Below are 57,671 nucleotides of genomic sequence, written 5' to 3'. Positions count from 1 at the left end.
GCTTTAAAAGAAGAAGATAGCGAAAAGCGCCAGGGATTTGCTAATGCTATTGCTTATTATATGAAGCTTACTTATAGCAACTGGCATAAGGAACTGGTGCATGATGATAACATTCAAACTGAACTTAGCGCTATTACAAAAGGAGAACTTGAATTCAACAATCGTCCGTTTATTAAACACAGGGTTGACACCAGCCGTGAAGAATTTGTAAGTAATGTGGGAAAATACCGTAAAAATTTTGGTGGCCGTAACCGTAGTCAGGGAAGAGATAACCAGGGCGGTGGCGGAAGAGATAATCGCAGCAACCGTAATAAGTTTTCTAAAAAAAGATATTAACCTACTTTTATTAAATAAAAAATAAGTTTGCAACCCGGCTTTTTTATATTGCCGGGTTTTATTTTTGTTTTCCTTAAAGAAAAAATAAATTGTAATGGGTTTATTTGAAGTTACAGGTGGGAAAAAATTAAAAGGTGAAATAACACCACAAGGTGCTAAGAATGAAGCGCTGCAGGTAATTTCTGCAGTATTGCTGTCTGCTGAAAAAATTACTATTCACAACATACCTGATATTATTGATGTAAACCTGCAAATTGAACTACTTGAAGGGTTAGGAGTAGCGGTGGAAAGAATTAACCGGCATACCTGCATTTTTGATGCAGCCAATATAAATATTGATTACCTCGCATCGCCGGTTTTTAGAAAAATGACCGGGCGTTTACGCGGCAGCGTTATGCTGGCGGGGCCAATGCTGGCAAGGTTTAAAAGAGCATACGTTCCAAAACCGGGCGGAGATAAAATCGGGCGTAGAAGATTAGATACGCATATTATTGGATTTCAAAAACTCGGTGCTGAATTTGCCTATGACGATGATGCCTCGTTTTTTCTATTAAAAACTTTGCAACTTAAAGGAACGGATATGCTGCTTGATGAACCAAGCGTAACCGGAACTGCTAATATTATCATGGCCGCGGTGATGGCTACAGGCACAACTACTATTTACAACGCAGCGTGCGAACCATACATACAACAGCTTTGTAAAATGTTGAGTAGTATGGGCGCCAAAATTTCCGGTATCGCCAGTAATATGATCGTTATTGAAGGGGTAAGGGAATTGCATGGAACTACACATACCATCCTTCCTGATATGATTGAAGTCGGTTCTTTTATTGGATTGGCGGCCATGACACAGAGTGATATTTTAATAAAAAATGCCGGCATCAATCATTTAGGAATTATACCGGAGAAATTTCAGCAACTTGGAATTCAAATGAATTTTATTGGGGATGACATCCATATTCCTGAACAGGAGATTTATGAAGCGCAGACATTTTTAGATGGATCCGTTCTTACTATTTCCGATCACCCGTGGCCGGGATTTACACCAGATTTGCTGAGCATAGTGCTGGTTGTTGCTACCCAAGCAAAGGGAAGCGTTCTTATTCATCAAAAAATGTTTGAGAGCCGCTTATTTTTTGTAGATAAAATTATTGAAATGGGCGCGCACATAGTTTTGTGCGATCCACATAGAGCTGTGGTAATTGGAATTGAAAGAAAATATCAATTAAAAGGAATACAGATGAGCAGCCCCGATATAAGAGCGGGCGTTGCATTGCTGATTGCAGCTTTAAGTGCAGAAGGGAAAAGTGTAATACAGAATATTGAACAAATTGACAGAGGCTATCAAAATATTGATGAAAGACTGAGACAGCTGGGAGCCCGGATTGTAAGGCAATAAGCACATCATAAGTCAATTAAAGGTGACTGTGCTATTTGCATTAACCTTGTAAAAAATGGATAAAAAATATAATAAACTCATCCTCATTACCGCTCCTTCAGGAGCCGGTAAAACTTCTATCGTAAAATATTTGATGACAAAATTTTCACAGTTGGCTTTCTCCGTGTCGGCAACAACCAGACAGCCACGTGATAATGAAAAGGACGGTGAAGATTATTATTTTATTTCTGAAAGTGATTTCAGAGAAAAAATTCATCATAAAGAATTTCTTGAATGGGAAATGGTTTACGAAGGAAAATATTACGGCACCTTAAAGTCTGAAATTGAACGCATCTGGCAATTGAAAAAAGTTCCCGTACTTGATATAGATGTACAGGGTGCCATCCATGTGCAACAGCAATATCCTGTAAATACTATTGCAATTTTCATACAGGCTCCTTCTTCTGAAGAATTAAGAAAAAGGCTCCAGGGACGTGGCTCAGAAACTGAAGAATCGTTGCAGGCCCGGGTAGATAAATCTTCTTTTGAAATGACGTTTAAAAATCATTTTGAAAATGTAATCGTTAATAAAGATTTTACAACTGCCTGTTTAGAAGCTGAAAATATAGTTTCAACATTTTTGGAGAAAGAGTAATTTATAACAAGGGTTCGTTTTCATTTTTATATTTTTGTTATATGGACTGGATAACGTTGATTGCTATTGCAGCATCTTTAATTCTTATCGGTTTTTTTGCGGGAATAGAAATTGCCTTTGTTTCTGTAAGCAAGCTATCAATTGAATTAAGAAAAAAACAAGGAAGCTATCCTGGCAGAACATGGGCAGGATTTATGGAAAACCCTACCCGTTTTATAGGTACTACTCTTATAGCATTAAATATTTTAACAGTAATATATGGTCTACTCTGGAGTAACATACTAAACAGTGTATGGAAATACTGGGGTATTGAAAACCCTTTTATAAAGCTGACTGCTGAAACAATTATCTCAACCATATTGCTATTATTTGTTGAGTTTATTTTTAAAGCATTTTTTCGTGCGACAAATAACGAGGTAACAGGCAGTAGCATTATCACGTTTATTGTAAAGTTTTTTTACTCGATGTTTGCATGGGTTGCTTCCTATTTTGTAAATGTTGCCGAGTGGATGCTTAAATATATTTTTAATGTAAAGCTCAAGAATAAGAACGACGCGTTTACTAAAATTGACCTGGAACATTTTATTCAGCAGAGTAAGATGAACGATACGGACGATAATGAAGAAATGAATAATGAATTATTCGAAAATGTTTTGTCGTTATCAGATATAAAAGTAAGAGAATGTCTTATTCCGCGAAAAGAAATTGAATCAATTAATATTAATGTTTCACTTCCAGAAGTAAAGGCTCGTTTTATAGAAACCAAGCTGAGCAAGCTGGTTGTGTACGAGGGTAATATTGACAACATACAGGGTTATATTCACCAGCTTGACATGTTTAGAAATCCTCAAAGCCTCAGATCGGTGTTACTTCCAATACCAACCATTCCTGAGAGTATGAGCGCCACTGATCTTATTGATAAATTCAGTAAAGAGCGTAAAAGTATTGCATGGGTAATCGATGAGTTTGGCGGCACTGCAGGCATTGTAACAATGGAAGATTTGCTGGAAGAGATTTTTGGCGACATCAGGGACGAGTATGATGTTAATGAAGAATTTGTTGATAAACAGATTTCGGCAAACGAATATATTTTGAGTGGCCGGCTGGAACTAGATTACCTCATTGAAAAGTATAAAATGGAGTTCCGGAAAAATGAAGAAACTGAAACGCTCTCTGGTTATATTATCAGTCAACACGAATCTATTCCGCGGCAGAAAGACCGTATAATAATCGACGATTACCAGTTTGATATTTTAAGTGTTAGCGAAACACGTATAGAAACGGTAAAGCTTAAAGTATTAAGATAATGTTCTCCAGGGCTCTCCTAATGATTTCATCATTTAACCTTATCGGTAGTCTATAAAATATTACCTCCTCAATGGTTATTGCAATTAATATAAAAGTTACCGGGAAAAACGAATTAGAAGAAAACGAAAATTTTGCTTTTGAAACCGTCGGCAGAATTATAAAGCTGCATCCTGAGCATAGGTTTGTTTTAATTTCCGAGAATGCATTAAATGATCGGTTAACACCTTCTAAAAAAGTAATCAATGTAGCTATCGGTATGCAAAAGAAAAGTGCGGCCCTTCGTTATTTATGGTATAATATTAAAATTCCTGCAGTATTAAGAAAATACAAGGCTGATGTTTTAATCAGTTACGATGGAATTGCTTCACTTTTCACCAACGTGCATCAATGTGTCTTCATTAATGAGCTTGCATTTATTCACCAGGCATCATCTGTAAAAAAAGATGATTTATTATTTTATAAAACATTTTTACGACGAAGTATAAAAAAATCTAAAACGGTTATTACTGTCTCAGAATTTTGCAAAACCGATTTGATTATGCAATACAAAACAACTGCTGATAAAATAGAAGTTGTGTATGAAGGGATCAATGAAAATTTTAAAGAAATTAGTTACGAAGAAAGGGAACAAGTGAAGGCTAAATATACCGACGGGAATGAATATTTTGTTTATACAGGAGAAATTGGTTCTGATAAAAATCTGCTTAATTTATTGAAAGCATTTTCAGCATTTAAAAAAAGACAGAAAAGTAGCATGCAACTATTAATTGCAGGAAAGCGGGGATGGAAATACGAGGAATTTTTTGAAAGCGTGCGTTTATTTAAATTTAAGAATGATGTAAAAATTTTGAAAGACCTGCCTACTGGAGAACTTGCGAAAACAACTGCGGCGGCTTATGCTTTGGTACAACCTTCGCTCTATGAGAGCTTTGCAACACAACCATTGGAAGCAATGAAAAGCGGTGTTCCTGTTATCGCTTCTTCAACCGGTGCTTTGTCTGAAATATGCGGTGACGCTGCGTTGTATGCCGATACAAAAAATTTTAAAGAGATTGCTGTAAAAATGATGTTGCTATTTAAAGATGAAAATTTAAAAAAAGAATTGATTGAAAAAGGAAAAGTTCGGGCGGAAAAATTTAGCTGGGAAATCACATCAGACCTCATTTGGAAAAATGTTCAAAAAATTATTTCATAGAAAAATTTTCAAACTATTTTATTAATATCATTTTTATTGAACCCTTCAATAGTATTAATTTGCACCCTTTATGACAGAATCAAATATAAATATCACCGTTCAGTTGGACGCCGAAAAAGTTCCTCAACAAATAACATGGACTGCCAGTGGAAGCACTGCTGATACTCCTCAAAAAGCAAAAGCAATGTTCATAGCCTTTTGGGATGCTATTGATAAATCTGCATTGCGCATTGATCTTTGGACAAAAGATATGATGGTGGATGAAATGGCTGATTTTTATTTCCAGGTATTCACAACTATGGCCGAAACTTTTCAAAGAGCCACTAAATATGATGTGTTAAGCAATGACATGAAGACTTTTGCCCTTGAATTTCATAAAAAATTTATTGAGCTGGAAAAGGAAAAGAATAAATAAAAAAATATCATTCGTGTAGTTACAAAAGGAAACATTATTTATTAAATTTTAAATTGAATCTAAAATGAGTTTAGAAGAAAAAGTAATGGCCGACTTAAAAAGTGCAATGCTTGCAAAGGATGAAAAATCCTTGAGGTCTTTGCGTGCAATTAAGGCTGCAATTATTAACCTTAAAACTTCAGAAGGATTTAGCGGTGAGATTAAAAATGACGATGAAATAAAATTGCTTCAGAAGTTAGTGAAGCAACGGAAAGAATCTTTAGAAATTTATGACAAGCAAAACCGCGAGGATCTTGCTGAAAAAGAAAAAGAAGAAATTGAAGTAATAGAAAAATTTTTGCCAAAGCAAATGAGCGAGGAAGAATTGCGGGAAGTTATTGCTACTATTATAAAAGAAACCGGCGCAACTTCACAAGCCGATATGGGTAAAGTAATGGGCATGGCCAATAAGCAACTTGGCGGTAAAGCAGATGGAAAAACCATTGCAGCTATTGTAAAAGAAATTCTTGCCTCAAAGTAATTTTAATTGCGTTGCCCCGCTGAATTCTTTAGTTCGTAACATCATACTTTATAAATGAAAATGATTTTATGGTAATCGATGTTGCATTTATATTGGTAATGATTGTTGCTATATTTAAAGGGCTAAGTAAAGGATTTATAGTAGGTATTTTTTCTTTGCTGGCTTTTATAATAGGGCTTGCTGCGGCGTTAAAACTTTCCGCAGTTGTTGCCGAATACTTAAGTAAAAATGTTACATCAGCTACCAAATGGTTACCCTTCATTTCGTTCCTTTTAGTTTTTATTGTGGTAATTTTACTGGTAAGTTTAGGCGCAAGGCTAATAAAAAAAACTATTGACCTTGCGATGTTGGGGTGGTTGGACCGGTTAGGAGGCATGGTTCTTTTTATTATCATTTATACAATAATATTTAGTGTAATATTATTTTTTGCTGAAAAGATTTTGGTGTTAAAACCAGATGTAATTGAGAGTTCTTTTGTTTATAAATATGTATCTCCCTGGGGACCAAAAGTGATTAATAATCTTGGCAGGATCATACCTTTTTTTAAGGATATGTTCTTGCAATTAGAAAGTTTTTTTGGAAGCCTGGTACAAAAATCTGCCTAATTAAATGATGTTCAAATATTATTTCGTTATTTTTTTGCATAGAAACATTTATTTTAGCATTATATAGCTGCATGTAAAACCACAAATTCGCCAGAGCGCATCAATGGAATATAATATTCAACAAGACGGTAAGTTTAAATTTATTGAAGAGGGAGAAGGTGAACCTCTTGTCTTATTACATGGGCTTTTTGGGGCTTTGAGCAATTTTGAACATCTCATTGAATATTTCAGAAAGACCAATAAGGTTATTGTACCAATGCTTCCCCTTTTTGAGCTTGATTTATTGCATACTACTGTTGGTGGCCTTCAAAAATTTGTTTATAAATTTATTGAGACCCGCGATTATAACAAAATTCACCTGTTAGGTAATTCATTAGGAGGCCACGTAGCGCTTGTTTATATTTTAAAACATCCGGAGCGTATAAAGTCGCTTATTCTTACCGGGAGTTCAGGCCTTTTTGAGAACGGCATGGGCGATAGTTATCCGAAGCGCGGAGACAAAGAATATATCAGGAAAAAAACACAGCTTACTTTTTATGATCCCGCAATGGCAACTGAAGAATTGGTGAACGAATGTTTTGAAATAACCAACAACAGGATTAAAGTTATTAAAATAATTTCATTGGCTAAGTCTGCCATTCGCAATAATCTTGGCGAAGAAATAAGCCAGATAAAACAGCCAACCTGTTTAATTTGGGGGAATAATGATACTATTACTCCACCATTTGTTGCCAAGGAATTTCACAAGCTAATTCCAAACAGTGAGCTTCATTTTATTGATAAATGCGGGCATGCACCCATGATGGAAGTTCCTGATGAGTTTAACAAAATACTAAGTGGATTTATTTCAAAATTAAAGGTGCCTGCTGCAACAGTTCACTAGTTTTTTTTGTCTGTATAATATCGATCTTTATTTTCTGACATTTTAATGAAGTCAATATCATGTTAGCGCAAGAGCTCATTAATACTATTTTGCCACAATTGCAATTGACTGACACGGTTTCAAAAGCTTTGCAGTTAATGAGTGATTTTAAAATGACTCACTTACCTGTCGTATCCGAAGAAAAATACCTTGGGATGATTAGCGAAGATGATTTATTGGATGAAGAAAATAAAAAAATTCCAATTGAGTTTTTTCAAAATGATTTTATCCCAGCATCAGTTAATTCTAATAAGCATTTTTTAGATGCGGTTACAATAAGCAATCAATACCATACAAATGTAATTCCTGTGGTTACTGAAACCAACGAGTTTGTAGGAACTATTGCGGGACAGCAATTACTCGCTGCCTTAGGAAATTTTTCCGGGGCAAACGAACCGGGTGCTGTTATTGTACTCGAAATGGAACGCAGTAATTTTTCAATTTCTGAAATAAGCAGGATTGTTGAAAGTGATGGCGCAGTAATTCTTCATTTAAATATTACCATTAAACCTGATACTTCTTTAATACAAATTACTATTCACCTTAATAAAAAGGAAATTTCTGTGATTATTGCAGCTTTTGAGAGATATGAATATACAATCTCTTACTACTCCGGTGAACAATTGTTTGAAAATGAAATTGACAACAATTACCGGCACCTTATGAATTATCTTGACATATAAAGAATCAATTACTTCCATCAATTATAAATTATAATTTACTGTAACCCTGCGTAGAGCAAGGTGTTGCCAATCTAAATTGCTGCCAATTATCCTAAGCTTCAAATACAGTTAAAACGGTTAAATCAAAAGGGTTTATTTTTACATAGGTAGTTTATCATTTAACAGGTTACGTACAAGAATTTTGGTAAAAAACATGAGGATAGCAATTTATAGTCGTGGATTAGAGGCCAGACAGCAGGAAGGCCTTAAATTACTACTTGCGGAGTTAGCTTATTATAAAATTGAACCTGTTGTATTCCAGAATTTTTTTAACCAGTTTTATTCTTCAATTGATATATCCAATAAATATTCAACATTTAATTGTCCGGAAGATCTTGAAGACATTGACTTTCTCATAAGTCTTGGAGGAGATGGCACTTTATTGGACGCAATAACATTTGTTGGAGATAAAGGCATTCCCGTTTTGGGAATAAATTACGGACGCCTTGGTTTCCTGGCAAGCATTGGTAAAGATGAATTACATATTGCGGTAAAGGCATTAGTACAACGTACTTTTATGAACGATAAAAGAACATTGCTTCACCTGGACGCAAATATGCCGTTATTTAACGGTGTAGCGTATGCGCTAAATGAATTTACAATTCATAAGAAAGATACCTCGCCTATGATTAAAATTCATACCTACTTAAATGGTGAATTTTTAAATACGTATTGGGCCGATGGCCTCATTGTATCTACGCCCACAGGTTCCACGGGATATTCATTAAGTTGTAACGGACCTGTGGTTTTTCCAGAGTCTGCGAGTTTTGTTATAACCCCGGTTTCGCCACACAATTTAAATATAAGGCCACTCGTTGTTCCTGATAATACAGTTCTTTCTTTTGAAGTAGAAGGACGAACCGATGGGTTTTTGTGTACACTGGATAGCCGGCGTGAAATAGTTACAAAAGAAGTATTGCTGGCAATACGCAAAGAAACTTTTAATATAAACCTGGTACGCCTTAACGAAAATAATTTTTTGCAAACATTGCGCAACAAATTATCGTGGGGGCTTGATAAAAGAAATTAATGGCAAATTTTTAACTTGTGTATGTAATGAAAAGAGTGTTTCTTCGTTTTAGCAACTATGTTTAATACAATTATTTGGCACCCGTTATGAAAAATTTTTTGGTAACCCTCGTAATTATTACTTTGTTTCAGACTAAAGTGAGCGCACAATATGAAATTGTTCAGGAAGGGGAATATGGCATAACGGTAGGCGCCGCACATTATTTTGGAGATCTCAATAACCGGGCAGCAATTAACCGACCTAAAATTGCGTTAGGTGGTTTTTTTAGAAAGCAATTAAATAATTATGCAGGTATTCGATTAACTGCACATTTTGCCAAACTTGGGTACAGCGATCAATATAGCCAAAATGAATACCAGCGCCGCAGAAATCTTAGTTTTAATACCAATATTTTTGAAATTGCTTTAAGGGGAGATTTTAATTTTTTCAAATTTGTTCCTTCAGACCCGCAACATAGTTTTACTCCGTACGCTACAGTGGGAGTGGGCGTATTTAGCTATGATCCCTATGCTTACCTGGCCGGCCAAAAATATTATTTACGGCCATTAAATACAGAAGGTGAAACTTTTTATAAAGGAAGGAAAGCTTATGGAACTATGGCAGTTTGTATCCCGATTGGCTTTGGTGTTAAATATGCTGTAACTGATAAAGTAAATATTTCTTTCGAAATTGCCCACCGTTTTACAACAACAGATTATATTGATGATGTTAGTACAACGTACGTAGGTATTGATAAATTTCCGATATCGTCTGTTGCTGCGCAGCTCCAGGACAGGTCTTATGAACTCGGTACTCCTATTGGAGTTGAAGGCCGGCAACGTGGATTTAGCAAACAAAAAGACCAATATGCAATCGCAGAGATTGGTATCTCTTTTAATTTAACTTCTTATCGCTGCCCTACCGCACGCTGATTTGTTAATCGCTTTATTCCTTAAAAATTCTCGAAGGTTCTTCAGTGTGAAAAATCTTTTCTTATTTGTATTTATCGGCATTTATAAACACATCATATAAATGAAATAAGAAAGATTAACTACTCTGAGGTTTGAACTATTTCCTTATTTTTGCCACCCAAGTCAGGCCCCCTTTCGCCTGACTTGGTTATTTTAAAACAATATGAGCCTGAAAGAAAAATTAGATGTTGAAAAGCTGCCAAGGCACATTGCCATAATTATGGATGGAAATGGAAGATGGGCAAAAGAAAAAGGACAGGAAAGGTTATTCGGCCATTATAGCGGAGTAGAAAGTGTTAGAAACATTGTTGAGGGATGCGCTGAGTTAGGCATTGGGTATCTTACGCTTTATGCGTTTAGTACCGAAAACTGGGACAGGCCGCAAGACGAAGTGACTGGTCTAATGGAACTCTTAGTTCAAACTATAAAACAGGAGGTATCCACACTTAATAAAAATAATATCAAATTGCATGTTATTGGCAATATAAAAATGTTGCCCGCGGCCGCAAGAAACGAACTTGAAGAAGCATGTGATGCTACAAAAAATAATACAGGCCTCAACCTCATAATGGCCTTAAGCTACAGCAGCCGTTGGGAAATTATTGAAGCTGTAAAAAATATTGCTGTTGAAGTTAAAAATAATATGCTTGAGCCTGGAGATATAAATCATGATGTTTTTAATCAACATTTATGTACGGCTGACTTTCCGGATCCTGAACTGATGATCAGAACAAGCGGAGAATTTCGTATCAGCAATTTTTTATTATATCAACTTGCCTATAGTGAATTGTATTTTACCGATACGCTTTGGCCGGACTTTAGAAAGGAAAATTTATATGAAGCAATATTCAGTTTCCAGAACCGGGAAAGGCGATTTGGTAAAACAAGCGAACAACTTTAATATTTCATCTATTCATTTACCTATTTTTTTAATCATCCTCAACCCCTTATAATATGGGGGATTTAACAAATACTTTTAATTAATTGATTTTATCTTGCCGCCTTATAAAAAAAGATTTGATGCCTAAAATCTACAAGATTTTATTCTTAGTAGTTGTAGCTATTACTGCCAAAACAAATGTCACTGCACAGGTTGCTAATGATTCTGTTCCTACTTCAGTAAATGTACCGCTTGAAAATATTTTCAACGCAAAAACACCTAAGGAATATGTGATATCTGATATTAAAGTAACGGGAACCTCCTTTGATCCAAACCTTATTATTTCTATTTCTGGCTTGGCTGTTGGCGATAAAGTAAAAATACCGGGTGGCGATAATTTTTCCAGGGCAATTTCCAATTTGTGGAAGCAAAATCTTGTGTCGGATGTACAAATTTATTTTACCAACCTTGTAGGTGATAAGTTATCCGTTGAGATAAATATAACTGACAGGCCGAGCCTTACGAATTTTAAATTTAAAGGAGTAAGTAAAAGCGAAGCTGACGATCTAACCCCAAAACTTGGGCTTGCAAAAGGGAAAGTAACCCGTGTTACTGAAAACCTTAAGACAACTGCAGCCACAGTTATAAAGAAATTTTATGTAGATAAAGGATTTAGAAACGTAGATGTAAAAGTGAATGAAACGAAAGATCCTAAGAATGCAAATGCAGTAAATATTGTATTTGTAGTTAACAAGAATGCAAAGGTTCACATCAAAGATATCTACTTTGCTGGCAACGAATCTGTAAGTGCGCTCCGGCTGAAAAAACAAATGAAAGGCACTAAGGAAATGAGCAGGTTTACCTTGTTTCCAACATCGGTAGGTAATGTTTTTGATTCTGGCAAAACCAATAGAATTTCTTTTAATGGGTATTTGCGTACTAATGGTTATTTAATTCCTTCCAAAACAAAGGAAGTGCTCGATCCATACTTCCGTTTTAAATTAAGCTCTGCAAAGTTTAATGAAAAGAAATACCTGGAAGATAAAGGGCACGTTTTAGATTATTACAATTCATTAGGTTTTAGGGATGCTATTATTGAAGGTGATACCACTTACAATGATCATGGGGATCTTGATGTTGCAATAAAACTTAAAGAAGGTCACCGGTATTATTTTGGAAACATAACATGGAAAGGAAACACAAAGTATTCAGATTCATTATTAAGCCTTTTACTCGGAATAAAAAAGGGAGATATTTATAATGCGGAAACACTAAATAAGAAATTAGGAAAAGAGCCATCGGCAGAGGGTGGTGACATCAGTAGTCTTTACCAGGATGATGGTTATTTGTTTTTTAGAATAGATCCTGTAGAGACAGCCGTTTATAATGATACCATTGACCACGAAATACGCATTGTAGAAGGACCACAGGCAACAATAGGCAAAGTAACTATTACCGGGAATGATAAAACCAAGGATTACGTTATACGCCGCGAACTCCGCACAGTTCCTGGCGATAAATTCAGCCGCGAGCTTATTATAAGGACACAAAGGGAACTATCGCAACTTGGTTATTTTAATCCTGAAAAAATTAATCCGGGTATTGTACCTAATACGGAAGAAGGAACAGTGGATATAAACTGGGGTCTTGAAGAAAAATCTTCTGACCAGTTAGAACTTTCCGCAGGATTTGGTGGTGGAATTGGATTAACAGGAACGTTAGGCGTAACCTTTAATAACTTTTCTATTTATAATATATTTAATAAAAAGAGCTGGGATCCTTTACCAAGTGGCGACGGACAAAAATTAAGCTTAAGAGGCCAGAGTAATGGAAAGCAATTCCGCTCTTATAATTTTTCATTTACTGAACCATGGCTTGGTGGTAAAAAGAGAAACTCCTTTACCATAAGTTACTACGATACCAAATACGCAAATGCATATAACCCGCTTACAGGCTATTATGATCGTTCTTATGGCGATTCTTCTTTTATTAAAACAACTGGGTTTAGCGTGGCGCTTGGTAAACAATTGAAATGGCCAGACGATTATTTTTCTCTTGTTTATCAGCTAGACTATCAACGTTACAAGCTTAAGAATTATAATATTTTCCCTGGGTTAACGAACGGAATTTCCAACAATTTCAGTTTGAAAATAACTTTAGCCCGTAACTCTGCAGGCCCTAATCCAATCTTCCCAACCAGTGGTTCTAATTTTGTATTGAGCGGACAGTTTACACCACCATATTCTTTCTTTCATAGCGCAGAGTTTTATCAAAACCAGGCAAAAGCAGATCAATACAAACTGGTGGAATTTCATAAAGAGCGTTTTAACGCAGAGTGGTATGTCCCGATTGGAAAAGGCAGGGGACCAGATAAAAACAAGCAATTTATTTTGAAAGCTGCGGCTAAATATGGTTTCCTTGGTCGTTATACTAATAAAACAATTACTTCACCATTCGAAAGATTTCAATTGGGAGATGCGGGCTTAAGTAATAATTACGGGCTGCTCGGGTACGATATTATTGCACACAGGGGATACCCAGTTTATGATAATTCTGATCCAAAGGTTAATCCTGATATTAGTACAGCAAGTAACTTTTTCACTATTTTTAATAAATATACGCTGGAGATGAGGTATCCTTTTAGTACGAGTGCAAGCAGTACTATTTTTGGAGAAGCTTTTTTTGAAGCAGCAAACGGATGGTATAGTTTTAAAGATTACAATCCTTTTAAATTACGCAGATCAGTGGGCGTTGGTATGCGTTTCTTTTTGCCCATGTTTGGTTTACTTGGGTTTGATTATGGTATAGGTTTAGACAGGCTAAATTCTACCACAGGATTAAAAGGAGCTGCTAAGTTTACATTTATGCTGGGCCAGGAGCCTGAATAATACATTCATTAAATTATTAGTTATGAAAAAAATATTAATCATATTTATATCATGCCTGGTATTCAGTGCTGGCCTATCCGCTCAACGTTATGCAGTTATTGATTCAAAATATATTCTTGAAAAACTGCCTGAGTACAAGGCTGCCCAGGAAAAGTTAGATCAGTTTAGTGCGCAATGGCAACAGGAAATAGATCAAAAATCAGCAGCGCTTGATAAAATGTATAAAGATTATGATGCAGAAAAGGTAATGCTGAGTGATGATCTTAAGAAAAAAAGAGAAGATCAGTTATTTAATGCAGATAAAGACCTTAAGGATCTTCAAAGAAAAAGATTTGGATATGAAGGTGATATCTTTAAAAAACGCCAGGAATTAATAAAACCAATACAGGACAGAGTTTACAACGCAGTTCAAAAACTGGCAGTCTCAAAATTATATGATTTTATTTTGGACAAAAGTGAAGGAATTACCGTTATATTTGCCGACCCAAAACTTGACAAGAGCGATGATGTTCTAAGAGAGTTGGGTGTTAAATAAAAGCGAAAGCACCATAATGGTGCATCTTAATTTACAATTTTAAACACTTTATTAAAAACAAATATTAAACACAAAAATGAAAAAGTTCGTTACAGTCGTTTTAATTTCAGTAGGACTATTTGGATTTTCCAATATTGTAAATGCTCAAAAAATTGGTTATATAAGTGCTGATGAAATTATACAATTAATGCCTGAGGCAGCAACCGTTCAAACACAACTGGACGAATACCAGCAATCACTTTATAAAAATGCAGATGACCAGAAGAACGCCTTACAAGAGGCCGTTCAAAAATTTTATAAAGATTCCGCTACTATGAGTCCCAGCTTAAAAGAAGTGAAGAGAACCGATCTTCAAAAGCAGGTGGCTGATATAAGTGGTATGGATCAAAAAATTCAGAACCAATTTGAACAGAAACGCCAGGAACTTTCTTTACCTATACAAAAGAAATTACAAGTTGCTATTGAAGAAGTTGCCAAAGAAAATGGATATACTTACATCTTTCCAAGAGAAGCTTTAATTTATATGCCCCCAAGTAGTGACATTGGTCCCTTAGTGAGAAAGAAACTTGGTTTAAAAGAACCGGCGGCGGGAAATCCGGGGCTCCCCAAAAAATAAAATAATTGAATAATTTTTGCAAGCCATCCATTGAACAGGATGGCTTGTTTATTTTTGTACAATGAGCAATATATCGCCTATTGGTGTTTTCGACTCGGGTTACGGAGGATTAACAGTTCTTAAAGCAATAGTTGAAAAACTACCAGCTTTTGATTATATCTATTTTGGTGATAATGCACGGGCTCCATATGGCAACCGATCTTTCGATACCGTGTACGAATACACGCTGCAATCTGTTAAGTGGTTATTTAAAAAAGGCTGTCCCTTAATAATTCTTGCATGCAATACCGCGTCAGCAAAAGCGCTAAGAACAATTCAACAGAATGATCTGCCAAAACTGGATGATAGCAAACGGGTACTGGGAGTCATCAGGCCCAGTGCAGAAATAATAGGGGATTATACTGAAACAAACCGGGTTGGGATTCTTGGAACCAATGGTACGGTGGAATCCATGTCTTATCCGCTTGAAATAGAAAAGTTCTTTCCTGAAATAAAAGTTTATCAGCATGCCTGCCCGCTTTGGGTTCCCCTGGTAGAAAACAATGAATATGCCTCACCCGGTGCAGATTATTTTATTAAAAAGGACACTGAAGAACTTTTGATTCAATCTGCTGAAATAGACACTATTTTGCTTGCATGCACGCATTATCCTTTACTGGTTGACAAGATAAAGAAATACATTCCACCAAATGTTCAATTGATTTCGCAGGGAGAAATTGTAGCAGCAAGTTTGGAAAATTATTTATTGCGCCACCCCGAAATTGAAGAAAGATGTAGTAAAAATGGCCAAATTCAATTCTATACAACCGATTCAGTCAAAGACTTTGATAAACATTCCGCTATATTTTTTGGCAAGCCGGTGAATTCAAATCATGTGGAACTGATTTCTTAAGCCATTTAAAAAATATGAAACCAGGGCTTTAAAATCTAAAATACTTTCTTACTTTTGCAGCCCTTTCACAAACAGCAGGGATGGTGCCCGGCTGGGAATTGGAACAAATTTATTAAAGGAAAAACAAAATAAAAATGCCAGGAAAAAAACGTACATATCAGCCGCATAAGCGCCGCCGTAAAAGTGTTCATGGCTTTAGAGAGCGCATGTCAACAGCAAACGGACGTAAAGTATTGGCCAGCCGCAGAAAAAAAGGGCGCCATAAGCTTACAGTTTCGGATGAACACGGAAGTAAAAAATAAATTAAACGAAAATATTTTTATGAATAGCCTCTTTGCGGGGCTATTTTTTTATTTTAGCAAAGCCAGTAATTCTTTCATTTTATTAAAATTTAATTATTCTGCCCAGACTTACATTTAAAAGGGATGAAAAGCTAAAAAGCCGGAAAGTAATTCAGCATATTTTTACGGAAGGGAAATCATTTTCTCATTTTCCGCTAAGGATAATTTATACGCAGCCCGGCAATAATTTATCGCATCTGCAGGCGGCGTTTTCAGTAAGCAGCAAAAATTTTAAGAAAGCAGTTCAAAGGAACAGGATAAAAAGAATGATGAGAGAAGCCTACCGTTTACAAAAGGAATTGCTACAAAAACATTTGCAAGAGAATCAAAAAAACCTGGTGGTTTTTATAATTTATAATGGCAATACCTTACCAGAGTTTGAAAATATTTTTGAAAAGATGGGCGTGGCTTTACAACAGTTGCTAAAAATTACTTCATCGTAGTTACTATAAGAATAAATCGGTGTAGAGTTTTCCGCCCGGTTCTATCGCATATTTTTCTAAATCGGTAATTCCTTCATTTGCCAATACCTCTTCATCTATAAAACAATTTCCGGTGCATTCAGTTGAAGATTTACTTAGAATGTAAAATGCAGCGTCAGCAATTATCTCGGGCGTGCGGCTCATTTTTATAAGCATTTCTCCGCCTAATAAATTACGAACGGCGGCTGTTGCAATGGTTGTTTTTGGCCATAGTGTATTAGCAGCTATATTATATTTTTTTAGCTCGCCGGAAAGGCCCACAGCAATCATCGTCATATTGTATTTACTCATCGTGTAGGCCAGGTGGTTAGTAAACCATTTTTTATCAAGATTTATCGGCGGTGAAAGATTTAAAATGTGCGCATTGGTGCCTTTTTTTAAGTATGGGATGCACGCCTTACTTATAAAAAAAGTTCCTTTTACATTAATATCGTGCATTAAGCCAAAAGCTTTTGGCTCCATCTGCTCAGTTTTTGTTAAGGAAATGGCTGAAGCATTATTAATTAATACGTCAATTCCTCCAAAGGTTTCAGCGGCTTTTTCAACTGCATTTTGAATCTGTTCTTCAAAGCGAATATCACATTGTATTGCCAGGGCCTTTCCACCTTCTGCTACTACTTCTTCCGCAGCGCTAAAAATAGTTCCTCCAAGTTTTGGATTTTCTTCAATGGATTTAGCTGCAATTACAATGTTGGCTCCTTCCCTTGCAAGCCTTAATGCGATTGACTTTCCAATGCCACGGGAAGCACCGGTAATAAATATTGTTTTGTTTTGAAAACTCATAAACCAGGAAATAAATGAATAGTTATAAAGTTAATGTACAGCTAATATTACAAAACGATCACTAGATTGTTTATCGATTTTAATAAAATATAATTTTTTAAATGAAGCAATTCGCGAATAATTATTTTATGATTGCAACATCTTTTACACTCCCCGTACGTTTCAATGCACCCCAACCTTGCATTTCTCCCTTAATAGCTTTATTAAAAGATTTTATAAGAATATAATACATTAACTGGCGGTAAATTAACCGTTGTGGGAGCATCCAAACAAGTTTCAGATGATTTTCCTTTTCAAAAGCAAAAGCCAGCGCCGCTCCTGCTATATCAATGAATGAAAAAATAATATAGTATAGAATAATGTGCGGAACACTTGCAACAATTACCCCGAAAGAAGCTGCAATTAAGCTAAGAACCAAAATAATATCTGCAAGAGGAGCAAGGATTGGCAATATCATTTGATAAATTAAAATATTAGGCATGGCAACCATTCCAAAATTTTTATACTTCGGATTGAATATGGTATCGCGGTGTTTCCAGAAACATTGCATAACTCCAAAGCTCCATCTGAATCTTTGTTTTAAAAATTGCCTGAATGTTTCAGGTGCTTCGGTATAAGAAATTGCAGAAGTACAATTTCTTATAATATACCCATTACGAAGGAGCCGCATAGTAAGGTCACAATCTTCAGCGAGTGTATCAGTGGTAAAGCCACCGGATACTAAAATAGCATCTTTGCGGAAAGCTCCGATAGCACCGGGAACTACCGTTATGCAATTTAAAAGATCAAAAGCCCTGCGATCAAAATTTTGTGAAGTCACATATTCAATACTCTGCCAGCGTGTGATCATATTTACCTGGTTGCCCACTTTCACATTACCTGCAACAGCCGCAACATTTTCATTATCAAATTTTTTCATTAGCTCTGTAACGGCATCTGTTTTAAGTTGCGTATCTGCGTCTATGCATACCACAAAATCAGTATTAGATTTTTGTATTCCAAAATTTAATGCAGAGGCTTTACCGCCATTTGATTTCGTATAGACCTGAACGTTAGGGGTTGTAATAAAATGTTCAGCTACTTTTGAGTAGGTATCATCTTTGCTCCCATCATCTACAAAAATAATTTCGAGCTGTGGATAGTCCTGTGCCAGCAGACTGTTTACTGTACGGATTGCATTTACTTCTTCATTATAAGCAGGGATAATAACACTCACCAACGGCCATTTATTTTTATCTACAGTAAGTAAGGGAGAAATTTCATTTGATTTAGAATCTTTTCTTTTTTGAATGCTCGCCAATACAGCCATAAGAATAATTCGCGCTACTGACAGAATAATTCCAATAACGAAAAGTGAAAATAAAATATGGCCGCTCCAGTAACCGCTTTCTGCAAGAAAGAAATTAAATTTTCTTGTCCATCCGTCGTGGGAAGATGCCACTTTTGGCATTACTTCATCTTTGGTTTTACCCATAAGATCGGCAACGGAGGTAAATTGATATCCTTGCTTTTTGAAGTAATCAATTATCCTGGGAAGTGCGTCAACAGTGGCTTGCCGGGTTTCGCCACCAGCATCATGTAATAAAATAATACTTGCATTGCCTTGCTGCACCTGGTTTATTACTCTCTGAACAATACTATCTGCACTTACGCCAACAGCCCAATCGTTAGGATCAATACTTTCATTAACGGTTAAATAATTTTCACTCCTGCTTCTTTCAATTGGGGCGAGTTCCTCGTAAGTCTGCGGCTCGGAGTCAGCATTGTAAGGAGCCCTGAACAAAATAGTAGAGTGTCCCGTTATACTTTCAATAAGAAGGCGGGTGAGCTTCATTTCAAGGTCAGCTCTTTGCAGGCTCATGTCCGCTATATTATGATGGGTAAACGTGTGATTACCTATTTCAAAGCCATCTTTAAATTCGCGTTTTAAAATTGGAATATTTTGTTCGGCGTTTATACCCACAATAAAAAAAGCTGCAGGGACTTTTTCACGTTCTAATACATCCAGAATTTTTGGAGTCCATTCTTCACTGGGACCATCATCAAAAGTGAGGATAAGCTTGTGGCCTTTTCCCACCGTTGTATCTTCTGCAAATTTTCTTATAACATATCCTGATGGGAGCTGAAGATAATTTTGTTCTGCAATCAGTTCCTCAGTGCTATCAATTTCTAAATTAATTTTTCCGGGCTGTGGCGAATACATAATGTCAAGCACCTCACCTTCACCTTCGAAACCAACATTGTCGTTTGGAATTGGAATGGTGGCAAGAGAATCGAAATTAAACGGCTGTTGTTGCAGCGAGGCATTGCTCAATTCACGGTTATAATATTTCCACATTCGCTGATCCTCGCTTCCAAGGCGCCACAATACAGTGCCCGCCGTTGGAAATTCATCGCTAAAGCGAAGTATATTGAAGATTGTAGCCGCATCAGTGAACCAAACTTCGTGGGAAGTCTTATCAACATTGCCACTTGTATCGGTTTCGTCTGAATCGTAGCTAAAATGAAGATTGTAGGAATCATTATCATAAATAATTTTAGCATTAATTGCTTTTGCTTTATTAATTACATCGTTATAAGTATAATTCTGTTCGTATTTTCCATTTGCCCAATCATACCCAAAACCACCAATGCCTAAAATTATTTTGGAAGGATCAATGCGCTCAGCCGTCCATGATACGGCATCTTCAATCCATTTTTGACTGCTAATAGGACCTGGTCCGGTAGAATTGTTCGATTGATCATATGCCATTAAAACAATATAATCATTATAGTTTGATAACTTCGGGTAATCGTAATCGTTATTCTTGGGTTCTACATCCATACTTACAAGCAATCCTCTTCCATGCAATTTTTCATATAACTTTTTCTGAAATTGAGTAAGAGGGCCATTGGTAGTTTCCGCTAATTCCTCGAAATCTATATTAATACCGCTTAATTGATAATCAGATAAAGTATCGGCGATCTGTTGTATAAGATTTTTTTGCAATACTGAATCACTTAATATTTTATGGAGAAGCTTTCCATCGAAACCTTTAGCTATAGATCTAAAGTTGGAAAGTATCGGCATAATACGTAATTGTTTCTGCTTCATTAAAACGAGACCAGCACTATCTATTCTTGTTTGAAGTCGGTAGGTAAGAGTATCGATGAAAAACCATTCGGGAAAAATGGTATTAAGTTTATCAGCATTTTTTTTCAAATCAGGAAGAGAAGTATTTGCTGCCCAGGGAGTATAAAAAGCAGCCCTTATAACAGGAAGAGAATTAGCTTTTGATGCAGATTTGTTCCTGGCTCTTTTTAAAGAATCTGATTTTATTTTTTTTACTAAGAAATCCTTAAAGCCTTTATATTTTTTATTCTGTGCATTTTTTAAAATGAGCGGATTTGTTGGGTCAAGTGTTGTTTGATACTCCTTGGCCTTTGCCTGCATATTTGGCAAACTGGGCTGCGATCCACTATATAATGCAATCCCGAGCACCACAAAAAAGAAAATCGCTATAATTAAGAGTACCCTGGTTGTCCATTTAACGCTTTTCCAGCGTGTTGGCTTGTTCGTTTGAAAAATTTGCTGGGTATTATTATTCATAAAAGCTCAAAATGATAAAATAATCAACAGCTTTTGAAGCAAGGAAAGTTATTGACATCTTTTGGATTGCAAAGATAGATGTAAGATTATCTAAATTCGATCAAGTATAATTTATAGTAACTACTTAACAAATATTTCTAAAAAAAGAAAGGCCCCTGTAGAAACAGGGGCCGTTTACCAAAACTAACTGCTTATGAGAAAATTGACTTTTAAACTTTATGCTGATTATATTTCAAATCACATGCCAAAGATAAGACCACTTTTGTTAATAAATTTATAAGACATCGTTGATAGAAACAGATTAGATGAAATTGACGAAAAATTAACTTTGAAACCGTTTATTTCTGCTGTACCAATTTTTCTGAATTTTCTGCGAACTGAAGTGCGTCAATAAATTCCTGGAGCTCACCATTTAGTACATTATCCAGGTTATAAACCGTTAACCCGATGCGATGGTCTGTAACACGCCCCTGTGGATAGTTGTAGGTTCTTATCTTGGCTGAACGATCACCCGTGCTTACGAGGCTTTTGCGATGGCGAGAAATTTCATCTTCCTGCCTGCGTACTTCTTCTTCGTATAATTTGGTACGAAGCATTTGCATAGCTTTTTCCCGGTTACCCAGCTGGCTTCTCTCCGTCTGGCAAATAATCACAATTCCTGTAGGAATATGTGTCAGCATCACTTTAGTTTCTACTTTATTTACATTTTGACCCCCAGCACCCCCACTCCGGGATGTTTCCATTTTCACGTCACTTTCTTTTAAGTCAACATCAACTTCTTCAGCCTCGGGCATAACGGCCACAGTGGCAGCACTTGTATGCACCCGGCCACTAGCTTCTGTATCCGGCACACGTTGCACCCGGTGAACGCCGCTTTCAAATTTTAATGTGCCGTAAACGTCGTCCCCGGTTACTTCTATTTGCACTTCTTTATAGCCTCCCACTGTTCCTTCGCTTTCGCTAAGTAATGTTGTTTTCCAGCCTTTAGATTCACAATATTTCAAATACATTCTCATAAGGTTGCCGGCAAATAGTGATGCTTCATCCCCACCTGTACCTGCTCTTATTTCCAGGATTGCATTTTTTTCATCCTGTGGGTCTTTAGGAATAAGCATATTTCTAATTTGCTTTTCATATTCCTCTTTTTTTGCAAGTAAATCATCAATTTCTTGTTTTGCAAGGTCTTTCATTTCACTATCGTCACTGTTCATCATTTCTTTATTAAACTCAATATCATCAAGTACTTTGGCATATTCGTTCCTTACATCTACAATCTTTTCCAGGCTGCGGTATTCTTTACTTAACTGCTTATACTTCCGGTTATCGTTTACAATTTCAGGATTAGAAAGCGCCACACCTAATTCTTCGAACCGTGCTTTTATACCTTCGAGTTTATCTAACATTTTTATATGAATTTATAACTGCAATGCAGGTTATCTTTGATTTACGGGAGGCAAAATTAACTTATTAGTTTTTTACATGAGTTATCGAAAATTTAAAGCAGATTATTTATTTACAGGAAATGAGTTATTGGGTACAAATCATGTATTAGTAACTGATACCGAAGGGACTATTTTGGATGTGATAGCCGAAAATGCAGCAGGATTGGGCATCGAAGAGATAACGGGTATTCTCTCGCCAGGTTTTGTAAATGCCCATTGCCACCTGGAATTGTCTCATTTAGAAAACGTAATTCCAGAAAAAACAGGCCTTGTAGATTTTGTATTTAAAGTGGTTACGGGAAGACATTTTAATGAAAATGAAATCCTGGATTCTATTAAGATAGCAGAAGATGAAATGTTGCAATGTGGCATAGTGGCAGTTGGCGATATCTGTAATAATACTCTCTCTCTTTTGCAAAAAAACGATAATAGGATTCGGTATTATAATTTTATTGAGGTAAGTGGCTGGCATCCCGCGGTTGCTGGTACCAGATTTGAAAAAAGCAAATTATACTACGATGAATTTATTCAAAAAAATCAAAAAGCATCTTTAATTCCTCATGCACCTTATTCTGTTTCTAAAAATCTGTGGGGAAAAATTACCCCCTTTTTTACCCAAAATGTGGTAAGTATTCACAACCAGGAAACCCAAAATGAGGACGATTTTTTTTTAAAAGGAACAGGCAGTTTAGTGGACATGTATAAAATGATGAAGATTGATAATTCATTTTACCAACCTCAAAAAGTGAGGAGCCTGCAAACATATTTTAAAAATTTTTCAGAGGCATCTTCAGTTATTTTGGTACACAATACTTTTACAGAGCAGGAAGATTTAAATTATATAAATAAAGAAAAAACTCAGGATCAACTGGTATCTTTTTGCGTTTGCGCAAATGCAAATCTCTATATAGAAAACACACTACCTCCAGTTGAAATGCTTTGGAAAAATGAATGCAATATTGTAATCGGAACGGATAGCCTTGCATCAAATCACCAGCTCAATATACTGGAAGAATTAAAAACGATTTCAAAAAATTTATCCAATATTCCTATTGAAACATTATTGCAATGGGCAACAATAAATGGGGCAAAAGCTTTGCAAATGGAAAATGAATTAGGAAGTTTTGAAAAGGGTAAACAACCGGGTGTTGTTATTATCGAAAATGTTATTGATAAAAAGCTTACTCCAAACTCTGTTGCTAAAAGAATCTTATAAAATACATTACCCTAATAATTCGTGTAGTACAGGAAGTGTTTTCATTGCGCCAAAATCTGCAATATGAAACATGTAATAATTTTCAAGACCAGATAAAATGGTTTTACGAATATTTTTATTGAGTTTTATTTCTTTCAGTTCTGACGGATGCAAAACTTTTAATAATTGCGAGAAATGATAGCTTACATCTGTTTCTAAAAAATTATCATTTGCCAAAGATTTATTGGTAAAATTCCCTTCGCTGACATTAAAATAATTTCGTTCATCAGAATAATTATCCTGTATACTCAACCCAAAGAACTGCGCCAGTTGTGTTGCAAAAAAAATTGGAAAATTAGCAACCACTTCATTTTCGGCAATATCAAGCTGCATAAATGCATCTTCACAAAAATGAAAAAGATCTGCATTGGTTTCCGGTTGTTTAAGACATTTTTGCAAAAGTTCTACCATATAAAGTGCAACCGAATTTTTGGTAACGTCACTTAAAATATTTTTATACAGATAATTCCATTTCAGTTCCTTTATGCGTTGTAAATTTTTTAATTCATTATGATAAACCTGGATTTCAAGAATGGACGATGACTGAAAAAAATGCGCTTTTGAATTTTTACTTTGAGTACGTACCCCGTTCACTATGTAAGATTGAATACCGAAGAGCTCTGTGAAGATCGCTGCAATAACCGATGTTTCACCGTATTTTATGGTGCGAAGTACAATGCCTTTAGTAGCGTGGATCATTTATAAGTTGATAAGTTGACGGGTTAACTGACGAATTTACCAATAAACTTATCAACCAGTTAACTTTTATATCCCAAAAACTTATCTGTAATTTCACGGGTTATGCACACATTAAAGAAATCTCTTGGGCAGCATTTTTTAAAAGATGAAAAAGTTGTACAAAGAATAATTGCAGAACTGCAAAAAAATAGTTTTAAAAATTTACTCGAGGTTGGCCCGGGTGGAGGTGCACTTACAAAATATTTAATTAAAATTCCAGGAATAAACTTTAGAGCCGTTGAGTTAGATGAAGAAAAAGTAACATTCCTTTTGAAACAATTTCCCTCTCTTAAAGGAAACATTATTCATCAAAGTTTTCTTACAATAGATCGTCCTTTTGATGAACCGTTTACCGTTATTGGGAATTTTCCCTATAATATTTCCACACAAATTTTGTTTAAAGTATTAGAATGGAAAGAATATGTACCCGTTGTAATTGGTATGTTTCAAAAAGAAGTTGCAGAAAGAGCAGCGGCAAAAGAAGGCAGTAAAATATATGGAGTCTTAAGCGTACTTCTTCAATATTATTACGACGTTGAATATTTATTCTCCGTAGGAAATGAAAGCTTTACGCCACAGCCAAAAGTTCAAAGTGGAGTGATTCGATTAACAAGAAATAAATACCAGTTCCCTGTAAAAAGTGAAAGAGCTTTTTGGGTTTTGGTAAAAACTGCGTTTAACCAACGACGTAAGACTTTAAGAAACGGAGTTAAAAGTTTGTTTTCAAAAGAAATTCTTAATGATGATCTGTTTAATCGCCGGGCTGAGACTTTGAGTGTTGAAGAATTTGCAGCGCTTACGTTTAAAATGAGCTGATGGAGAATATGAAAAGTATTATCATCATGGTTTTTATGTCTGAATGCATAGCATCCTGCTATTCGCCAAGATATGTTTACAGCCCATCTACACAAAATATCCCCTCGCTGCATAGAAAAAATGATCTTGAGTTTTCCGGTTTTTATTCAGGATCCATAAATGCTTTTAAAGAAAAGGGAAACAATGTTAGCGGGTTTGATCTGCATGCCGCATGGGCATTTAGCGATCACCTTGGCGCGATGCTCAATGAAAGTTTTCGTTGGGAAAAAAATGGTGGTAATGATAGTTTCTTCCCCGCTGACAGTTCGTTATTATCTTATAAAAGAAATTTTACTGAATTGGGAGTCGGGTATTTTACAAACGCGAGGTATAATGAGAAAATGCAGTTCCAGTTATTTGGCGGAGTTGCGTTTGGTACCTCAAATATTAATGATGATTATATTTCAAACAGCGTACCCATGAGTAAGTATCATAACAGTAACATAACAAAAATTTTTATTCAGCCCGCGATTATCTATAGCCCTGTAAAAAATTTTTCGGGAGCACTTGTATCCCGGCTTACTGAAATTGTATTTACGCATATTCATACCAACTACACTCCGATAGAATTGGATAATTATATCTTGGATAGCCTTACAGTCTCTCCTGTTTTTTTTTGGGAACCTGCCGTGAGTTATACTTTTGATTTTAAAAAATTTCCGGTTAAATTGAGAATACAGGGTTCGATATCCATTTTATTAAATCATCGTTTTGTTGAACACAGAACCGGAAATTTGGGTTTAGGAATTGTCGCCGATATTTCTAAAAAGAGAATAAAAATAACCTCTTCTAAAAGCTAACAACCGTTATTTTTTCCTTTCCTTTAGTTGTAATTTTACAACTGAACCATTACGATTTTATAAAATGAAATTCAAAGTATGGCAAATGAAAAAGCGATAGGTTCTGTAAGGATTGTTACCGCAGCTTCGTTATTTGATGGGCATGATGCTGCAATAAATATTATGAGACGCATCATGCAAAGCAAGGGTGCAGAAATTATTCATCTTGGCCACAACAGGAGCGTTCACGAAATAGTTGAATGTGCAATTGAAGAAGATGCGCAAGGCATCGCCGTTACCAGTTACCAGGGTGGCCATCTTGAATTTTTTAAATACATGAAAGACCTGCTGGATGAAAATGGCTGCGGCCATGTTAAAATTTTTGGTGGTGGTGGTGGAACAATTTTGCCTAATGAAATTGAAGAGTTGCAGGCATACGGTATTACAAAAATCTATTCCCCTGACGACGGACGGCATATGGGACTTGAAGGAATGATAGAAGATGTTGTGAAAAAATGCCAGTTAGATAAATCACCAGCTAAAATTAAACCATCAACTAGTAATGGCCATAATGGAAAATTTGCACTCGATGAATGGAGAGATATAAAAAAAATTGCGACTTCTATTACATTAGCGGAAAATGAACAGCCGTTTAAACACATATTGAATGGTCACAAAAATTCTTCAGAAACAAAAGTTATAACCACGCCCGTTCTTGGTATAACTGGCACAGGCGGTGCCGGCAAATCCTCCGTCACCGATGAAATAGTTCGTCGTTTTTTAAATAATTATCTTGATAAAACTATTGCGGTTATCTCTGTTGATCCATCAAGAAAAAAAACCGGCGGTGCATTATTGGGAGATCGTATTCGTATGAATTCTATCCATCATCCGCGGGCGTATATGCGGTCGCTTGCAACACGTGAAAATGATAAAGCGCTAAGTAATCATGTGCAGGAAGCAATTGATATTTGTAAGGCTGCCGGCTACGATTTTATAATCCTCGAAAGTGCAGGTGTTGGACAAAGTGATGCATCAATTTTGGAATATTGTGATGTGAGCATGTATGTAATGACACCAGAATACGGCGCTGCATCACAACTTGAAAAGATCAATATGCTTGATTATGCAGATATAGTTTGCCTGAACAAATTCGACAAAGCCGGGGCATTGGATGCATTGCATGATATAAAAAAACAATACAAGCGCAATCATGGATTATGGGAAGCAAACGATAATCAACTCCCTGTTATAGGAACTGTTGCTTCTGTATTTAATGATCCGGGTTGTAATGAATTGTTTAATAAAATAATTGAAATTGTTGATAAAAAAACTGGTAACATTTTTAAAAAATATAATGCCCCAAAAATTAGTGGCGGAATAAGTGAGCCTGTAATTCCTGCAAAGAGAGTCAGGTATCTGGCAGAGATTGCTGATGAAATAACAAATTATAACCGGGTCGCTGAAGAGCAGGCTGAACTCGCATCCCAACTATACCGTCTAATTGGAGCTTCAAAAATTATTGATAAAGAAAAATCAGCTGACAATGAGGAAATTAATAATGCAACAAAAGTTATTGAAGAGGTTGCGATAACTATTAATAAGAAATTATTATCCTTATCAAAGAAATTAATTGATGAATGGGAAGACTTAAAAGCTTCTTACAAAAAAGATTTTTTTGAATATGATGTAAGAGGTAAGGTTATTAAACAGCCTTTATATTTTGAATCTCTTTCGCATACAAAAATTCCCAAAATTGCTGTGCCCCGTTTTAAAGATTGGGGAGATATTTTGCGTTGGAGATTCCAGGAAAATTTCCCGGGCAAATTTCCTTACACAGCAGGAGTGTTCCCATTGAAGCGGCAGGAAGAAGATCCAACACGAATGTTTGCGGGCGAAGGCGGCCCTGAAAGAACCAATCGGCGGTTTCATTATGTAAGTTTAGGACAGCCTGCAAAGCGCCTCAGCACTGCATTTGATAGCGTGACATTGTATGGGGAAGATCCTGATGTTCGTCCTGATATTTATGGCAAAGTAGGGAACAGTGGTGTGAGCATTGCTTCAGTTGATGATGCTAAAAAGTTGTATAGTGGCTTTGATCTTTGTGACCCTAAAACATCCGTAAGCATGACTATTAATGGCCCTGCACCAATGTTGCTTGCATTTTTTTTGAATGCAGCAATTGACCAGCAATGTGAAAAATATATAATTGAGAATAACTTACGGGATAGTGTAAACGAAATTATTGAATCTAAATTTACTCCTGACTTATTACCAAAATATACCGGGATTAACGGAGAAGAGATACGTCCTGAAAAAGGACAAATGACGGGACATTTGCCAAAAGGCAATAATGGCCTGGGATTAAGACTTTTGGGTTTGTCAGGAGAATATGTTTTGGGTAAAGAAATTTATGAGCAAATAAAAGCTAAAGCTTTATCCACAGTTCGGGGCACGGTTCAGGCTGATATTTTAAAAGAAGACCAGGCCCAGAATACCTGCATTTTTTCTACTGAATTTGCTTTGAAATTAATGGGCGATGTGCAGCAATATTTTATTGAAAAGAAAGTAAGAAACTTTTATTCTGTTTCTATAAGCGGCTACCATATTGCTGAAGCTGGTGCCAACCCTATAACTCAGCTTGCATTTACGCTTTCCAATGGATTTACTTATGTAGAATATTACCTGAGCCGTGGAATGAACATCGATGATTTCGCCCCAAATCTTTCATTCTTTTTCAGTAATGGAATGGATGCCGAGTATAGTGTAATAGGACGTGTCGCACGTCGCATCTGGGCAAAAGCGATGAAGTATAAATATCACGCAAATGAACGTTCACAAAAATTAAAATATCATATACAAACAAGTGGCCGCAGCCTTCATGCACAAGAAATAGATTTCAACGATATAAGAACAACATTGCAGGCATTGTATGCTATTTATGATAATTGCAACAGCCTTCATACGAATGCTTATGACGAGGCAATTACAACTCCTACCGAAGAAAGCGTGAGGCGTGCAATGGCAATTCAATTAATTATCAACCGCGAATTAGGAACCGCTAAAAATGAAAATCCAAACCAGGGAAGTTTTTTGATTGAAGAACTTACTGACCTTGTTGAAGAGGCCGTTATGACTGAGTTTAACCGAATATCAGAAAGGGGCGGCGTATTGGGCGCAATGGAGCGCATGTACCAACGCAATAAAATCCAGGAAGAGAGTTTATACTATGAAACGCTGAAACATACAGGCGAATTTCCAATCGTTGGCGTAAATACTTTTCTCAATAAGGCAGGCTCGCCTACCGTACTACCGGCAGAGGTTATACGCAGTACTAATGAAGAAAAAGATTTGCAGATCAATAATTTGAAATCGTTTCATGAGCGGCATAAAAAGGAAAGCAACAAAATGCTGCAGCGCCTGCAGGAAGTTGCTATTAATAATGGAAACCTTTTTGAAGAATTGATGGAAACAGTAAAATATTGTTCATTGGGCCAGATAACACATGCACTTTATGAAGTGGGCGGGCAGTATAGGAGGAATATGTAGTAAATAGAAAAGCACCGCTAAGGGCCGGTGCTTGCAAAAAATATTTTACCATTTAGTGTTAATGAAGTTTCCTGGTGTATTCATCTAATCTTACAATTTTTCCGTCCTTCAATTTAAGGTCGTTTATATAATCTGCCGAGTCCTTATTGCCTTTTGCATCTTCCCATTTTTGCCTGTACCAAAGCGTAACCCATTCATCTTTTTTATCTTTAGAAATAACCGATTCCCAGTCATCCATTTTTACTTCCATGCTTTTGTATCCGTTTCTCCATGAGGTAAACATGGCTTTAAGATTATCTGCCGGCATTGTTTTATCCAATCCGTCAAATTGAATGTGTATAGAATCACCAAAATATTTCATAGATTCCTCAACATTCCCATTTTCAAAAGCTTTAAGTGCGCTCAACGCAATCATTGTATTTGCTGTATTTCCCATATCCCAATTGTCAGGATGATCGATAGTGTAAGGATAGTTCGTCACAGTAGTTGAAGTCGTTGCGGTGGTAGAGTCTTTTGTTGCTTCTTTCGACTCTGTTCCCTGGTTGCTGCAGGAAGAAAATGCAAATCCTGCCAGGAAAAATAAGAACAATTTTTTCATACATAATTTTTTAGAAATGATAAATAAAGGTGAATCGCCGGAAAGCAACCTTGTGTGTAGCAGGAGGCGAACAAGATAATCAATTGAAAGTTGAAATGCAAAGAATTATCAAAGGGCGCTATTTAAAAAAATGATTAGTACTGTTTAAAATAAATGCTTATTTATTTTTACAAAAAAACACGATGAGAATTACTCTTTTATTTTTTATTATTATTGTCCTGATATTTTCCTGCTCTTCCAACAAATACGCAGCCACTAACAGGACATATAAAAAGCAGGCAAAAGCCTTTGGAAAGATAATAAGCAGAACACCTGTAAAAGATAGCTTTATAAATCAGTCTTCATGGGTAGGAACTACCAATTTTGGGCTGAGGAAACCCAACTTTGTAATTATACATCATACTGCTCAAAACAGTTGTGAGCAAACCCTCCAAACATTTACATTGCCACGCACACAGGTGAGCGCACATTATGTAATTTGTAAAGACGGAACTGTTCATCACATGCTGAATGATTACCTGCGCGCATGGCAAGCCGGTATAAGCTCCTGGGGAAATGATAAAGACATCAATTCTTCTTCAATTGGTATTGAGCTCGACAATAACGGCTTTGATTCGTTTCCACCTGCACAAATTAACAGCTTACTAACGGTTTTGGCTACTCTAAAAAAATTATATAATATTCCCACAGCTAATTTTATCGGGCATGAGGATATAGCGCCTACACGAAAGAATGATCCTAACGTTACGTTCCCATGGCAGCTTCTTTCACAAAACGGTTATGGTTTGTGGTACGATGACACTACCAACATTTCTGTACCTGAAAATTTTAATAGCCTGCAGGCATTAAGAATTATAGGGTATTCTGTTAAAGACAGCGCTGCCGCTATTGAGGCTTTCAAACGTCATTTTGAAAAGCAGGATAGTAGCAGAGTTCTTTTTGATAACGATCAAAAAATTTTATATAACCTGATGATGAAGTACGAATAAACCATAACAAAAAAGACCCTTTCAATTTGGAAAGGGCTTTTAATTTGTGATAACCAGGAAGTGGATTAATTAAAAGATTGTTTTTTCGTGAACGCCTTCTGCTATTTCTTCCAATAATTTTTTATTGAATGCATCGAGGTCTTTCGGGCTGCGGCTTGTAATCAACCCTTCATCTACTACCACTTCTTTATCTTCCCAATTAACGCCTGCATTTTCCAAATCGGTTTTTAAAGAAGGGAATGAAGTCATTCTTTTTCCTTTTATCATATCCGTTTCAATTAATAATTGAGGTCCGTGACAAATTGCAGCAACTGGCTTCCCTGAATTGAGAAATTCTTTTGCAAACTGGATACAGTCTTCATTGATCCTCATTTTATCAGGATTAATTACGCCACCAGGTATCACCAACGCATCATAATCCTCAGGGTTGGCTTTAGATACTTCTACGTTAACCGGTACCTCTATCGACCAGTGATCGTGTTTCCATCCTTTTACCTTTCCCTTTTGGGGAGATACAATATCTACCTGTATGCCGGCGTCTTCCATTGCTTTTTTGGGGCTTGTTAGTTCAACTTCTTCAAATCCATTTTCGGTTAAAATAGCTACCCGTTTTGATTGTAAGTTTTTCATGACTATACTATTTTTATTAAAAGTTTATTTATTTATTTTTCAAACACAATAGGAATTTGATTCCCTGGTTCATTCATAAAATTCATTGAGTTATTTATTATTAAACAACAAATATGCCTTTTGTTATTCATCGTGCGCTTCCGGATTTTTTGGAAAAACTGTGGTTTTTTGGCAACAAACTTTTTTGAACGTTACTTTACCAATTATTGTTTAAAATATTGATGCACCTCTACGTTATAGATAAAACCTCAGAAAAAGAATTCTTAAAAGTTCCGTTAATCATTTATAAAAATGATCCCAATTTTATTCGGCCGCTTGATAAGGATGTAAAAGATGTTTTTGACCAAAAAAAAATAAGGCATTCCGTTTCGGGAGCTGTATCCGCTGGGTTTTAAAAGATGATGATGGTAATCTTATTGGGCGTATTGCCGCGTTTGTAAATAAAAAATATAAGAATAAAGGTGATGAACAAAGAACCGGGGGCATTGGCTTTTTTGAATGCGTTAATAACCAGGAAGCTGCTGATATGTTGTTTGACGTTGCTAAAAGCTGGCTTATGCAACAGGGTATGGAAGCAATGGATGGCCCTATAAATTTTGGCGAGCGTGACCGTTGGTGGGGTTTAGTGGTAGAAGGCTTTAAACCGCCAATCTATTTAATGAATTATAACCTACCTTACTACGTTGAGCTTTTTGAGAATTATGGATTTAGAAATTTTTACAACCAAATATGCTGGCATCTTTTTGTGCAAACCCAACTTAATGAAAAATTTTTTGAACAGGATGAAAAATATAAGTCAAATCCGGAATACAAAACCATTCACCTCAGGAAAAATCAATTAAAAAAATTTTCGACAGATTTTAGCATTATATATAACCAAGCGTGGGCAAAGCACGAAGGCAATAAACAATTAAGTAAGGAGGTTGCTTATAAAATGTTTAAAACAATGAAGCCTGTGATCGATGAACACCTTATCTGGTTTGTATATCATAAGAATGAGCCCGTTGCTTTTTGGGTTAACTTGCCTGAGCTAAACCAAATATTTAAACATCTTAATGGGAAGTTTAATTTTTTTGCGAAGCTTAAATATTTATGGTTGAAGAAAAGAGGCATCTGCAATAAATTTACCGGGATTGTTTTTGGCGTAATACCTCAATACCAGGGCCAGGGGATCGATTATTATATGATTGTTGAAGGCGCAAGAGTTATCCAGGCAGATAAACAGTACAATGAGTTGGAACTTCAATGGCAGGGAGATTTTAATCCAAGGATTTTAAATATTTCTAAAAACATTGGCGCCACACAAAGCCGGAGGCTTGCCACTTATCGCTATATTTTCGACAGGAGTAAAGAATTTCACAGGCATCCAGTCTTAAGTTAAAAATTTTTTTCTCATTCCTGAGATTACACCTTAAATTTTATCGCTACTAAAATTGTAAATTTGCCCTCTTCATTATGGATAAATTTATTGTTTCAGCCAGGAAATACAGACCTCAAAACTTTAATACAGTTATAGGGCAATCGCATATAACCACCACTCTTAAAAATGCCATCAAAAATAACCAGCTTGCCCATGCGTTTTTGTTTTGTGGTCCACGTGGCGTGGGTAAAACAACCTGCGCAAGAATTCTTGCAAAAACAATAAACTGTGAGAACAAAACTCCTGACGGAGAGGCCTGTAACACCTGCAACTCCTGCGTTTCGTTTGATAATGGAACATCACTAAATATTCATGAACTGGATGCTGCCAGTAATAATTCTGTTGATGATATAAGAACACTTGTTGAACAAATAAGGTTTGCACCGCAGGCCGGCAAATATAAAGTGTACATAGTAGATGAGGTACACATGTTAAGTACGTCGGCTTTCAATGCATTTCTTAAAACGCTGGAAGAACCACCGCCTTTTGCAATTTTTATTTTAGCTACCACCGAAAAACATAAGATACTTCCCACGATTCTTTCCCGTTGCCAGATTTTTGATTTCAAAAGAATTACCAACCAGGATACGGTAGATCATCTTCGTGAAATTTGTGAAAAAGAGAATATAAATGCAGATGATACTGCATTGCATGTAATTGCTCAAAAAAGTGAAGGATGTCTTAGAGACGCTCTAAGTATCCTTGATAAGATAGTAAGCTTTACAAACGGAGAACTCACCTATGCTAATACGTTAGAACATTTAAATATCCTGGATGAAGATTATTATTTCAGGTTTATGGATGCGATGCAAAACCAAAGCATTAGCGATGCCATTTTGTTATATGATGAAATAAACCGCAAAGGTTTTGAAGGAGATCTTGTATTGAATGGCTTTGCAGAATTTATAAGAAACCTGTTGGTAAGTAAAGATCCAAAAGTGGCTATGTTACTCGAAGTTTCTGAGGGATTTAAGCAACGCTATCTGGATGTGGCGCTGAAAGCCAATGCTTCCCTTTTATTAAGTGCTTTAAATATTTTAAATGAAGCTGAAATAAATTACAGGCAGGCAAGAAATAAGCGGTTACACGTAGAGCTTACTTTAATAAAGCTTTGCTATATAGAACAAGCAATTGAACTGGTAAATGAAGGTGATCATCTGAATAAAAAAAAGCAGGTTGAGAGCATGAAGCCTGTTGCCTTTAAAGCGCTAACTCCTATTGCGTTTAAAGAAAAAGCTCCACAAGGTAATAAGGTTAGTGAAAATATCCGAGCTGCTTCAGGAAATAAAAAAAATAATATACAAACACCGGAGGATAAGGCGAAACTAATAATTGAGGAAAAATTAGTTAAGCCAATAATTCCCAAAGCTTCTGCAGATCATACCCGGGTTGCTAACGGTCGTACACACACGAAAATAGGAAGACTGGAAAAAATCCAGGAGCAGGTAGCGCTTGAAAACAAGCAAAATGAAAATAATATTAAAGAACTTAACGAGGAAGAGCTGTATGTTGCCTGGGGACTTTATATCGAAGAGCTCCGTAAAAAGAATAATCATTCCGGTGTAACAAATTTTAAATCTGCCAAACTTGGTATTGTTGATAATAATTGTATCGAGATAATAACCGATAATAATATTCAACAAAAATTTATTGAAACAGAACGGGCAGCACTTATAGAGCACCTGCAAGCTCATTTTAATAACCGTTTTTTAACTTATAAGGTTATTGTTATTGAAAATGAAAACAAAGTTGTATTAGAAAAGCCTCTTACCACAAAGGATCAGTACTTAAAAATTATTGAAGAATATCCTTTGATAAAACAATTGAAAGACAGGCTTGGCCTGCAACTTGATTATTAATCAATCCTTTTTAGCTATTACTGTTAATTAAATAAAATGTACACAATTTTAGGAGCGGGTGGCACGGTCGCGAATGAATTTTCAAAAGTGCTTTCTCAAAATAATGTTGCGCATACTTTAGTGGGCAGAAATCCAAAATCTATTAACGGAGCTTTCACCAAATCAGCAGATCTTACCAATGCAACTGAAACCGATGAAGCTGTGAAAGGCTCATCAATAGTGCTTTTGTGCCCCGGTTTGCAATATGATATTAGAATATGGAATGAAAAATGGTCTGCTATTATGACCAATGCAATTAATGCCTGTAAAAAGCATAATGCAAAACTCATTTTTTTCGACAATGTATATATGCTCGGAAAAGTTACTGGTGCGATGACGGAAGCAACACCTTACAATCCGGTAAGTAAAAAAGGAGAGTTACGTGCGAAAATCGCGACTCAATTAATGGAGGAAGCCAAAGCGGGAAATTTAACAGCAATGATTGCGAGAGCTGCAGATTTTTACGGTCCAAATTGCAGCACGAGTTTTTTAAATTTATTGGTTTTTGATAAAATGGCTAAAGGCAAAAAAGCCCAATGGATGGTTAATGATAAGGTGCTTCACTCTTTTACGTTTACCCCCGATTGCGGCAAGGCGCTATGGATGCTTTCCCAAAATGAAAATGCGTGGAATCAAATATGGCACATGCCAACGGCTGCACCGGCACTAACGGGAAGAGAAATTATTTCTTTGGCTTCTAGAATTTTTAATGCGCCCGATAAACACTTTATTATTGGTAAAGGAATGATTGCAATGTTGGGAATTTTTATGCGGTTGATGTATGAAATGAAAGAGATGCTTTATCAATATGATTCAGATTATATTTTTGATTCTGCTAAATTTAATAGAGCATTTAATTTTCAACCCACAACTTACAAAGCCGGATTTGAAATTATTGCAGCTACTTATAAATAAAGAACCTTATTCTATCTCAGCCTTTCTCGCTTCTATTTCGTATTTATTATTGTAATAACCATGACGGATGCTTTCCCATAAATATTTTATGATGAAAAGAAGTCTTCCATGTTTTTCGAATTGTTGCAGATGACAAATTTCATGCTTTACCCATTTTTCATTCTGTAAGAATTGCTGCCTGGATACATGGTATAGATGAATGGTGCTGCCAATAACAATAGCAGCATTTTCAGATTGTAATTTTTTTGCTGCGAGTTTTGCTATCCATGAATTTTCTCTGATGTTTAAGTTCATCTTGCAAAATTTATAGTAGCGGGGATGATTTAACGAAGCACTTTCAAGATCTCTTCACTGTGAATTTTTGATTTTGGCTTCTTAAATATTTTTTCGATGATGCCGTTTTCATCAATCAAAAATGTGGTGCGGTGTAATCCCATGTACTTTCGTCCGTATAGATTTTTTTCGCCCCAAACGCCATATTTATCAATAATCTTTTTATCAGGATCAGCAAGAAGTGTAAAAGGGAGCTTATATTTTTCTTCAAATTTTTTGTGCTTCTTTTCATCATCGGGGCTAACGCCTAAAACCACCAGGCCTTTCTTTTGAAGCACTGAATAATTATCACGAAGATTACATGCCTCAATGGTACACGTTGGCGTATCGTCCTCAGGATAAAAATAGAGAACCACTTTTTTACCTTTAAACTCCGCAAGGGAAACTGTGTTCCCGTTTTGATCTTTTGCTTTAAATGCGGGAGCTTTTTCCCCTTCTGCCAGTTGAGTCATTATTATAATTTTTTATCGTGTAAAATGATATATTTTTTCTGTTGTATTGCCTGCTTCATCCTGCACAGAAACTGTTAATTCGTGCTTTCCACGCGGGCACATTTCATCAAATTTATAGATGAACAGGCGGCCTTTATCATTGGTAAACATAAGCCAGTTTCCATCGAGTTCTGCCCTGAAATTTTTTATTTCTTTATTATTATCTTTTGGAATAAAAATAATACGGGAAGCTTTTGAAAGGTTGGCATTATCATGGAAGCCTCCTGCGATAACAGGCGGTTCATCATCTGCAATAAGTTCAAAATTTCCAAAACTTTTGAAATGTGCTGTAAACCATTCACGCTCTCCCGTTGCTTTCACAACTTCAGTTTTATCTTCCCATGTTCTTTTAATAAGCATCCTGTCCGCAAGTTGCGGCGGTACGGGCTTATCTGCTCTTAATCTTAACGTGAAATTATCGTGTACAGGAACAAGTCCTGACTCCAGCGCATGAATATCAGAATAAGATGCGGAAGAAATTACCTTTTCACTGGAATGCCTAAACGCAAATGAATCGTACAAGGCTTCTGATCTTAAAATCAATTGTACATTTTCATTTTCAAATATGTTTACAAAACCGGGATGAAATTCCTGTTGGTCATAATAAGATACAGCCTCACTTCCTAATCCATTTTCATGTATTAATCCTTTTTTAATATTAAACCCAAGCGTGGAAGTGTTTCCATAAGTGTCTTTAACAACAATTTTTATTTCGTGTACGGCTTCATCTGTAAGGGCTATTACGCCATCACCGCTAAAATCTTTATAAATTCCTTCAGGATAACCGGGTAACCTTGAAAGATGTTCTATAAAAGGGCCGCCTGCTTCTCGTGTCTTATAATCAATGTGGGCGTTAACATATCTTGATTCATCATAAGTAATGCTATCTATTTCAAATCCCACAACGGGTTCTTCATCAAAATACAGAACGGCTTCATATATTCCATTAGGATTGGTTGAGCCGGTAAATTTATCATTTGCTGAAATCCCAAAACTTACTTTATTGCTATTAACTGTTATAACGGGTTCAATTGTCGTGTATCCGCCTTTTATTTTTTTCAGGGGAAATAATTTTGGCGATTGACTGTAAGTGCTGATAGTTCTATCGTATACGGCTAAACGCACTATTGTCGGTGGAACATTATCAGGAATCGGCATTCCAAATAAGAGCGGGTTTAAAACTTTATCAGTTTTTGTATCTCTTATTTCAAAGTGGCAATGCGGCCCTTGCGAACCGCCTGCGTTGCCGCTAAATGCGATAAACTGGCCTTGCTTTACCGGGAACATACCTGGAGGAATATCAAGAAAAACCTGCCATGATTTTAATTTATATTGCTGCTCCTTTACATATTTTTCAAGCGCAGGATAAAAATTATTGAGGTGGCCATATAAGGTCGTAAGGCCGTTGGGATGATTAATATAAATGGCTCTGCCAAATCCAAACGGTTCTACCCTTACGTGAGCTACGTAGCCATCAGCTGCGGCTTTTACCGGCCTGTTTTGAACATGATTGGTGCGGCAATCGAGGCCCATGTGATAATGGTTTGGGCGCAGTTCACCAAAGTTTGCAGCGAGCTCAATTTTCGCATCTACCGGATAAATGAAATAACCTTTTGGATAATTCTTTTTTGGAAAAATCTGCCCATTGGAATTGTAGAAAAAAAACAGGGGAAGTAAAAACAGGAACGGTTTATGCAATAACTCTTTTCGAAGAAAAATCCTTTTCATAATATCTACAAATCTAACAACTAAAAAATTTAAAATAATCATCATGGCTAAAACGACAACCATTGCATCACTCATTCTTGGAGCTTCTATAGGGTTTGCACTTTTAAAATTTTACAGTCTGTCAAAAGAAGAAAGAGAAGCTTTTTTCAATCATCTTAAAAATACAACAAACGATTTATTGGATGACGCTGAAGCAACTGTGGAAAAAGTTGAACAATATATGGATGAAATAAAATTAAAGGGAGAGAACGAATGGATAGAAAAGTTATATGTTTTGAAAAAAATGTTCACCGATTTTTATGGAACTGAGAAAAAGTATCTTCTATAAAGATAGCTTCTTTGTTATCAATCCTTTTTTTCAATTGTTTTTTTCAATAAATCCATATAATTTCTTAAAAAAATCCCCTGATTTAATTTATTGCTTTGCGTTTCAACATTTCAATTTAATTTCGCGGCCACAGAAATATTTAAATGCCGCTCGATAAATCCATCAAATCAGTTTTAATTATAGGCTCCGGCCCTATTATCATTGGCCAAGCCTGCGAATTTGATTATTCAGGAACACAGGCTGCCCGCAGCCTTACCGAAGAAGGAATTCAGGTAATACTTATTAACAGCAATCCTGCCACCATCATGACAGACCCCATGATGGCCGATAAAGTGTACCTGCTTCCATTAAATATTGAAAGTATTGAACAAATCATTGCAGAAAATAATATTGATGCTGTATTGCCTACAATGGGCGGCCAGACTGCTTTAAACCTTTGTAAAGAAGGGGATGAGTTAGGCGTTTGGCAAAAAAATAATATAAGGCTCATTGGAGTTGATATCAAAGCAATTGATAAAGCGGAAGACAGGGAAAAATTCAGGCAATGGATGATTCAAATGAAGATTCCTGTTGCCCCTGCAAAAACAGCCAATTCTTTTTTAGAAGGAAAAGAATTTGCGCAGGATATTGGGTTTCCCTTGGTTATCCGTCCTTCGTTTACTTTGGGCGGAACAGGCGGAAGTTTTGTTCACACAAAGGACGATCTTGATGAAGCATTAAACCGCGGACTTACTGCGTCACCAATGCACGAAGTGCTGGTAGAAAAAGCTATGCTGGGCTGGAAAGAATTTGAACTGGAATTGTTACGTGACGATAACAATAATGTTGTTATTATTTGCACGGTTGAAAATTTCGATCCAATGGGGGTTCATACCGGCGATTCTATTACAGTTGCTCCTGCCATGACATTGAGCGATACAGCTTTTCAGCTTATGCGAAATACTGCAATTGCTATGATGCGTGATTTGGGAAATTTTGCCGGAGGTTGCAATGTGCAATTTGCCTTAAACCCACAAACTGAAGAATTAATTGCTATCGAGATTAACCCAAGGGTAAGCAGGTCATCAGCATTAGCTAGCAAAGCGACTGGTTACCCTATTGCAAAAATAGCTGCTAAGCTCGCCATAGGTTTCACTTTGGATGAATTGAAAAATCAAATTACTCAAACAACATCGGCATATTTTGAACCTGCTTTGGATTATGTTATTGTAAAAATTCCACGCTGGAATTTCGATAAATTTAAAGGAGCCGATGACACGCTCGGGCTTCAAATGAAATCTGTTGGGGAAGTAATGGCTATTGGAAGAAGCTTTGCTGAGGCTATTCAAAAAGCTTGTCAGAGTTTGGAAAACGAAGCAGTGGGATTAGGTTATTATGGCAAGAGCTTAATGTATGCAGAAGAAGTGATCGAATATCTTAAAGTCCCCAAATGGGATCGCATATTCAGGATTAAAGATGCATTGATGATGGGGGTGAGCGTTCGCAGGATTTGCGAATCAACTGGAATCGACAGGTGGTTTATTTACCAGATTCAAAAAATATGTGATTGTGAAAGAGAACTTTTAAAAACAACATTAGAAACTATTTCTCCGGAGCTTTTAACCAAAGCAAAACGTCTTGGTTTTGGTGATGAACAAATTGCCCGCATCATGAAAGATGGCAGCACCGATGAAGATATTTATGAGAAAAGAAAAGAGTTTGGCATAACAAGGGTATACAAAATGGTAGATACCTGCAGCGCAGAGTTTGAAGCGAAGACACCTTATTTCTACAGCACTTTTGAATAAATGTTCATTAAAAATAAATGAGTACCGATATTTTAAAAAACGAGTCAATCCCATCTTCCAGAAAGAAAATTATTGTTTTAGGAAGCGGCCCAAATCGTATTGGCCAGGGAATTGAATTTGATTATTGTTGCGTACATGGTTTGCTCGCCATAAAAGAATGTGGTTACGAAGCCATCATGATCAATTGCAATCCGGAAACGGTTTCTACTGATTTTGACATAGCCGACAAATTATATTTTGAACCTGTTTTCTGGGAACACATCTGGGAAATTATTGAATTGGAAAAACCAGAAGGTGTTATTGTTCAACTGGGTGGGCAAACGGCATTGAAACTTGCTAAAAGGCTTGATGAAAAAGGCATAAAAATCATCGGAACTTCATTTGATGATATGGATATTGCTGAAGACCGCGGACGATTTAGTGATATGTTGAAAGAACTGGGAATTCCTTATCCAAACTACGGCACTGCGTATAATACCGATGATGCTATTGAAGTGGCCAAACAAGTTGGATATCCTGTTTTGGTAAGGCCGAGCTATGTGTTGGGTGGCCAGCGTATGCGAATTGTATTAAATGATGAAGAACTTGAAAAAGGAGTACTAAGTTTATTAAAACATTTGCCCAATAATAAAATTTTAATTGATCATTTTTTAGATCGTTGCCAGGAAGCAGAAATTGATGCAATCTTCGATGGTGATGATTTTCATGTGATGGGCGTGATGGAACATATTGAACCAGCAGGTATTCATAGTGGTGATAGTAATGCAGTTTTGCCTGAATTTAATTTGTCTCCATTGATTGTTCATACAATGGAAGAATATGCGGAAAAAATTGCAAGAGCTTTACACATAAAAGGATTGATCAATATTCAATTTGCGATAAAGAATGGTGAAGTATATGTAATTGAAGCCAACCCAAGAGCATCACGTACTACGCCGTTTATCGCCAAGGCTTACCAGATTCCTTATTTAAATATTGCTACCAAAATAATGATTGGTGCTGCAAAACTGAAAGATTTTACTTTTGAAAAAAAGCTAACGGGCTTTGCAATCAAAGAACCTGTTTTTTCTTTTAATAAATTTCCTAACGTAAATAAAGAACTGGGGCCTGAAATGAAAAGTACCGGCGAATCTATACGTTTTATAAAAGATTTGCGTGATCCATATTTCCGGCAATTATACAAAGAAAGAAGTATGCATTTGAGCAAATAAAAAACCGGTCTTTTTTTTAAAACCGGCTTTATTAAAACATTTCCTTTTAAAATTACCAGTTGCTTAGTCTTATACCAATGTTATAGGGCATAAAATTCAATCTTTTTTGAAAAATAGAATTTGGACTATAAGAACCATATAAATGTGCAGGCCCAAGCCCCAGCTCTGCTATGTAAGAGAACTTCCATTTTTCAAGATCATAATCTCCATGGTTTTTAAGTTTGCCACGTTCGCTGCTTATTTGTTTATTGCGGCTGTTATATAAATATCCTACACTTACTCCTGCACTAAAACTCAGCCCCTTGTTAGTATAATTTGGATTAGTCCTGAAGTTTAACATAAACGGAATGGTAACATAGTCTGCAGCCAATTTATTTTTTGAAAATTTTATTGAATCGCGGAATATAAACGAATGATTAATATCCTGCAGCGTAAATGGATTCGTTCCACTTTCATCAAGGCTTACGGCAGATTTAAAACGATAATTATTCATTTCCAGTCCCAGCCCGTATTTCAGATTCACGTAATGCTTTATTAAATTAAGCCTTTGCATAAAAAACCAAATGTTTACATTAACTGATTTTATTGTTTTTAATTTAAAATCATTTTCAGCTAATGTCGGGGAGCCAGGCCTGTTTACCAGGTAGCCATCCGCTGTTGCAGTTGCGTAATTAGTTTTGTCTGTCCAGTTTGCAAATCCCAAATCAATAATCCAGGAAGCCGTGCTAATGTTTGATTTTTTTTCGTGCCGGGTGTTCCCAACAGTTACGGTCACACGCCTTTTATCGTTAGGCTCGCCTTTCTTTAAAATGATCATGCCTCCAATACGTATGGTATCACTTTTTCTTTGCACCTGTATTGAATCTGTTTGCGCCATGGAAGTGATGGCAAATAGCATCCCCATAAAACCTAAAGCTGTCTTTTTCATTTTTTAATATTTATTAGTCTGAATTTTTTTGTTTAGTTAGACACAACCTGGTGGTCATCTCCTGATAAAAGGCGTGTGATTGGATTACTTCTTTCCACAACACGTTTTACTTTTTTTAAGAAGCCGCCTATTTTAGTTTTTTTAAATTTCTCGGCTGTAACATCATAAAATACATAGTTTTCATTATTATTATCTGCATCGGGAACATAGGAAGCGTTTCTTGCATACGATACAGGTGATGATTTTTCGTTATCATCCGGAACTTCATTTTGTACTGAAACCAATTCTTTTGATGGATCAATTTTAGTTAAAGATGAAGGTTCCTCTTTGGATAAATTATTGACATTATCATTGAAAACAATTGCATCATTTATTTTTTCAGGAAGCTGATTGCTGATATTTTCTTCTTTTGGTTTTTGTTTGTCGGCAACAGTTTTTGCAACAGCGTTATCATTTTTTTGATATAAAGCTTTTGATTTCTTCTCCTGTTGATCATTTGTTTCTTTTCCCGGATTTTTATCAGAAGCCACTGGAGATCGGGCAACAACTTCGTTTGTTTTTTTCTCAGGAAGAATATTTTTTTCAATTATTGGTGATGAATTTTTTGCAGGAATAGAATGTGCAGTTGGCACATTCGATTTACCAGGTTTATAAAAAAATAAATTGGTAATCCATAATCCGAAACCAATGAAAACAGCTGCAGCAAGCATTCTCCAAAACATTAGCGGAACAACCTTCCCTGATTTTTCTTTTTTATATAAAACCTTTTTATTAGGAAAAACAACAGAACTTTCGGGGGTAAGCCTTGCAAGTCCAATTAAATCAAACTCATCTTTTAATTCTTTATGATGAGATAAAAATTCTTCTGTTTCCAGTTTTTCTTTTTCTATCAATTCATTATCGTGATATAAAACAAAAACTTCTTCATAATTTTTTTTATTAATAAAAGCTTCGAGGTCATTTCTAAATAAAAAAGATTTATCAGTTAACTGCACACTTGCATCAGGTTTCGAAATAGTATGATGTATCATCCTGAATTCTTCTTCAAGATCCTTATGCTGCTTAACGAACATTAATACTTCAGCTTTTTCAGAATCGGTCAATTCATTATCGGCATACAGTAAAAAATATTCTTCGTAATTATTTCTGTTGATGTCCATCTTATATCACATTTTCAGGTTTTACCAAATACGTTTTAAGCTGAATCCTTGCACGATGCAGGTACACTTTTACCTGGCTTTCGCTTAACGAGGTAATTTTTGCAATTTCGTCATAAGAATAACCCTCATAATCTTTTAATAATACAAGGCTTCGTTGCGTTTCGCTTAATCTTTGCAAGGCTTCATTTAAAATCTTGTTTATATTATGATGAGGTTGATGGGTCATTTTTGTTTCAGCAGAAAAATCTTCCTGCAATTTTATTCTTTTATTTTTTCTTATATGATCAATCATTTGATGATAAGCTACTGTAAACAAATACGATTTACTACGTTCAGTTTCCACTGTTTCGCGGTTAATCCACAATTTTTCAAATGCAGACTGAACCACATCTTTGGCATTTTCTTCATGTCGCAGATTTTTTACAATAAAACGGTAAACATTATCAGCATAAAGGTTTACACATTTATTATATTCTTTCTCAGTCATACACTCAATTGGTAATTTTTTTGATCGCTTCCCTTTGTTTGACAGTAATACGAAGTTGAATACAAAAAGTTACAATTTCAGTTTTTTCATTTTATGCAAAACTAAAATTTAATGTTTTCGTGTAGGTTTGCACAAGAAACTAAAATGTATGAATGAAAATTTTGCAAAAAGAATTGGAGAAGAACTTGAAGCCATTAGAACGGCCGGATTGTATAAAACAGAAAGAATTATTACCAGCGCTCAGGGGGCAGAGATTGAAGTGGGCGGAAAGACAGTTTTAAACTTTTGTGCCAATAATTATTTGGGATTATCCTCACACCCCAAGGTTATAAAGGCTGCAAAAAAGTATATTGATGAGCGTGGATATGGACTGAGCAGCGTTCGTTTTATTTGCGGCACACAGGATATTCATAAAGAACTTGAAAAAAAGGTCGCCGATTTTTTAGGAACAGAGGATACTATTTTATATGCTGCATGTTTTGATGCAAACGGTGGTGTTTTTGAACCGTTATTTGGTGAAGAAGATGCAATTATTTCTGATGCATTAAATCATGCAAGTATCATTGATGGAGTGCGTTTATGCAAAGCACAGCGCTACCGTTATGAGCATAATAACATGGATGATCTTGAAAGTAAATTAAAACAGACACAACACTTGCGCAGCCGTATAGTCGTTACGGATGGCTCCTTCAGCATGGATGGAACGATTGCACAGCTTGATAAAATTTGTGATCTTGCTGATAAATATAATGCTATTGTAATGATTGATGAATGCCATTCAACAGGTTTTTTGGGGAAAACAGGCAGAGGATCTCACGAATATCGTGGCGTGATGGGAAGAATTGATATTATAACGGGAACCTTTGGAAAAGCTTTGGGAGGCGCAAGTGGAGGTTTTACAACAGGCAGAAAAGAAATTATTGAAATGCTTCGCCAGCGAAGCCGCCCTTATTTATTTAGTAATAGCCTTGCTCCAAGTATTGTGGGTGCATCTATTGCTGTATTTGATATGCTAAGCGAAACGACTAAACTTAGAGATAAGCTGGAAAAAAATACAAAATATTTTAGAAGAAAAATGACCAAAGCGGGATTTGACATAAAACCAGGCGAGCATCCTATTGTGCCTATCATGTTATACGATGCGGTGGTAGCGCAAAACTTTGCTGCAAAACTTTTAGAAGAAGGAATTTATGTGATTGGCTTTTTCTTTCCGGTAGTTGCCAAAGGCCAGGCAAGAATAAGAGTGCAATTGAGTGCGGCACATAAGCAAAAACATCTTGATAAAGCTATTGAAGCATTTACGAAAGTGGGGAAAGAGCTGGGAGTGTTGAAATAAAAGAAAACAAAATTTTGTTTTATAACTTTATATTCATGGAAACAACGTTATTAAATAGAATTACAAATAATCCTGCTATTCTTACGGGTAAGCCTGTTATAAGAGGAATGCGTATTTCTGTTGAGCAAATTTTAAAAATGCTTGCAAGGGGAATTTCGCATGAAGATATACTTGAAGAATTCCCATTGCTGGAAGATGATGATATAAAAGCATGTCTTGTCTACGCAGCTAACATGATTTCTCATGATGTTGAAAGAGCATGATTATGCAAACTTTCACTATTGTAATTGATGTTGGGGTTGGGAGAGTAATTGAGGAATGGCTCTCTCAGCAAGGATATAATATTATTGCAATCTCCAAAGTAAACCCTGAAATGACTGATTATGACATAATACAAATGGCAAATAAAGAGGATGCTATTATTATAACAATGGATAAAGATTTTGGCGAGCTTGTATTTAAAACTCATTTACCCCACAAAGGAATTTTACTATTAAGATTAGATGATGCAGTCTCTGAGGAAAAATTATCCGCGATTCAAAATATTTTACCTGATTATTTAGCACAAATTCAAAATCATTTTTCTGTTTATCAAAATGGTAAACTTAGAATCAGAAATTATACAAATGAGTGAATCATCTTCAACCTTTAAAGCAAAAAGCACTGTTAAGAGCGCAGACCTTGAACACAGGCAAAAAATAAATTTCAATATTGGAAAGTATAATGCCGTTGTTCCACAAGGCAAAAGCCAGTTTGATAATACAGACCTTGTAAGAGAGCGGGCAAAAAATATAAAATGGCGGGCACTTGAAACGCTTGACCAGCAATTAGAGGAGTTCGAATTGAATTTTACAAAACGTGGCGGCAAAGTTATCTGGGCACAAAACTCACAGGAAGCCTTAGACGAAGTTTTAAATATTTGTAAAGAAAAAAACTGCAAGACGATTGTTAAGAGCAAGAGCATGGTTACTGAAGAAATTCATTTGAATCATTTTCTTGAAAAAAATAATATTGAAAGTGTAGAAACCGATTTAGGGGAATACATTCAGCAATTGGACGGCGAACCTCCGTATCATATTGTAACACCGGCAATGCATAAAAGCAAGGAAGATGTCGCAAAGCTTTTTGCTGATAAATTGGGAACTTCTTCTAAACTTTCGCCGGAAGAATTAACGTTAGTAGCCCGTGACAAATTAAGAGAGAAATACCTTCAGGCTGAGATCGGAATTACAGGAGCTAATTTTATCATCAGCGATATTGGCGCTATTGCCATTACTGAAAATGAAGGGAACGGAAGACTTAGCACCGCCTGGCCAAAAACACATATTGCCATTGTTGGAATTGAAAAAGTTATTCCATCCCTTACTGACCTTGCATTGATGTGGCCTTTATTGGCAACTTATGGAACCGGCCAAAAAGTTACGGTTTACAGCAGTATTGTTTTAGGACCCAAACAAGCAGGTGAAAGCGACGGGCCTGAAGAAATGTATGTGATATTATTAGACAATAACCGTTCAACTATTTTAGCGAATCCAAAGCAGCGTGAAAGCCTTTATTGCATAAGATGCGGCGCATGCCTTAATGCATGCCCGGTCTATAAAAATATTGGCGGACATAGTTATGGCGTCACTTACAGCGGCCCGATTGGAAGCGTTATTACGCCGCATTTGCAGGGAATGAGTGAATATAAACATCTGAGTTTTGCGTCTTCTTTATGCGGAAACTGCACAGAAGTTTGTGCTGTAAAAATTAACCTTCATGAATTATTATTGGAAAACCGCAAAGAAAGTGTGGATGAAGGATTAGCAGGGTTTCCCGAAAAGACAGCATGGAAACTTTGGAGAATATCGTCTCTTAGAAGAGGCTTCATGAATATGGGTAATGGAAATCTAAAATCAACAGTAGTTAATAAATTATTTAAAGGCTGGAATAAAGAACGTTCCGATTTACATTTCAGTAAAAAAACTTTTAATGAAATGTGGAAGGAGAGATTAAAAAATGTTGAGTAATTATTTTTGTTCTCTCCTATGGAAAGGGGTTATGGTGATGTTATCAATGCTTAAAATGCCTTAACCCGGTTATCACCATTACCAAATTATTTGCTTTGCAATATTCAATAGAATCTTTGTCTCTTATTGAGCCACCAGGTTGAATAAACGCAGTCACGCCGGCTTCATGTGCAATTTTTACACAATCATCAAAAGGGAAAAAAGCATCACTTGCAACTACAGAATCTTTCAAATCAAAATTGAATTGCGTGGCTTTTGCAATTGCCTGCCGTAAAGCGTCTACCCGCGATGTTTGACCACAACCTTTTCCTATCAATTGTTTATCTTTTATAATTGCAATAGCATTACTTTTTAAATGTTTGCAAACAAGGTTGGCAAATATTAAATTATCCTTTTCTTCTGGTGAAGAATTTCTGCCACCTTCTTCTTTCCATTCCGCAAAATTTCCTTTATCAAAATCCTGTGACAAAATTCCGTTTAAAACAGTTTTTGACATTTGTTTTTGTTGAACAGAATTTTTTGTCTTTAAGAGAATCCTGTTCTTTTTTGATTGAAGAATCTCCAAAGCATCAGCATCAAAACTAGGAGCAATTAAAACTTCAAAAAATAAACTGTTTAAAGTATCTGCGGTTGTTTTATCAATAGATGCATTAGCAATGAGTACGCCTCCAAAAGCGCTCTCGGGGTCGCCGGACAATGCCGCATTGAAAGCTTCATTTACATTTACGCTTTGTGCAATACCGCAAACATTCGTATGCTTAATAATTGCAAAAGTTATTGTACTGCTATTGAATTCATTCATTAATTGTATAGCTGCATCTACGTCTACAAGGTTATTATACGAAAGTTCTTTGCCATGTAATTGTTCAAAAACCTCGTCAAGATTTCCCGCAAAAGATGCCTGCTGATGCGGATTTTCGCCATAGCGCAATACTTTTTTATCAGCAACAAATGGGTTTAAAAAATCAGTTTTATTAAAATAATTTGAAATGGCCATATCGTATCCGGAGCAAACATCAAATGCTTTGGCAGCGAACTGTTTTCTTTCTTCCAAAGAGGTTTCAGCATTCTTTTGCGATAAAATATTTTCCAGGTCGGTATAATTATTTTTATCAGCGATAACCAAAACGTTTGCAAAATTTTTAGCTGCTGCTCTTATCATGGAAGGGCCGCCAACATCTATCTTTTCTATAATTGTTTTTTCATCATCGGTCGATTTAACGGTTTCTTCAAAAGGATACAAATCAACAATTACCAAATCAATTTCGGGAATATTATATTGCTTCATTTCCTGCAAATCACTTTCCATTTCTCTCCTGGCAAGTATGCCCCCAAACACCGATGGATGAAGCGTTTTAACTCTTCCACCCAGTATAGAAGGAAAGCCGGTTAATGATTCAACAGCCACACATGATACGCCGGCATCTTCTATAAATTTTTGCGTGCCACCGGTTGTATAAATGGTGATATTATTTTCTTTTAAAAGTTGAATAATTTTTTCTAATCCATTTTTATAATAAACAGAAATGAGAGCGGATTGTATTTTTTTTTGCATGAGATGGCAAAGAAATTGAGCTTTATAAATCAGTTACAAATGCACCCTGTTCAGAAACTGAGTGGAAGCGCAAATGTAATTCTTCGCAATCTTTTTTCCATTTTTCAATTTTCCACAGAGGGTTGGATGCATCGAAAATATAAACACCACATTCGAAAACCTTTGCCAGACTGGACATAAAGAGTTTTGGATTTTTTGATATGATAATATAATCAACATTTATTTTTTTTGATAATGGTTTAAAATCTACAGCGGAGTCAATCATTAAAATTCTTTTCCCATGAAATCCTACGAAATTCTTTTGCTGAAATAATGATAAAGTATCTCCTTTTGTAAGCATCAAGGAAATCCGTTCCGGCTTTAAATGGAAATTTTGAAGCAAGCCTTCCTCTACAAGATCGCTATCTCCATAAAAATGGTAAGCATTACCTTCTATAAAATCAATTGCCTTATGAGAAGGCACATTGTAAACAATTAATTTTTTTTGTTTTGCAGCATTCCACTTATTTAAAGCAATTAATCCTGAAAGTAGAAGAGTACTATAAATTCCTAGTTTAAAACCGATGTTATTTTTTCTGAGTAACCAATAGAGAAAGAAACTTATTATGAGATATAAAATTATAGTTTCTGTAACCGTTATTGAAATGCCATCCCACAATGAAAAGGGAATAGCATTAATAAAAATTACGGCATGATTTAATAACCAGATTGAAGCCATAACGGCTTTTCCGAAATACAAAGCCAGGAGATGTATTGGTGAAATAGCTACAAGAAAAATACATCCCCACAATGCAATTGTTGAAAGTGGAATTGCCACTACATTAGACAATAAAAAGAGTAAAGGAAACTGGTGGAAATAATAGAGGCACAGCGGCAAAGTGAAGATTTGGGCTGTTAATGAAACTGCCGCGAGTTTCCATATTTTATTTAATAATTTACTACTAAAATAAAACCAATTAAAAACATACTTCTGTGCAATTACAATACCCAATACAGCACAATACGAAAGCTGGAAACCAACATCCCAAAGCATAAAGGGATCATAACAAAGTAATACAAATGCTGATGACGCCAATGAATTATAAATGGACGCTTTTTTACCAAAAGTTGCTCCTGTGGCTATGAAAGTGAACATTACTGCAGAGCGTAACACAGAGGCAGATGCGCCGGTTAATAAAGAGAAAAACCATAAACAAAATAGTATGATGAAGAGCCGGATAAATTTTGATTTTTGTATAAATGAAATTTTGCCCGTCACCCATAACAGCATTGCGTAGATTAATGCAAGATGCAATCCTGAAATAGCTATTAAATGAACAACTCCTACATTGCTGTAAGCCTGCACGAGGTCTTTATCAAGATCTACTTTATAACCTATGAGCAATGCTTTAGCAAGTGATGATTCATCGGTGCCTTTTATATTATCATCCAGCACATTTACAATGTACCGTTGCGTTGTAAAAATTGCCTGCCTGAAAGTATTGGCGTCATCACTTTTTAATAAGCTCCAATCTGTTTGTTTAAGGTAACACTGATGAAAAATTTGTTGGAAGGCACAATAACGTTTATAGTTAAACGCAGCAGGATTGCCTGAATTTTTTATTTCCTGTAAATCTTTCTTTATAATCACCCTGCTTCCATAGACAAGCTTTTTTGCACTGGAATCTTTTGAAAAATAAAGCAACAATTTACCGGTAACGGGATAAACAGAATCCTTTTTTATAATGGCTTCAACATTAGCCAATGATTTATAAGATTTACTCTTTTCAACCGGCGGCTCACTTATAGTTCCAATAATATAAGAACTTGTGTCATACGTTTTACCATACCAATCTGAATGATTGCGGACATCTTTATTCCATGTGAGGAAAAGCCCGGCATTTATGAGAAAGCCTGTAATAATAACTCCATTTACAGGTTGCAGTCTAAAGCGATATACAAGTGGCAGTAGGTTAAATGTAAGGAAGGCCAGCGATAAAATTATGGCGATAATAAGTAGAATATAAATTTCTACTTTAAAATAATACCCGGTAAGAATTCCTGTTATAACGGGTAGCAATAAACGCAGAAACGGCGCCTTCTTCCATATAAATATTTTATAGCTTTTTGCCATTTAGGTGGCATTTGATTGCAAAAATTACATTCCTGAGTAGTAGCAAAAAAATGGGTGGTTCTTTCACACGGGAAAGAAATCAATTAGAAATTTAAAAATACAATTTTAATTGAATTATTAAAATGCGATAGAGAAATTATTCAGGAGGGAGCGTTTGTTATAAATCGATTTATTCAATCCAAAACTTCATAAGCCATAAATGACTTTGATTTATTTTTCATTTTTACATGATCAATAGCTTTACAGTTAAAAGATTCTTTCACCTTGGCCCATGAATCTTCTGAAATAAGAATCTGTCCCGGCTTCGCAGCGTCCTGCAAGCGCTGCGCAGTATTTACAACATCGCCAATGACCGTATAATCGAGGCGACGCAGTTTTGCGGAACCAATATTTCCTGAAATCATTTCGCCGCTATCTATACCTACCGAAACCTTTGGGATATACGATGATATGGCAGACTCTGGCCCCAATTCTTCAATATGTTTGCGGATGGCAAGGCTTGCATCAATTGCCCTGTCCAAGTGAAATCTTCCTTTAAAAATTGCAAGTATGGCATCTCCTATAAATTTATCTACATAACCATCCTGGGCGATGATTTCCTTTACCATAATATCAAAATATTTATTCAGCATCTGCACAACCGTATCAGCAGGTTCTTTTTCAGTAATAGCGGTAAAGCCCGAAATATCTACAAAAGCAACGGTGGCCTCAATCGTTTCATTAGCCATAAGTTGAGTTTCAAATTCACGCCCGTTCATGAAATTTAAAACGGTTTTATCAACATACATTTTTAAGATATTATTTTCTTTAATTGCATCTAGTGTTGAGTGAAGCTGAGAAACATATTCGAGCGTTTTTTGAATAGTAATACCAAGATCATGAAAATTAACGGGCTTACAAACAAAGTCGAATGCACCGCGATTCATAGCGGTTCTTATATTTTCCATGTCGCCATAAGCGGAAACAATTACTGCCTTGGTCAGCAGGTGTAATTCATTCAATTTTGACAATAAGGTAAGGCCGTCCATTTCCGGCATATTGATATCGCTCAATAAAACGTCGATACCTGGATCTTGTTGTAGTTTTTTTAGTGCTTCATTTCCATTTGCAGCGAAAATAAATTCATAAGTGTTCTCCCTAATCTCCTTCCTGAATTTTTGCTTAATGAGCACTTCAAGATCTGCCTCATCATCTGCCACTAAAATCTTTGCCATTAATTTTTTAGTTTTAATTTTTCTTTTAATAAATTAAAATCAACCGGCTTAGTAAGAAATTCGTCAGCGCCCAACTTCATTGCCTGGTTATAATTTTCTGTGTCGCCATAGGCCGTTATCATCATTACAACAGGCGGTGGGTTTTCATACTTTTCTTTTATATGCCTTAATAATTCAAGTCCGCTCATTCCCGGCATATTTATATCTGAAAGAATCAATACTGCTTCATGATTAAGTTGCTCCAGGTAGCGAAGCGCATCTTCACCTGAAAAAGCAAATGCAAATTCCACCTGGTGCTCTCTAATTTCTTTTCTAAACCGTTGCTGAAACAAGGTTTCCATGTCTTTTTCATCGTCTACTACTAATATTTTCATATTGATTTCAATTTTTCTATAAAATTAACCTTTATACCGGCAGATGAATAGTAAATTCAGTGCCGTCATTTTCTCTTGTGTTTACTTTTAATTCTCCATTATGTGCTTTAATTATATCATAGCTTAGCGACAAGCCTAGTCCCGTGCCCTGCCCGGTTGGCTTGGTTGTAAAAAAAGGTTGAAAAATTTTATCCAATACTTTTCCAGAAATACCATTACCATTATCTTTTACAGAAATTAACACGCCTAAACCTCCTGAAGGGAGCTTTACAGATTTTGTGCTGACTGCAACTGTTGGCTCATAACCATTGCTGGTTTGCTTCTTCTTTTCGGTTACTGCATAAAACGCATTCGTAAAAAGATTAAGAATTACTCTTCCAATATCTTGGGGAACGATATTAATAGTGCCGATCTTATTATCAAAATCGGTTTTCATTGTTGCATTAAAAGATTTGTCTTTCGCCCGCAATCCATGGTAGGCCAATCGAAGATATTCATCTACCAGTGCATTTATATCTGTAGGTTCTTTTGTGCCGCTGCTGCTACGGCTGTGTTGCAACATACCTTTTACAATAGCATCTGCACGTTTGCCGTGATGATTAATTTTTTCCTGGTTTTCTTTAATATCGTTTGCAATAAGTTTTGCCTCTTCAAAATTACCCTTATCAATTTCTTCTTTCATCTCTTCAATTAATTCTGCATTTACTTCAGAAAAATTATTTACAAAATTTAAAGGGTTTTGTATCTCGTGGGCTATTCCTGCAGTAAGTTCACCCAATGAAGCCATTTTTTCTGATTGTATCAATTGGGTTTGGGTAGCCTTTAATTCAGCGAGCGTGCTTTCCACCTGTTCTTTTTGGCTTCTCAATTCGGCTGTTCTTTCCCCCACTATTTTTTCAAGCTCTTCTTTTCTTGCCTCCATCCATTTTTTTTGTTCTTCTTCCTGCTTGGTTTTTTCATGTTCTCTCTGCAGTGCTTTTTGTTGCCTGTTAGATACAATAATCATGGCCGCCATCCAAACTATTGAAAATATTGTAGCGATCTGCAGGTAATTATCAACTATTTTATATTGTTGAAGACTTATAACTTTAAAAAGATCGGCGGCAAAGGATAAGATTGCAAAGGGCAGCACCGCAAACATTAAAGGGCGGGCAACAATAAATTCTTTTTTTATAAATGCGATATAAATTATTCCAAGTAAAAGAGCATGCCAAATCCATTTGGTTATAAAATCCAGGTGAAAGATAACTTCTGCTGCAAAAAGTGCTATGATGCCATAAAATAAAATTTTAATGGGTTGATCCCATGGATCGAGTGCGTTAGTATTTAGCAATAATCTGCGCACCCTGCGAAGCAGAAAAAAACAAATAAACGGCTCAGCCAGCATAAAAAATATTTACCTAAAATTACTTCTAAAACCGTACAAAAGAATATTTATATCTTAATTAGAAAGCGGGTAATTCTATTAATAAATATTGCCATTTTCATTTTCGTGTATGCGATTATAAATTACTATCAATTTATGAATTAACAACCAAAAGATCTCTAAGGGAGGTTGCTGACAACATTAAAAGATAAGATGAAAATGAAGCCTGTTTTTTTTATGCACCTGTTTATTAGCCATTCCCGAAGCAAAAATTGTATTAACAATTCTTTCTAAGAGATAAAGAATATTAAAGCATCTTATTTACAGAAACATTTTTTAAACGCTTAAAAATTACAATTATGAAAAAGATTTTTACATTATTATTTTCTGTAGGATTTTTTGCTACCTCATTTGCACAAACGAATAACCGTGATAACAATAATAGAAATGATCAGCATGTTACAGCAAAATCAAATGATGATTATAAAAAGTTGGATAATCATCGTGATGATATTTATAACTTTCCTGCAAAAGAAAGGGATAGGGAAATCGCTAAAATCAACAATGATTTTAATTTCAAAATAAAATCAATAAAAGGCAATCATCGTTTAAAAAGAAGCCAAAAGAAAATGTGGATTCAGAAAATTCAATCTGAAAAAGCTCAGCAAATACAGGCTGTGAACGCAAAATTCAACAGTAAATACAATGCAGCTTTTAATGAGCATGTAAAACAATATGATAAACACACGGATTAATCATTCTAAACATTTTAAAAATAAAAAGCCCTCTGAAGAGGGTTTTTTTATTGCCTGATTTTTTTCATTTACGGTGTACAAAATCCCGTATTGATACAATCGAAACTTTTTAGCATAAAAAGTTTTGTTGCTTTTTAAAATGGATTCATCCTTAACATTTTTTATTTGCTGTATTAACATTTCATTTTTTAACCTCGGCAACAAAATACAATCTCATAATAAAGAAACATTTTTAAACAATTAAAAATTTAAAACGATGAAAACAATCAAACACATTCAAAAATTATTTGGCCCCCAATTTTGGGACTTTACAGCCCCATCTAATTTTACATGGGTCTATAGTTACTAACACGTGCATACGCACTAAACAAATTTATAAAACAATCAAAATTTAAGGAGCATGAAACAGATTTTTACACTCTTAATTTCTTTAGGCGCTTTCGCCACTTCTTTTGCACAATACAGTCCGCGCCATAAAGATGATGGTTATGTTTATAATGAAAGCAAACGTTATGGAGGAAATTTTTCCCCAAGGGATAAAGCCTTCCAGGTTGAGAGAATAAACCGTGAGTACGATTTTAAAATTAACGGAATTCGGAAAAGCTGGAACCTTAGTCGCCATCAAAAAAAAGTAGCGATCCGCAGTTTGGAAAGAGAAAGGGACAGGAAAATACACATGGTAAATGAAAGATTTTATGAAAGACAAAGAAATTATGATCATAAATGGCATGACAGATAGTACGATAGCGTTATCTAACCCGCCTGTTTATTTTAGGACCCCGCCTTTTGGCGGGGTTTTTCTTTGATATAAAATACATTTTGTAAAATAGTAAACACGGCTGATCTACCTAAAATAAAGAACTGCGACATTACTATTTGCCAATCTTTGTACCATCTTTGCTGCACATTTTCCGGGATACAACAATTTGGATATAATTTTGAATGTAATTAAACAACTATGTATTTTAAAAAATCGCGGGATTATTTTATTTCAAAAAAAGTTGACGGTTTTTTTATTGATTTGAATAACGCATTACAATTTGTACTGCGTTTTTTTAAAGAAGTGTTTAAACCCCCTTATGAGTTTAAAGAAATAATAAGACAATGTTACCAGGTTGGCTATAAATCTCTTTTCCTGATTACCTTAACGGGCTTTATAACAGGCCTCGTTTTTACAAAACAATCACGTCCTTCTCTATCAGAGTTTGGTGCAGCATCGTGGCTACCTTCTCTTGTGGCAATTGCCATAATTCGGGCCTTAGCGCCACTGGTAACTGCTTTAATTGCTGCGGGGAAAGTAGGATCAAATATAGGAGCCGAACTGGGTTCAATGAAGGTTACGGAGCAGATAGATGCAATGGAAGTTTCTGCCGTAAATCCATTTAAATTTTTAGTAGTTAGCAGGGTATTGGCAACTACGCTTATGGTTCCCATGCTAATGTGCTATACAGGCGCTGTTGCCATGTTAGGCGCTTTTTTAAATGTTCACCAAAACGAGATGACGAGTTTTGTTTCGTTTTTCCAGGCCGCTTTCGATAAAATTTCCTTCCTTGATATTTTCGCTTCCTTAATAAAAAGTGTCGTTTACGGCTTTACCATTGGAATTGTTGGCTGCTACAAAGGATTTCATGCCAGCAACGGAACTGAAGGTGTGGGAAAATCCGCCAATTCTTCCGTGGTGCTTTCTATGTTTCTCATATTTGTTGAAGAAATATTAATTGTTCAAATCACTAACAGTTTCAGAACTTAAATGGAAATTGAAAATAAAAATATAGATTATAATAAATTAATAATTTCTGTAAGGGATTTGTATAAATCGTTTGGCGAAAATCATGTATTGCAGGGAATTAATCTCGATGTTTTTGAAAAAGAAAATGTAGCAGTGCTTGGCAGATCCGGAACCGGTAAATCGGTACTTATAAAAATTATATGTGGGTTATTGAGGCCAGATAGTGGAACGGTAAATGTTTTGGGTAAAGAGGTAGATAAATTAAATGATAAAGAATTAAGAGAACTTCGTTTACAGGTAGGATTTTCGTTTCAGAACAGCGCTTTGTATGATAGTATGTCGGTGAGGGAAAACCTTGCTTTTCCATTGGTGAGAAACGCAAGGCACCTGACGAAAAAGGAAGTTACAAGCCAGATTGAATCTGTATTAAGCGATGTAGGTTTATCTCAAACAATCAACCAAATGCCATCGGAACTTTCAGGTGGCCAAAGAAAAAGAATTGGTATAGCACGCACTTTAATTTTACGCCCGAAAATAATGTTATATGATGAGCCAACTTCGGGCCTTGACCCTATTACAAGCATCGAGATTAATAACCTTATTAATTTGGTAAGGCAAAAATTTAATACAACCTCTATTATAATTACACATGACCTT

55 protein-coding genes (2 of these 55 cut by a window edge) are annotated in these 57,671 nt (G+C 35.8%); 38 read left to right on the top strand and 17 right to left on the bottom strand.

All coding sequences use genetic code 11. From position 1 onward, the window contains the following. The 19 genes from FW778_RS07680 to rnpA form a co-directional block, all read left to right on the top strand. Positions 1-336, top strand: partial view of a DUF4290 domain-containing protein gene (locus FW778_RS07680; protein ID WP_235906136.1) — the final stretch only. Its footprint begins 372 nt before the window's first position; only the last 336 of its 708 coding nucleotides appear in the window; the start codon falls outside the window, past its left edge; its stop codon occupies positions 334-336. Between the two features lie 94 nt (positions 337-430). Next, entirely contained in the window at positions 431-1,735 is a 1,305-nt protein-coding gene (murA, locus tag FW778_RS07675) for a UDP-N-acetylglucosamine 1-carboxyvinyltransferase (RefSeq protein ID WP_150414014.1), read from the top strand. A gap of 55 nt (positions 1,736-1,790) precedes the next feature. After that, entirely contained in the window at positions 1,791-2,369 is a 579-nt protein-coding gene (gmk, locus tag FW778_RS07670) for a guanylate kinase (RefSeq protein ID WP_150414013.1), read from the top strand. Positions 2,370-2,410: 41 nt separating this feature from the next. Then, positions 2,411-3,676 (top strand): hemolysin family protein, encoded by a 1,266-nt coding sequence (locus tag FW778_RS07665; RefSeq protein WP_150414012.1) that lies wholly within the window; start codon positions 2,411-2,413, stop codon positions 3,674-3,676. Positions 3,677-3,747: 71 nt separating this feature from the next. Next, positions 3,748-4,872, top strand: a complete 1,125-nt coding sequence (locus tag FW778_RS07660; protein WP_150414011.1) for a glycosyltransferase family 4 protein — start codon at positions 3,748-3,750, stop codon at positions 4,870-4,872. Positions 4,873-4,942: 70 nt separating this feature from the next. Further along, positions 4,943-5,287, top strand: coding sequence for a gliding motility protein GldC (gene gldC / locus FW778_RS07655; RefSeq protein WP_150414010.1), 345 nt, complete (start codon positions 4,943-4,945; stop codon positions 5,285-5,287). 64 nt (positions 5,288-5,351) lie between these two features. Then, positions 5,352-5,807: a GatB/YqeY domain-containing protein gene (locus FW778_RS07650; RefSeq protein ID WP_150414009.1), complete on the top strand. Its 456-nt coding sequence runs from the start codon at positions 5,352-5,354 to the stop codon at positions 5,805-5,807. Positions 5,808-5,875: 68 nt separating this feature from the next. Then, positions 5,876-6,412 carry a CvpA family protein gene (locus tag FW778_RS07645; protein ID WP_150414008.1) on the top strand — a complete coding sequence of 179 codons (537 nt, stop codon included), beginning with the start codon at positions 5,876-5,878 and terminating at the stop codon, positions 6,410-6,412. Positions 6,413-6,515: 103 nt separating this feature from the next. Further along, positions 6,516-7,295, top strand: a complete 780-nt coding sequence (locus FW778_RS07640) for an alpha/beta fold hydrolase (RefSeq protein ID WP_150414007.1) — start codon at positions 6,516-6,518, stop codon at positions 7,293-7,295. 59 nt (positions 7,296-7,354) lie between these two features. Further along, on the top strand, positions 7,355-8,017 hold the full coding sequence (locus FW778_RS07635) for a CBS domain-containing protein (RefSeq protein ID WP_150414006.1): 663 nt from the start codon (positions 7,355-7,357) through the stop codon (positions 8,015-8,017). Positions 8,018-8,210: 193 nt separating this feature from the next. Beyond that, a complete protein-coding gene (locus tag FW778_RS07630) occupies positions 8,211-9,086 on the top strand; it encodes an NAD kinase (RefSeq protein WP_150414005.1) in 876 nt (291 codons plus the stop codon). Positions 9,087-9,172: 86 nt separating this feature from the next. Further along, positions 9,173-9,997 (top strand): type IX secretion system protein PorG, encoded by an 825-nt coding sequence (gene porG / locus FW778_RS07625; RefSeq protein ID WP_150414004.1) that lies wholly within the window; start codon positions 9,173-9,175, stop codon positions 9,995-9,997. 202 nt (positions 9,998-10,199) lie between these two features. Then, positions 10,200-10,937 carry an isoprenyl transferase gene (locus FW778_RS07620; RefSeq protein WP_150414003.1) on the top strand — a complete coding sequence of 246 codons (738 nt, stop codon included), beginning with the start codon at positions 10,200-10,202 and terminating at the stop codon, positions 10,935-10,937. Positions 10,938-11,056: 119 nt separating this feature from the next. Next, positions 11,057-13,804: a BamA/OMP85 family outer membrane protein gene (locus FW778_RS07615; protein WP_150414002.1), complete on the top strand. Its 2,748-nt coding sequence runs from the start codon at positions 11,057-11,059 to the stop codon at positions 13,802-13,804. A 22-nt stretch (positions 13,805-13,826) separates the two neighbouring features. Continuing rightward, a complete protein-coding gene (locus FW778_RS07610; protein WP_150414001.1) occupies positions 13,827-14,339 on the top strand; it encodes an OmpH family outer membrane protein in 513 nt (170 codons plus the stop codon). Between the two features lie 76 nt (positions 14,340-14,415). Then, positions 14,416-14,955, top strand: coding sequence for an OmpH family outer membrane protein (locus tag FW778_RS07605; RefSeq protein ID WP_150414000.1), 540 nt, complete (start codon positions 14,416-14,418; stop codon positions 14,953-14,955). 61 nt (positions 14,956-15,016) lie between these two features. Continuing rightward, positions 15,017-15,847 carry a glutamate racemase gene (gene murI, locus FW778_RS07600; RefSeq protein WP_150413999.1) on the top strand — a complete coding sequence of 277 codons (831 nt, stop codon included), beginning with the start codon at positions 15,017-15,019 and terminating at the stop codon, positions 15,845-15,847. Between the two features lie 134 nt (positions 15,848-15,981). Then, entirely contained in the window at positions 15,982-16,149 is a 168-nt protein-coding gene (gene rpmH / locus FW778_RS07595) for a 50S ribosomal protein L34 (RefSeq protein WP_150413998.1), read from the top strand. A 92-nt stretch (positions 16,150-16,241) separates the two neighbouring features. After that, positions 16,242-16,631 (top strand): ribonuclease P protein component, encoded by a 390-nt coding sequence (rnpA, locus tag FW778_RS07590; protein WP_150413997.1) that lies wholly within the window; start codon positions 16,242-16,244, stop codon positions 16,629-16,631. A gap of 3 nt (positions 16,632-16,634) precedes the next feature. Here the strand turns inward: rnpA and FW778_RS07585 are convergent, their stop codons facing one another. From FW778_RS07585 to prfA, 3 genes are all read right to left on the bottom strand, one after another. Continuing rightward, positions 16,635-17,453 (bottom strand): SDR family oxidoreductase, encoded by an 819-nt coding sequence (locus FW778_RS07585; protein ID WP_150413996.1) that lies wholly within the window; start codon positions 17,451-17,453, stop codon positions 16,635-16,637. Between the two features lie 121 nt (positions 17,454-17,574). Further along, positions 17,575-21,042, bottom strand: coding sequence for a glycosyltransferase (locus tag FW778_RS07580; RefSeq protein WP_150413995.1), 3,468 nt, complete (start codon positions 21,040-21,042; stop codon positions 17,575-17,577). Positions 21,043-21,380: 338 nt separating this feature from the next. Beyond that, positions 21,381-22,445: a peptide chain release factor 1 gene (gene prfA / locus FW778_RS07575; RefSeq protein ID WP_150413994.1), complete on the bottom strand. Its 1,065-nt coding sequence runs from the start codon at positions 22,443-22,445 to the stop codon at positions 21,381-21,383. A 76-nt stretch (positions 22,446-22,521) separates the two neighbouring features. On the opposite strand from prfA, the gene FW778_RS07570 reads away from it, so the two are divergent. Next, the gene (locus FW778_RS07570; RefSeq protein WP_150413993.1) at positions 22,522-23,700 is read left to right on the top strand and encodes an amidohydrolase family protein; all 1,179 of its coding nucleotides are present in this window, start codon (positions 22,522-22,524) and stop codon (positions 23,698-23,700) included. Positions 23,701-23,706: 6 nt separating this feature from the next. Here FW778_RS07570 and recO read toward each other — a convergent pair whose 3' ends face one another. Beyond that, the gene (gene recO, locus FW778_RS07565; RefSeq protein WP_150413992.1) at positions 23,707-24,438 is read right to left on the bottom strand and encodes a DNA repair protein RecO; all 732 of its coding nucleotides are present in this window, start codon (positions 24,436-24,438) and stop codon (positions 23,707-23,709) included. Positions 24,439-24,540: 102 nt separating this feature from the next. On the opposite strand from recO, the gene rsmA reads away from it, so the two are divergent. From rsmA to FW778_RS07550, 3 genes are all read left to right on the top strand, one after another. Next, complete coding sequence (rsmA, locus tag FW778_RS07560; protein ID WP_150413991.1) at positions 24,541-25,293, top strand: 16S rRNA (adenine(1518)-N(6)/adenine(1519)-N(6))-dimethyltransferase RsmA; 753 nt, start codon at positions 24,541-24,543, stop codon at positions 25,291-25,293. Continuing rightward, entirely contained in the window at positions 25,293-26,132 is an 840-nt protein-coding gene (locus FW778_RS07555; protein ID WP_150413990.1) for a hypothetical protein, read from the top strand. The genes rsmA and FW778_RS07555 overlap by 1 nt, the downstream gene beginning before the upstream one ends. A gap of 78 nt (positions 26,133-26,210) precedes the next feature. After that, on the top strand, positions 26,211-29,660 hold the full coding sequence (locus FW778_RS07550; protein WP_150413989.1) for a methylmalonyl-CoA mutase family protein: 3,450 nt from the start codon (positions 26,211-26,213) through the stop codon (positions 29,658-29,660). Positions 29,661-29,718: 58 nt separating this feature from the next. On the opposite strand, the gene FW778_RS07545 is transcribed toward FW778_RS07550, so the two are convergent. Next, entirely contained in the window at positions 29,719-30,258 is a 540-nt protein-coding gene (locus FW778_RS07545) for a nuclear transport factor 2-like protein (RefSeq protein ID WP_150413988.1), read from the bottom strand. Between the two features lie 182 nt (positions 30,259-30,440). On the opposite strand from FW778_RS07545, the gene FW778_RS07540 reads away from it, so the two are divergent. Then, positions 30,441-31,247, top strand: coding sequence for an N-acetylmuramoyl-L-alanine amidase (locus tag FW778_RS07540; protein WP_150413987.1), 807 nt, complete (start codon positions 30,441-30,443; stop codon positions 31,245-31,247). 69 nt (positions 31,248-31,316) lie between these two features. Here FW778_RS07540 and FW778_RS07535 read toward each other — a convergent pair whose 3' ends face one another. Then, positions 31,317-31,877: a type 1 glutamine amidotransferase domain-containing protein gene (locus tag FW778_RS07535; RefSeq protein ID WP_150413986.1), complete on the bottom strand. Its 561-nt coding sequence runs from the start codon at positions 31,875-31,877 to the stop codon at positions 31,317-31,319. 556 nt (positions 31,878-32,433) lie between these two features. Between FW778_RS07535 and FW778_RS07530 the strand changes: the two genes are divergently transcribed. The 3 genes from FW778_RS07530 to FW778_RS07520 all read left to right on the top strand — a co-directional run bounded on the left by FW778_RS07530 (position 32,434) and on the right by FW778_RS07520 (position 36,110). Continuing rightward, positions 32,434-33,258, top strand: coding sequence for a hypothetical protein (locus FW778_RS07530; protein WP_235906134.1), 825 nt, complete (start codon positions 32,434-32,436; stop codon positions 33,256-33,258). Positions 33,259-33,332: 74 nt separating this feature from the next. Next, positions 33,333-35,156, top strand: coding sequence for a DNA polymerase III subunit gamma/tau (locus tag FW778_RS07525; protein ID WP_150413985.1), 1,824 nt, complete (start codon positions 33,333-33,335; stop codon positions 35,154-35,156). Positions 35,157-35,192: 36 nt separating this feature from the next. Next, entirely contained in the window at positions 35,193-36,110 is a 918-nt protein-coding gene (locus tag FW778_RS07520; RefSeq protein ID WP_150413984.1) for an NAD-dependent epimerase/dehydratase family protein, read from the top strand. A 6-nt stretch (positions 36,111-36,116) separates the two neighbouring features. Here FW778_RS07520 and FW778_RS07515 read toward each other — a convergent pair whose 3' ends face one another. From FW778_RS07515 to FW778_RS07505, 3 genes are read right to left on the bottom strand one after another with little or no spacing between them, the layout of a single operon-like run. Further along, positions 36,117-36,404: a DUF4157 domain-containing protein gene (locus tag FW778_RS07515; protein WP_150413983.1), complete on the bottom strand. Its 288-nt coding sequence runs from the start codon at positions 36,402-36,404 to the stop codon at positions 36,117-36,119. Between the two features lie 29 nt (positions 36,405-36,433). Next, a complete protein-coding gene (gene bcp / locus FW778_RS07510; RefSeq protein ID WP_150413982.1) occupies positions 36,434-36,895 on the bottom strand; it encodes a thioredoxin-dependent thiol peroxidase in 462 nt (153 codons plus the stop codon). A gap of 12 nt (positions 36,896-36,907) precedes the next feature. Then, positions 36,908-38,662, bottom strand: a complete 1,755-nt coding sequence (locus FW778_RS07505; RefSeq protein ID WP_202552106.1) for a M23 family metallopeptidase — start codon at positions 38,660-38,662, stop codon at positions 36,908-36,910. Between the two features lie 43 nt (positions 38,663-38,705). Between FW778_RS07505 and FW778_RS07500 the strand changes: the two genes are divergently transcribed. The 3 genes from FW778_RS07500 (at position 38,706) to FW778_RS23415 (ending at position 41,988) form a co-directional block, all read left to right on the top strand. Then, positions 38,706-38,990, top strand: coding sequence for a hypothetical protein (locus tag FW778_RS07500; protein WP_150413980.1), 285 nt, complete (start codon positions 38,706-38,708; stop codon positions 38,988-38,990). A 143-nt stretch (positions 38,991-39,133) separates the two neighbouring features. Next, positions 39,134-40,777 (top strand): carbamoyl-phosphate synthase large subunit, encoded by a 1,644-nt coding sequence (gene carB, locus FW778_RS23420; RefSeq protein WP_235906124.1) that lies wholly within the window; start codon positions 39,134-39,136, stop codon positions 40,775-40,777. 17 nt (positions 40,778-40,794) lie between these two features. Next, positions 40,795-41,988 carry a carbamoyl phosphate synthase preATP-grasp domain-containing protein gene (locus FW778_RS23415; RefSeq protein ID WP_235906116.1) on the top strand — a complete coding sequence of 398 codons (1,194 nt, stop codon included), beginning with the start codon at positions 40,795-40,797 and terminating at the stop codon, positions 41,986-41,988. A 52-nt stretch (positions 41,989-42,040) separates the two neighbouring features. Here FW778_RS23415 and FW778_RS07490 read toward each other — a convergent pair whose 3' ends face one another. From FW778_RS07490 to FW778_RS07480, 3 genes are read right to left on the bottom strand one after another with little or no spacing between them, the layout of a single operon-like run. Beyond that, positions 42,041-42,916 carry an outer membrane beta-barrel protein gene (locus FW778_RS07490; protein ID WP_150413979.1) on the bottom strand — a complete coding sequence of 292 codons (876 nt, stop codon included), beginning with the start codon at positions 42,914-42,916 and terminating at the stop codon, positions 42,041-42,043. Positions 42,917-42,948: 32 nt separating this feature from the next. Continuing rightward, on the bottom strand, positions 42,949-44,076 hold the full coding sequence (locus FW778_RS07485; RefSeq protein ID WP_150413978.1) for a hypothetical protein: 1,128 nt from the start codon (positions 44,074-44,076) through the stop codon (positions 42,949-42,951). Between the two features lies 1 nt (position 44,077). Continuing rightward, positions 44,078-44,563 carry an RNA polymerase sigma factor gene (locus FW778_RS07480; protein WP_150413977.1) on the bottom strand — a complete coding sequence of 162 codons (486 nt, stop codon included), beginning with the start codon at positions 44,561-44,563 and terminating at the stop codon, positions 44,078-44,080. A 148-nt stretch (positions 44,564-44,711) separates the two neighbouring features. Here FW778_RS07480 and kbl point away from each other — a divergent pair, with 148 nt between their 5' ends. Genes kbl through FW778_RS07460 form a run of 4 tightly spaced genes read left to right on the top strand, consistent with a single transcriptional unit; the run spans position 44,712 to position 47,908 of the window. Next, positions 44,712-45,899: a glycine C-acetyltransferase gene (kbl, locus tag FW778_RS07475; protein ID WP_150413976.1), complete on the top strand. Its 1,188-nt coding sequence runs from the start codon at positions 44,712-44,714 to the stop codon at positions 45,897-45,899. 35 nt (positions 45,900-45,934) lie between these two features. Then, complete coding sequence (locus FW778_RS07470) at positions 45,935-46,162, top strand: DUF433 domain-containing protein (protein WP_150413975.1); 228 nt, start codon at positions 45,935-45,937, stop codon at positions 46,160-46,162. A 2-nt stretch (positions 46,163-46,164) separates the two neighbouring features. Next, positions 46,165-46,533, top strand: a complete 369-nt coding sequence (locus FW778_RS07465; RefSeq protein WP_202552105.1) for a DUF5615 family PIN-like protein — start codon at positions 46,165-46,167, stop codon at positions 46,531-46,533. Beyond that, on the top strand, positions 46,526-47,908 hold the full coding sequence (locus tag FW778_RS07460; RefSeq protein WP_150413973.1) for a LutB/LldF family L-lactate oxidation iron-sulfur protein: 1,383 nt from the start codon (positions 46,526-46,528) through the stop codon (positions 47,906-47,908). The genes FW778_RS07465 and FW778_RS07460 overlap by 8 nt, the downstream gene beginning before the upstream one ends. A gap of 43 nt (positions 47,909-47,951) precedes the next feature. Here FW778_RS07460 and purH read toward each other — a convergent pair whose 3' ends face one another. The 5 genes from purH to FW778_RS07435 all read right to left on the bottom strand — a co-directional run bounded on the left by purH (position 47,952) and on the right by FW778_RS07435 (position 54,551). Then, positions 47,952-49,463 (bottom strand): bifunctional phosphoribosylaminoimidazolecarboxamide formyltransferase/IMP cyclohydrolase, encoded by a 1,512-nt coding sequence (purH, locus tag FW778_RS07455; RefSeq protein ID WP_150413972.1) that lies wholly within the window; start codon positions 49,461-49,463, stop codon positions 47,952-47,954. A gap of 22 nt (positions 49,464-49,485) precedes the next feature. Next, positions 49,486-51,576: a ComEC/Rec2 family competence protein gene (locus tag FW778_RS07450; RefSeq protein WP_150413971.1), complete on the bottom strand. Its 2,091-nt coding sequence runs from the start codon at positions 51,574-51,576 to the stop codon at positions 49,486-49,488. A gap of 173 nt (positions 51,577-51,749) precedes the next feature. Continuing rightward, positions 51,750-52,790: an adenylate/guanylate cyclase domain-containing response regulator gene (locus FW778_RS07445; RefSeq protein ID WP_150413970.1), complete on the bottom strand. Its 1,041-nt coding sequence runs from the start codon at positions 52,788-52,790 to the stop codon at positions 51,750-51,752. Next, the gene (locus tag FW778_RS07440; RefSeq protein WP_150413969.1) at positions 52,790-53,164 is read right to left on the bottom strand and encodes a response regulator; all 375 of its coding nucleotides are present in this window, start codon (positions 53,162-53,164) and stop codon (positions 52,790-52,792) included. Before FW778_RS07440 ends, FW778_RS07445 begins: the two co-directional genes overlap by 1 nt. Before the next feature lie 31 nt (positions 53,165-53,195). Beyond that, positions 53,196-54,551 carry a sensor histidine kinase gene (locus FW778_RS07435; RefSeq protein ID WP_150413968.1) on the bottom strand — a complete coding sequence of 452 codons (1,356 nt, stop codon included), beginning with the start codon at positions 54,549-54,551 and terminating at the stop codon, positions 53,196-53,198. A gap of 338 nt (positions 54,552-54,889) precedes the next feature. Here FW778_RS07435 and FW778_RS07430 point away from each other — a divergent pair, with 338 nt between their 5' ends. The 4 genes from FW778_RS07430 to FW778_RS07415 all read left to right on the top strand — a co-directional run. Beyond that, a complete protein-coding gene (locus FW778_RS07430) occupies positions 54,890-55,285 on the top strand; it encodes a hypothetical protein (protein ID WP_150413967.1) in 396 nt (131 codons plus the stop codon). Between the two features lie 400 nt (positions 55,286-55,685). Beyond that, a complete protein-coding gene (locus FW778_RS07425; protein WP_150413966.1) occupies positions 55,686-56,024 on the top strand; it encodes a hypothetical protein in 339 nt (112 codons plus the stop codon). A gap of 219 nt (positions 56,025-56,243) precedes the next feature. Continuing rightward, positions 56,244-57,035 carry an MlaE family ABC transporter permease gene (locus tag FW778_RS07420; RefSeq protein WP_150413965.1) on the top strand — a complete coding sequence of 264 codons (792 nt, stop codon included), beginning with the start codon at positions 56,244-56,246 and terminating at the stop codon, positions 57,033-57,035. Beyond that, positions 57,036-57,671 carry the 5' portion of an ABC transporter ATP-binding protein gene (locus FW778_RS07415; RefSeq protein WP_150413964.1) on the top strand. It continues 144 nt past the right edge of the window, so only the first 636 of its 780 coding nucleotides appear in the window; the start codon lies at positions 57,036-57,038; its stop codon lies off the right edge, out of view. It abuts the gene before it with no gap.

Source organism: Ginsengibacter hankyongi (assembly GCF_008710285.1).
GTDB lineage: Bacteria > Bacteroidota > Bacteroidia > Chitinophagales > Chitinophagaceae > Ginsengibacter > Ginsengibacter hankyongi.
Note: the sequence above shows the minus strand (reverse complement) of the source record. Positions and strands in the feature narration are given on the sequence as shown.

Coding starts and splice junctions, on each gene's coding strand:
- murA (WP_150414014.1), top strand. CDS start 431: ATGGGTTTATTTGAAGTTACAGGTGGGAAAAAATTAAAAGGTGAAATA.
- gmk (WP_150414013.1), top strand. CDS start 1,791: ATGGATAAAAAATATAATAAACTCATCCTCATTACCGCTCCTTCAGGA.
- FW778_RS07665 (WP_150414012.1), top strand. CDS start 2,411: ATGGACTGGATAACGTTGATTGCTATTGCAGCATCTTTAATTCTTATC.
- FW778_RS07660 (WP_150414011.1), top strand. CDS start 3,748: ATGGTTATTGCAATTAATATAAAAGTTACCGGGAAAAACGAATTAGAA.
- gldC (WP_150414010.1), top strand. CDS start 4,943: ATGACAGAATCAAATATAAATATCACCGTTCAGTTGGACGCCGAAAAA.
- FW778_RS07650 (WP_150414009.1), top strand. CDS start 5,352: ATGAGTTTAGAAGAAAAAGTAATGGCCGACTTAAAAAGTGCAATGCTT.
- FW778_RS07645 (WP_150414008.1), top strand. CDS start 5,876: ATGGTAATCGATGTTGCATTTATATTGGTAATGATTGTTGCTATATTT.
- FW778_RS07640 (WP_150414007.1), top strand. CDS start 6,516: ATGGAATATAATATTCAACAAGACGGTAAGTTTAAATTTATTGAAGAG.
- FW778_RS07635 (WP_150414006.1), top strand. CDS start 7,355: ATGTTAGCGCAAGAGCTCATTAATACTATTTTGCCACAATTGCAATTG.
- FW778_RS07630 (WP_150414005.1), top strand. CDS start 8,211: ATGAGGATAGCAATTTATAGTCGTGGATTAGAGGCCAGACAGCAGGAA.
- porG (WP_150414004.1), top strand. CDS start 9,173: ATGAAAAATTTTTTGGTAACCCTCGTAATTATTACTTTGTTTCAGACT.
- FW778_RS07620 (WP_150414003.1), top strand. CDS start 10,200: ATGAGCCTGAAAGAAAAATTAGATGTTGAAAAGCTGCCAAGGCACATT.
- FW778_RS07615 (WP_150414002.1), top strand. CDS start 11,057: ATGCCTAAAATCTACAAGATTTTATTCTTAGTAGTTGTAGCTATTACT.
- FW778_RS07610 (WP_150414001.1), top strand. CDS start 13,827: ATGAAAAAAATATTAATCATATTTATATCATGCCTGGTATTCAGTGCT.
- FW778_RS07605 (WP_150414000.1), top strand. CDS start 14,416: ATGAAAAAGTTCGTTACAGTCGTTTTAATTTCAGTAGGACTATTTGGA.
- murI (WP_150413999.1), top strand. CDS start 15,017: ATGAGCAATATATCGCCTATTGGTGTTTTCGACTCGGGTTACGGAGGA.
- rpmH (WP_150413998.1), top strand. CDS start 15,982: ATGCCAGGAAAAAAACGTACATATCAGCCGCATAAGCGCCGCCGTAAA.
- FW778_RS07585 (WP_150413996.1), bottom strand. CDS start 17,453: ATGAGTTTTCAAAACAAAACAATATTTATTACCGGTGCTTCCCGTGGC.
- FW778_RS07580 (WP_150413995.1), bottom strand. CDS start 21,042: ATGAATAATAATACCCAGCAAATTTTTCAAACGAACAAGCCAACACGC.
- prfA (WP_150413994.1), bottom strand. CDS start 22,445: ATGTTAGATAAACTCGAAGGTATAAAAGCACGGTTCGAAGAATTAGGT.
- FW778_RS07570 (WP_150413993.1), top strand. CDS start 22,522: ATGAGTTATCGAAAATTTAAAGCAGATTATTTATTTACAGGAAATGAG.
- recO (WP_150413992.1), bottom strand. CDS start 24,438: ATGATCCACGCTACTAAAGGCATTGTACTTCGCACCATAAAATACGGT.
- rsmA (WP_150413991.1), top strand. CDS start 24,541: ATGCACACATTAAAGAAATCTCTTGGGCAGCATTTTTTAAAAGATGAA.
- FW778_RS07555 (WP_150413990.1), top strand. CDS start 25,293: ATGGAGAATATGAAAAGTATTATCATCATGGTTTTTATGTCTGAATGC.
- FW778_RS07550 (WP_150413989.1), top strand. CDS start 26,211: ATGGCAAATGAAAAAGCGATAGGTTCTGTAAGGATTGTTACCGCAGCT.
- FW778_RS07545 (WP_150413988.1), bottom strand. CDS start 30,258: ATGAAAAAATTGTTCTTATTTTTCCTGGCAGGATTTGCATTTTCTTCC.
- FW778_RS07540 (WP_150413987.1), top strand. CDS start 30,441: ATGAGAATTACTCTTTTATTTTTTATTATTATTGTCCTGATATTTTCC.
- FW778_RS07535 (WP_150413986.1), bottom strand. CDS start 31,877: ATGAAAAACTTACAATCAAAACGGGTAGCTATTTTAACCGAAAATGGA.
- FW778_RS07530 (WP_235906134.1), top strand. CDS start 32,434: ATGCAACAGGGTATGGAAGCAATGGATGGCCCTATAAATTTTGGCGAG.
- FW778_RS07525 (WP_150413985.1), top strand. CDS start 33,333: ATGGATAAATTTATTGTTTCAGCCAGGAAATACAGACCTCAAAACTTT.
- FW778_RS07520 (WP_150413984.1), top strand. CDS start 35,193: ATGTACACAATTTTAGGAGCGGGTGGCACGGTCGCGAATGAATTTTCA.
- FW778_RS07515 (WP_150413983.1), bottom strand. CDS start 36,404: ATGAACTTAAACATCAGAGAAAATTCATGGATAGCAAAACTCGCAGCA.
- bcp (WP_150413982.1), bottom strand. CDS start 36,895: ATGACTCAACTGGCAGAAGGGGAAAAAGCTCCCGCATTTAAAGCAAAA.
- FW778_RS07505 (WP_202552106.1), bottom strand. CDS start 38,662: ATGAAAAGGATTTTTCTTCGAAAAGAGTTATTGCATAAACCGTTCCTG.
- FW778_RS07500 (WP_150413980.1), top strand. CDS start 38,706: ATGGCTAAAACGACAACCATTGCATCACTCATTCTTGGAGCTTCTATA.
- carB (WP_235906124.1), top strand. CDS start 39,134: ATGCCGCTCGATAAATCCATCAAATCAGTTTTAATTATAGGCTCCGGC.
- FW778_RS23415 (WP_235906116.1), top strand. CDS start 40,795: ATGAGTACCGATATTTTAAAAAACGAGTCAATCCCATCTTCCAGAAAG.
- FW778_RS07490 (WP_150413979.1), bottom strand. CDS start 42,916: ATGAAAAAGACAGCTTTAGGTTTTATGGGGATGCTATTTGCCATCACT.
- FW778_RS07485 (WP_150413978.1), bottom strand. CDS start 44,076: ATGGACATCAACAGAAATAATTACGAAGAATATTTTTTACTGTATGCC.
- FW778_RS07480 (WP_150413977.1), bottom strand. CDS start 44,563: ATGACTGAGAAAGAATATAATAAATGTGTAAACCTTTATGCTGATAAT.
- kbl (WP_150413976.1), top strand. CDS start 44,712: ATGAATGAAAATTTTGCAAAAAGAATTGGAGAAGAACTTGAAGCCATT.
- FW778_RS07470 (WP_150413975.1), top strand. CDS start 45,935: ATGGAAACAACGTTATTAAATAGAATTACAAATAATCCTGCTATTCTT.
- FW778_RS07465 (WP_202552105.1), top strand. CDS start 46,165: ATGCAAACTTTCACTATTGTAATTGATGTTGGGGTTGGGAGAGTAATT.
- FW778_RS07460 (WP_150413973.1), top strand. CDS start 46,526: ATGAGTGAATCATCTTCAACCTTTAAAGCAAAAAGCACTGTTAAGAGC.
- purH (WP_150413972.1), bottom strand. CDS start 49,463: ATGCAAAAAAAAATACAATCCGCTCTCATTTCTGTTTATTATAAAAAT.
- FW778_RS07450 (WP_150413971.1), bottom strand. CDS start 51,576: ATGGCAAAAAGCTATAAAATATTTATATGGAAGAAGGCGCCGTTTCTG.
- FW778_RS07445 (WP_150413970.1), bottom strand. CDS start 52,790: ATGGCAAAGATTTTAGTGGCAGATGATGAGGCAGATCTTGAAGTGCTC.
- FW778_RS07440 (WP_150413969.1), bottom strand. CDS start 53,164: ATGAAAATATTAGTAGTAGACGATGAAAAAGACATGGAAACCTTGTTT.
- FW778_RS07435 (WP_150413968.1), bottom strand. CDS start 54,551: ATGCTGGCTGAGCCGTTTATTTGTTTTTTTCTGCTTCGCAGGGTGCGC.
- FW778_RS07430 (WP_150413967.1), top strand. CDS start 54,890: ATGAAAAAGATTTTTACATTATTATTTTCTGTAGGATTTTTTGCTACC.
- FW778_RS07425 (WP_150413966.1), top strand. CDS start 55,686: ATGAAACAGATTTTTACACTCTTAATTTCTTTAGGCGCTTTCGCCACT.
- FW778_RS07420 (WP_150413965.1), top strand. CDS start 56,244: ATGTATTTTAAAAAATCGCGGGATTATTTTATTTCAAAAAAAGTTGAC.